Source organism: Mesorhizobium sp. WSM4847, assembly GCF_055811335.1.
In genome coordinates, this window is sequence record NZ_JBVVPY010000001.1 from 525961 (window position 1) to 573549 (window position 47589).

51 protein-coding genes (1 of these 51 only partly in view) are annotated in these 47589 nt (G+C 61.8%); 26 read left to right on the forward strand and 25 right to left on the reverse strand.

Features of this window, described 5'->3' with window-relative positions; all coding sequences use genetic code 11:
- The 12 genes from AC0L28_RS02445 to AC0L28_RS02500 form a co-directional block, all read left to right on the forward strand.
- Nucleotides 1–368: the 3' portion of a FliI/YscN family ATPase gene (locus AC0L28_RS02445; RefSeq protein ID WP_473475324.1), read on the forward strand. The gene continues 991 nt to the left of window position 1, outside the view; 368 of the gene's 1359 nt are visible here — the last part of the coding sequence; its start codon lies beyond the left edge, outside the window; its stop codon occupies nt 366–368.
- The gene (locus tag AC0L28_RS02450) at nt 355–843 is read left to right on the forward strand and encodes a hypothetical protein (RefSeq protein ID WP_473475326.1); all 489 of its coding nucleotides are present in this window, start codon (nt 355–357) and stop codon (nt 841–843) included. The genes AC0L28_RS02445 and AC0L28_RS02450 overlap by 14 nt, the downstream gene beginning before the upstream one ends.
- Before the next feature lie 208 nt (nt 844–1051).
- Entirely contained in the window at nt 1052–1975 is a 924-nt protein-coding gene (gene sctQ, locus AC0L28_RS02455) for a type III secretion system cytoplasmic ring protein SctQ (protein ID WP_473475328.1), read from the forward strand.
- Complete coding sequence (sctR, locus tag AC0L28_RS02460; protein ID WP_473475330.1) at nt 1968–2621, forward strand: type III secretion system export apparatus subunit SctR; 654 nt, start codon at nt 1968–1970, stop codon at nt 2619–2621. The genes sctQ and sctR overlap by 8 nt, the downstream gene beginning before the upstream one ends.
- Before the next feature lie 18 nt (nt 2622–2639).
- On the forward strand, nt 2640–2909 hold the full coding sequence (locus AC0L28_RS02465) for an EscS/YscS/HrcS family type III secretion system export apparatus protein (RefSeq protein ID WP_287205261.1): 270 nt from the start codon (nt 2640–2642) through the stop codon (nt 2907–2909).
- Between the two features lie 9 nt (nt 2910–2918).
- Nucleotides 2919–3734 (forward strand): type III secretion system export apparatus subunit SctT, encoded by an 816-nt coding sequence (gene sctT / locus AC0L28_RS02470; protein WP_023799502.1) that lies wholly within the window; start codon nt 2919–2921, stop codon nt 3732–3734.
- A 158-nt stretch (nt 3735–3892) separates the two neighbouring features.
- Complete coding sequence (locus tag AC0L28_RS02475; protein ID WP_473475332.1) at nt 3893–4714, forward strand: D-glutamate cyclase family protein; 822 nt, start codon at nt 3893–3895, stop codon at nt 4712–4714.
- Between the two features lie 267 nt (nt 4715–4981).
- Nucleotides 4982–6373 (forward strand): endo-1,3-1,4-beta-glycanase EglC, encoded by a 1392-nt coding sequence (gene eglC / locus AC0L28_RS02480; RefSeq protein WP_128172282.1) that lies wholly within the window; start codon nt 4982–4984, stop codon nt 6371–6373.
- An 84-nt stretch (nt 6374–6457) separates the two neighbouring features.
- On the forward strand, nt 6458–8212 hold the full coding sequence (locus AC0L28_RS02485; RefSeq protein ID WP_473475334.1) for a type I secretion system permease/ATPase: 1755 nt from the start codon (nt 6458–6460) through the stop codon (nt 8210–8212).
- On the forward strand, nt 8212–9522 hold the full coding sequence (locus tag AC0L28_RS02490; protein WP_287217106.1) for an HlyD family type I secretion periplasmic adaptor subunit: 1311 nt from the start codon (nt 8212–8214) through the stop codon (nt 9520–9522). Before AC0L28_RS02485 ends, AC0L28_RS02490 begins: the two co-directional genes overlap by 1 nt.
- Nucleotides 9523–9604: 82 nt before the next feature.
- The gene (locus AC0L28_RS02495; RefSeq protein WP_023799497.1) at nt 9605–9874 is read left to right on the forward strand and encodes a hypothetical protein; all 270 of its coding nucleotides are present in this window, start codon (nt 9605–9607) and stop codon (nt 9872–9874) included.
- A 251-nt stretch (nt 9875–10125) separates the two neighbouring features.
- The gene (locus AC0L28_RS02500; protein WP_473475336.1) at nt 10126–12672 is read left to right on the forward strand and encodes an NAD-dependent epimerase/dehydratase family protein; all 2547 of its coding nucleotides are present in this window, start codon (nt 10126–10128) and stop codon (nt 12670–12672) included.
- Between the two features lie 108 nt (nt 12673–12780).
- Here the strand turns inward: AC0L28_RS02500 and AC0L28_RS02505 are convergent, their stop codons facing one another.
- Nucleotides 12781–13035 (reverse strand): DUF982 domain-containing protein, encoded by a 255-nt coding sequence (locus tag AC0L28_RS02505; protein ID WP_023799494.1) that lies wholly within the window; start codon nt 13033–13035, stop codon nt 12781–12783.
- A gap of 113 nt (nt 13036–13148) precedes the next feature.
- Between AC0L28_RS02505 and AC0L28_RS02510 the strand changes: the two genes are divergently transcribed.
- The 8 genes from AC0L28_RS02510 to AC0L28_RS02545 all read left to right on the forward strand — a co-directional run bounded on the left by AC0L28_RS02510 (nt 13149) and on the right by AC0L28_RS02545 (nt 18525).
- Nucleotides 13149–13673 (forward strand): metallophosphoesterase family protein, encoded by a 525-nt coding sequence (locus AC0L28_RS02510; RefSeq protein ID WP_023799493.1) that lies wholly within the window; start codon nt 13149–13151, stop codon nt 13671–13673.
- Between the two features lie 445 nt (nt 13674–14118).
- Nucleotides 14119–15282 carry a DUF3182 family protein gene (locus AC0L28_RS02515; RefSeq protein WP_023799492.1) on the forward strand — a complete coding sequence of 388 codons (1164 nt, stop codon included), beginning with the start codon at nt 14119–14121 and terminating at the stop codon, nt 15280–15282.
- 55 nt (nt 15283–15337) lie between these two features.
- A complete protein-coding gene (locus AC0L28_RS02520) occupies nt 15338–15742 on the forward strand; it encodes a SpoIIAA family protein (protein ID WP_031255037.1) in 405 nt (134 codons plus the stop codon).
- A gap of 20 nt (nt 15743–15762) precedes the next feature.
- On the forward strand, nt 15763–15984 hold the full coding sequence (locus AC0L28_RS02525; protein WP_023799490.1) for a hypothetical protein: 222 nt from the start codon (nt 15763–15765) through the stop codon (nt 15982–15984).
- Between the two features lie 118 nt (nt 15985–16102).
- A complete protein-coding gene (locus AC0L28_RS02530) occupies nt 16103–16276 on the forward strand; it encodes a hypothetical protein (protein ID WP_245277671.1) in 174 nt (57 codons plus the stop codon).
- Between the two features lie 188 nt (nt 16277–16464).
- Nucleotides 16465–16992 carry a YciE/YciF ferroxidase family protein gene (locus tag AC0L28_RS02535; protein WP_023799488.1) on the forward strand — a complete coding sequence of 176 codons (528 nt, stop codon included), beginning with the start codon at nt 16465–16467 and terminating at the stop codon, nt 16990–16992.
- A gap of 274 nt (nt 16993–17266) precedes the next feature.
- Nucleotides 17267–17818, forward strand: coding sequence for a hypothetical protein (locus AC0L28_RS02540; RefSeq protein WP_245277670.1), 552 nt, complete (start codon nt 17267–17269; stop codon nt 17816–17818).
- Between the two features lie 143 nt (nt 17819–17961).
- Nucleotides 17962–18525 carry a sigma-70 family RNA polymerase sigma factor gene (locus AC0L28_RS02545; protein WP_128245339.1) on the forward strand — a complete coding sequence of 188 codons (564 nt, stop codon included), beginning with the start codon at nt 17962–17964 and terminating at the stop codon, nt 18523–18525.
- Here the strand turns inward: AC0L28_RS02545 and AC0L28_RS02550 are convergent, their stop codons facing one another.
- Nucleotides 18526–18708, reverse strand: coding sequence for a hypothetical protein (locus AC0L28_RS02550; protein ID WP_023801247.1), 183 nt, complete (start codon nt 18706–18708; stop codon nt 18526–18528).
- 291 nt (nt 18709–18999) lie between these two features.
- Between AC0L28_RS02550 and AC0L28_RS02555 the strand changes: the two genes are divergently transcribed.
- On the forward strand, nt 19000–19194 hold the full coding sequence (locus AC0L28_RS02555; RefSeq protein WP_473475340.1) for a hypothetical protein: 195 nt from the start codon (nt 19000–19002) through the stop codon (nt 19192–19194).
- Here AC0L28_RS02555 and AC0L28_RS02560 read toward each other — a convergent pair.
- The 19 genes from AC0L28_RS02560 to AC0L28_RS02650 form a co-directional block, all read right to left on the reverse strand.
- Complete coding sequence (locus tag AC0L28_RS02560; protein ID WP_473475342.1) at nt 19191–20264, reverse strand: class I SAM-dependent DNA methyltransferase; 1074 nt, start codon at nt 20262–20264, stop codon at nt 19191–19193. The two genes, AC0L28_RS02555 and AC0L28_RS02560, sit on opposite strands and share 4 nt — an antisense overlap.
- Nucleotides 20222–21211 (reverse strand): GNAT family N-acetyltransferase, encoded by a 990-nt coding sequence (locus tag AC0L28_RS02565; protein WP_128172221.1) that lies wholly within the window; start codon nt 21209–21211, stop codon nt 20222–20224. Before AC0L28_RS02565 ends, AC0L28_RS02560 begins: the two co-directional genes overlap by 43 nt.
- A gap of 9 nt (nt 21212–21220) precedes the next feature.
- Nucleotides 21221–22285 (reverse strand): glycosyltransferase, encoded by a 1065-nt coding sequence (locus tag AC0L28_RS02570; protein WP_287175499.1) that lies wholly within the window; start codon nt 22283–22285, stop codon nt 21221–21223.
- Entirely contained in the window at nt 22282–23133 is an 852-nt protein-coding gene (locus tag AC0L28_RS02575) for a PIG-L deacetylase family protein (protein ID WP_128172222.1), read from the reverse strand. The genes AC0L28_RS02570 and AC0L28_RS02575 overlap by 4 nt, the downstream gene beginning before the upstream one ends.
- 7 nt (nt 23134–23140) lie before the next feature.
- Nucleotides 23141–24073, reverse strand: coding sequence for a glycoside hydrolase 5 family protein (locus AC0L28_RS02580; protein WP_287217076.1), 933 nt, complete (start codon nt 24071–24073; stop codon nt 23141–23143).
- Nucleotides 24066–24827 carry a TIGR04290 family methyltransferase gene (locus AC0L28_RS02585; RefSeq protein ID WP_473475344.1) on the reverse strand — a complete coding sequence of 254 codons (762 nt, stop codon included), beginning with the start codon at nt 24825–24827 and terminating at the stop codon, nt 24066–24068. The genes AC0L28_RS02580 and AC0L28_RS02585 overlap by 8 nt, the downstream gene beginning before the upstream one ends.
- Before the next feature lie 2 nt (nt 24828–24829).
- Nucleotides 24830–25633, reverse strand: coding sequence for a sugar phosphate nucleotidyltransferase (locus AC0L28_RS02590; RefSeq protein ID WP_023801255.1), 804 nt, complete (start codon nt 25631–25633; stop codon nt 24830–24832).
- Complete coding sequence (locus AC0L28_RS02595; RefSeq protein ID WP_473475346.1) at nt 25633–26748, reverse strand: CgeB family protein; 1116 nt, start codon at nt 26746–26748, stop codon at nt 25633–25635. The genes AC0L28_RS02590 and AC0L28_RS02595 overlap by 1 nt, the downstream gene beginning before the upstream one ends.
- A gap of 13 nt (nt 26749–26761) precedes the next feature.
- The gene (locus AC0L28_RS02600) at nt 26762–27358 is read right to left on the reverse strand and encodes a histidine phosphatase family protein (protein ID WP_023801257.1); all 597 of its coding nucleotides are present in this window, start codon (nt 27356–27358) and stop codon (nt 26762–26764) included.
- A complete protein-coding gene (locus AC0L28_RS02605) occupies nt 27355–28458 on the reverse strand; it encodes an inositol-3-phosphate synthase (RefSeq protein WP_473475348.1) in 1104 nt (367 codons plus the stop codon). The genes AC0L28_RS02600 and AC0L28_RS02605 overlap by 4 nt, the downstream gene beginning before the upstream one ends.
- A 163-nt stretch (nt 28459–28621) precedes the next feature.
- Nucleotides 28622–28771, reverse strand: a complete 150-nt coding sequence (locus AC0L28_RS02610) for a hypothetical protein (RefSeq protein ID WP_202363653.1) — start codon at nt 28769–28771, stop codon at nt 28622–28624.
- Nucleotides 28772–28930: 159 nt separating this feature from the next.
- Nucleotides 28931–29977, reverse strand: a complete 1047-nt coding sequence (locus AC0L28_RS02615; RefSeq protein WP_023801260.1) for a UDP-glucuronic acid decarboxylase family protein — start codon at nt 29975–29977, stop codon at nt 28931–28933.
- A 23-nt stretch (nt 29978–30000) separates the two neighbouring features.
- A complete protein-coding gene (locus AC0L28_RS02620; protein WP_473475350.1) occupies nt 30001–31110 on the reverse strand; it encodes a CgeB family protein in 1110 nt (369 codons plus the stop codon).
- The gene (locus AC0L28_RS02625; RefSeq protein ID WP_473475352.1) at nt 31107–32201 is read right to left on the reverse strand and encodes a CgeB family protein; all 1095 of its coding nucleotides are present in this window, start codon (nt 32199–32201) and stop codon (nt 31107–31109) included. The genes AC0L28_RS02620 and AC0L28_RS02625 overlap by 4 nt, the downstream gene beginning before the upstream one ends.
- The gene (locus AC0L28_RS02630; protein WP_473475354.1) at nt 32198–33328 is read right to left on the reverse strand and encodes a CgeB family protein; all 1131 of its coding nucleotides are present in this window, start codon (nt 33326–33328) and stop codon (nt 32198–32200) included. Before AC0L28_RS02630 ends, AC0L28_RS02625 begins: the two co-directional genes overlap by 4 nt.
- Nucleotides 33329–33330: 2 nt before the next feature.
- Complete coding sequence (locus AC0L28_RS02635; RefSeq protein WP_473475356.1) at nt 33331–34392, reverse strand: glycosyltransferase family 4 protein; 1062 nt, start codon at nt 34390–34392, stop codon at nt 33331–33333.
- 23 nt (nt 34393–34415) lie between these two features.
- Nucleotides 34416–35708, reverse strand: a complete 1293-nt coding sequence (locus tag AC0L28_RS02640; RefSeq protein ID WP_473475357.1) for a TIGR04295 family B12-binding domain-containing radical SAM protein — start codon at nt 35706–35708, stop codon at nt 34416–34418.
- Complete coding sequence (locus AC0L28_RS02645; protein WP_473475359.1) at nt 35705–36772, reverse strand: NAD-dependent epimerase/dehydratase family protein; 1068 nt, start codon at nt 36770–36772, stop codon at nt 35705–35707. Before AC0L28_RS02645 ends, AC0L28_RS02640 begins: the two co-directional genes overlap by 4 nt.
- Entirely contained in the window at nt 36769–37875 is a 1107-nt protein-coding gene (locus AC0L28_RS02650; RefSeq protein ID WP_473475361.1) for an NAD-dependent epimerase/dehydratase family protein, read from the reverse strand. Before AC0L28_RS02650 ends, AC0L28_RS02645 begins: the two co-directional genes overlap by 4 nt.
- A gap of 249 nt (nt 37876–38124) precedes the next feature.
- Between AC0L28_RS02650 and AC0L28_RS02655 the strand changes: the two genes are divergently transcribed.
- Nucleotides 38125–38394, forward strand: coding sequence for a hypothetical protein (locus AC0L28_RS02655; RefSeq protein WP_027153502.1), 270 nt, complete (start codon nt 38125–38127; stop codon nt 38392–38394).
- Nucleotides 38395–38509: 115 nt separating this feature from the next.
- Here the strand turns inward: AC0L28_RS02655 and AC0L28_RS02660 are convergent, their stop codons facing one another.
- Nucleotides 38510–39106: a response regulator gene (locus tag AC0L28_RS02660; protein ID WP_473475363.1), complete on the reverse strand. Its 597-nt coding sequence runs from the start codon at nt 39104–39106 to the stop codon at nt 38510–38512.
- A gap of 1 nt (nt 39107) precedes the next feature.
- Nucleotides 39108–39305 carry a hypothetical protein gene (locus tag AC0L28_RS02665; RefSeq protein ID WP_023801270.1) on the reverse strand — a complete coding sequence of 66 codons (198 nt, stop codon included), beginning with the start codon at nt 39303–39305 and terminating at the stop codon, nt 39108–39110.
- Nucleotides 39306–39473: 168 nt separating this feature from the next.
- Here AC0L28_RS02665 and AC0L28_RS02670 point away from each other — a divergent pair, with 168 nt between their 5' ends.
- Together AC0L28_RS02670 and AC0L28_RS02675 are read left to right on the forward strand one after the other, a co-directional pair.
- Complete coding sequence (locus tag AC0L28_RS02670) at nt 39474–42569, forward strand: CheR family methyltransferase (RefSeq protein ID WP_473475365.1); 3096 nt, start codon at nt 39474–39476, stop codon at nt 42567–42569.
- Nucleotides 42566–42925, forward strand: a complete 360-nt coding sequence (locus AC0L28_RS02675; RefSeq protein WP_023801272.1) for a response regulator — start codon at nt 42566–42568, stop codon at nt 42923–42925. Before AC0L28_RS02670 ends, AC0L28_RS02675 begins: the two co-directional genes overlap by 4 nt.
- Nucleotides 42926–42937: 12 nt before the next feature.
- Here the strand turns inward: AC0L28_RS02675 and AC0L28_RS02680 are convergent, their stop codons facing one another.
- Nucleotides 42938–43177: a hypothetical protein gene (locus tag AC0L28_RS02680; RefSeq protein WP_023801273.1), complete on the reverse strand. Its 240-nt coding sequence runs from the start codon at nt 43175–43177 to the stop codon at nt 42938–42940.
- A gap of 157 nt (nt 43178–43334) precedes the next feature.
- Between AC0L28_RS02680 and AC0L28_RS02685 the strand changes: the two genes are divergently transcribed.
- Both AC0L28_RS02685 and AC0L28_RS02690 read left to right on the forward strand, forming a co-directional pair.
- Nucleotides 43335–43553, forward strand: coding sequence for a hypothetical protein (locus AC0L28_RS02685; protein ID WP_128172239.1), 219 nt, complete (start codon nt 43335–43337; stop codon nt 43551–43553).
- Between the two features lie 1217 nt (nt 43554–44770).
- On the forward strand, nt 44771–47290 hold the full coding sequence (locus AC0L28_RS02690) for a caspase family protein (RefSeq protein WP_473475367.1): 2520 nt from the start codon (nt 44771–44773) through the stop codon (nt 47288–47290).
- A 106-nt stretch (nt 47291–47396) separates the two neighbouring features.
- On the opposite strand, the gene AC0L28_RS02695 is transcribed toward AC0L28_RS02690, so the two are convergent.
- Nucleotides 47397–47589 (reverse strand): hypothetical protein (locus tag AC0L28_RS02695; RefSeq protein ID WP_473475369.1); only part of this gene is annotated, 193 nt, incomplete at its 5' end.

The following is a 47589-nucleotide window of genomic DNA, read 5'->3' on the forward strand; positions in this document are numbered from 1 at the left end:
TGGATCCGGTTGCCGAAGAAATCCAGGCGCTTTTGGACGGCCACGTTTTTCTGTCGAACGAGCTTGCACAGCGCAATCATTTCCCGGCCATCGACGTGCTGCGCAGCCGCAGCCGCCTCATGGACACGGTGGCGCCGGCGGAACATCGGTCGGACGCCGGCCGCTTACGGGAGTTGCTCGCCCGCTACGCCGACGTCGAATTGCTGCTGCGCGTCGGCGAATACGAAAAGGGCAGCGATGCGGTGGCGGACGAGGCGGTGGCGAAGATCGACGCCATCAACGCCTTCCTGCGACAGCCGTCCGCCACCCACGAGACAATCGAGCAGACACGCGAACGCATGCGGGGGATCGTCAATGAAAGATCGTGACACGATCGCACGATTGCGCGACCTCAGGCGCCACGGTGAACAGCGCGCAAACGAATTGGTCATAAGGCGATACGCCGCTGCGCAGCGGGCCGCCGGGGCGGTTCGGGAGGCAGCCGCCGCGGTCAGCGAACACCTGCAGCAGGCAGCCGACGCTGAGGATGCAGCCTTCGCTTCGCTTGTTGGGCAACCGGTGAAGTCGGCCAGCCTTTACCGGCTTCAGGGACAGTTCGAGAACGCCGCCAGGCAAACCGAGCAGCTCCGGGAAAACCAGAAGATCGCCGGCGTCACCGAGCAACGAAGCAAAACCGAGTTATCGGCCGCCCGCAACGATCATCGCGCCAGCATGAAGGCGGTGACGAAGCTGGACGGGCTTTTGGAGCATCTGACCAAACGCACTGCGCGTCGCAGCCTGGCGCTTGCCGAGCTTTCCGAGGAAGACGAGCGCGGTCCACTGTGCTTACCCACAGAACGATAGTCCAATCCGTGATCGTGAATATGGAAGTGTGATGCCTCAGGCCTTGGCGTCGGCAAGAAAGAAAGCGCGCGCAGAACCGGTGAGACGCACACGCTCGAGCGTTGGCGAGCCGCTGGCATTGGAATCTGTTGCGGCTGGAGAGGTTGAGGCATTGAACGCCTTCTACCGCCGCCGTGCTCCCGCGCAGATCACGATTGCCGGGAAAACCATGGCGCTCGCCGCCATCTGGCCGGCGCCGAACCCTGTGGACCAGCCAATATGCACGATTGCGTTCACCCTCGGAGACATGGCGGGCAAATTGCGCTTGCCGTTATCTGTTGTCGAACGAGGCCTTGCCAAGGCTGACGAGCTGATCGACGTGAAACGACCGGCACCCGCTCACGCCGCACTGCTGCTGGAGTCCGAATTCGAAAAAGATATCGAATGGATCGAGAGCAAGCTGGGCGGGACGATCGCTATTACGTCGATCGAACAAGAACAAGAAGACAGCGTTCTGGACCAAACCGCGTTGGCTTTCGTCCTGGCCGGCAAGGACGAAACCATAGGTTGCGCCTTGCACACCGACAGCGTCGATCTGGCGGTGCGGGCCGGGCGCTTTCTCGACGCGATCGGCAAAGCAAGACCTCCGGTTCCTGCCGAATTCCCGTTGCCGGTCTGCCTCTGGCGCAACGCGCTTACAATCAGCCACGGTGATCTTCAAAGCCTGCAACCTGGCGATGTGGTGCTTTTCGATGACGAAGGGGAAGAGGCGGCATTGGTCATTGCCGAGCGGCTTTATGCCCCGGCGGTGCTGACTGCCAGCGGGCCGCAACTGCTTGCCGCGCCGACTGCAATCGCTGGATCGAAATGGGAGTGGACCATGAACCAAGACACGCCGCCGCACGCCGATCAGGCATTGGAGGAGGCAACTCTGGACGAGCTGCCGGTTGCGCTTGCCTTCGAACTCGGCCGCACGGCGATGCCTCTCGGCGAGGTAAGGCAGCTTGCGCCCGGTGCCATCGTTCCGCTCGCCAATGTGACGAAGGAGACGGTCGACATCATCGCCAATGGCAAACGCGTCGGCCGTGGCGAGATCGTCCGGATTGGGGAGAGCCTGGGCGTGCGGATCGCCCGTATGTTCGACAATGCTTGACAATTCGCCCAACCTGCTTGGGATCCTGACTGCCGTCGGCTTTGTCGGTCTGCTGCCGCTGGCAGTCGTCACCATGACCGGTTTCCTGAAGATCTCGGTCGTGCTGTTCCTCATCCGCAATGCGCTCGGCGTCCAGCAGATGCCGCCCAATCTGGTGCTCTACGGCATAGCGCTCGTGCTCACGGTCTATGTCACAACGCCGTTGCTGAGCGAGATGTCGGGACGGCTCCAGGAAGGGCAGGTTCAGTTCCAGACGACCGACGACCTCGCCAGGGCGACGCAACTGGTGAGGGAACCATTGCAGCAGCACCTGATCAAGTTCACCCAGCCGGAAGAGCGGCAGTTCTTTCTCGACGGAACGAACCGCCTGTGGCCGGAACAGGCACGACAAGATCTGAAGGACGACGATCTTTCGATACTTGTTCCTGCCTTTGTCGCGTCCGAGCTTACGCGGGCGTTTGAAATCGGCTTTCTGCTTTATCTTCCGTTCCTCATCATCGACATCGTCGTTGCCAACATCCTGATGACGCTCGGCATGATCATGGTCTCGCCGGTCCTCATTTCGGTCCCGCTGAAACTGTTCCTTTTCGTCGCCATAGATGGCTGGTCGCGGCTGATGCACGGCCTGATCCTGAGTTACGTCTGACGCCGCTGGGAGGTTTGCATGAGCAATGACTTCATCCTGGCGAAGGTCCAGGGCGCGCTCCTGACGGTGCTGTTCGCGTCAGGCCCGGCGATCATTGCGGCGCTGGCCGTTGGCATCCTGGTCGGGCTGGCCCAGGCGCTGACGCAAATTCAGGACCAGTCGCTGCCGCAGACGATCAAGCTTGTCGTGATCCTGCTAGTCATCATCGTCTTCGGCCCGCTGCTTGGCCAGCAGATCGCCGAGCAGGCCTCGACGGCGCTGGACGAATTCCCCGTCGTCACGCGTTGAGGCGCGCGGATGCCGGTCGAACCCTTCTTCGCGTCGGTCAAGGAGCTACAGTTGTTTCTTTTGGCGGGAGCTTTCGCGCTCGCCCGCATGACCGGGTTCATGCTGCTGATGCCGCTCTTTTCGCGCGTGCCGCTTTCGGGCCTTCTGCGCAACGGCGTTGCCCTGGCGCTGGCGGTTCCGGTCTTTCCGATGATCGTCGACAAGCTGACAAACACCGACATCGCGACGACGATGATCGTCGCCTACATGCTCAAGGAGGTCGTGGTCGGGGTAACGCTCGGGCTGGCGATGGGCATTCCGTTCTGGGCGGCCGAGGCTGCCGGCGATATACTGGACCTGCAGCGCGGCTCGACGATGGGCACGCTGATCGATCCGATGATGACCCATGAGACGAGCGCCACCGGCACCTTGCTCGCCGTCATCATGGTCACGGTCTACCTGGCTGCCGGCGGCCTCGAGCTTTCCCTGACCAGCCTCTACGACAGCTATGGCCTGTGGCCGATCGACCAGCTTCTGCCGGTGTTCAGCAAGGATGCGGCCGGCATTTTCCTCGATCTCTTGAACCGCATTCTGATGATGGCATTGACCCTGGTTTTCCCGCTCATCATCAGCATGCTGTTGTCCGACCTTGTGCTGGCCTTTTTGGCGCGCGCCTCACCGCACCTCAACGTTTTTGCGCTTTCGCTGATCGTGAAGACGCTGGTGTTTAGCCTGGTCTTTGTCCTCTATTCTGCTTTCCTGCTCTTCTACATGGAGCGCGACCTTGGCTTCCTGCACGAGGCAGGCCGACAGATAGAAGCGATCGGCTGCCGCAACTGTCAATGACAGCAGGAAGGTTTGCGCAAGCGTCGGTCGTAAGATGAAGCAATCGTTGGCCGGCCAATAAATACAATTTATCGTTGAGGAAAGATTCTGACAATTTGACAAGCAGCCGAGCCGCCAACGATCTTACGCCCTCCCGACTTGTCTCTGAACCGGAAGCGATGGCTCGCCTGACCACTTCACCGATCTTCGAGGACCTGCGACTGGTCGATGCGGACAGGCTGCGCAGGCTTGTCAGAATGGGCGCCTATGAGGGGCATACGGGGGGGCTGGCGCATGGCAAGCTCCAGGCCAATGTTGTGATTGTGCCGCGCAGCTTTGCCAGCGATTTCCACCAGTTCTGCATCCGCAACCCGAAACCCTGTCCATTGGTCGGCGTTAATCGCGCCGGCAGCCCATTGATCCCAGCGCTGGGCGACATCGACATCCGCACCGATGCCCCCCAGTACAACATCTATCATTTCGGCGAGCTGACCCGTCGGAGGACGGACATCATCGACCTGTGGCAGGATGATTTTGCCGCTTTCGCGCTCGGCAGTTCGCTGACCGTCGAAGCTGCACTTGCCGAAAAGAAACTGAGCCGCATCGGCTGCGGCAAGGCCTCGCCCAAGTTCCGAACCAGGATCCAGACGTGCCGCGTCGGACCGTTTGGTGGCGAAATGGTCGTCTCGATGCGTCCGATAAGCCGTTGCGATGTCGACAGGGTTCGCGCCGTCACCGCACGCTTCCCGCATGCCCACGGCTCTCCCATCCATGTCGGAGATCCCACGGTCATCGGAATAGCCGATTTGATGGCTCCCGACTGGGGCGATGCGGTCAAAATCATCGACGGGGAGGTCGCTGTGTTCTGGGCCAGCAGCATCACCGCGCAGGATGCGCTTGCTCGCGCCGAACTGGCGACCTCGATCACGGTATCGCCGGGGCACATGCTGATCACCGATGTCGATGCACGAGCCGATGCGGGCGCTTTCAAAGTCTACTAGCAGTTCTTCATCACCGGTCAGCGTTAATGCTATTCGAGATGCGAAATGCGGTGAGAGTCGGTCTCGATCTGCCTCACCACATCTTCGATCATGTTGCAGTGGCCCAACCTTATGCACTCGAGGCAGTGAAGCTCCCCGGCAAGTGCTCCCACTACGTGATAACCATTTGGTAACCTTCCGAACTGGAAAGTGAAAAAGTACTGGCTACTTTTGCCCTCGATAGATGTTAGGGCTGGTATCGAGCGAGACAAAGGAGAAAGGACCGGGATGGCCACGGTACTGAACGCCAAAGGCGTTCCACTTCCCTACAGCGGATCCTCCGTAAAGTGGTATTCGGCGACGAATTCCGGCCCGACACTTTATGGCAGCACATACAACGACTCGATGTATGGCGACGCTGCCGTCACCGTCACAATGCGTGGCGGCAAGGGCGACGACATCTATTATCTGTATGCCGCGAAAAACAAGGCGGTCGAGCTGTCCGGCGAAGGGGTGGACACCATCTCGACCTGGATGAGCTACAAACTCCCGGCGAATTTCGAGAACCTGACGGTCACCGGCGACAAGCGCTATGCTTTCGGAAACGAGCTGAACAACATCGTTACCGGCGGCTCCGGCCAACAGACGCTCGACGGCTTGCAGGGCGATGACGTGCTCAAGGGCGGATCCGGGGCGGACATTTTCGTCGTCAACCCCGGCAACGGCAGTGACCTAATCCTGGACCTTGGCGCGACGGATACGGTTCGCGTCGGGAGCTACGGCTTCACCTCCTTCGAAGAGGTGCGCGCCAACATGGTCCAGTCGGGAGCCAACGTCCGCCTAAATCTGTCCGACGGCGAGTTTCTCGTCTTCGCCAACAAGACCATCGGCGATTTCACCGCAAGCCAGTTCAAGCTGGCCGTGGACAGGTCTGCCCTGGAACTGACCTTTTCGGACGAGTTCGATACGTTGGACCTGTGGAACGGCTCGAGCGGCACCTGGGATTCGAATTACTGGTGGGGGGCCGAGAACGGCAGCACGCTCACGAGCAACAATGATCTTCAATGGTACATCGATACCGACTACGCCCCGACACGCTCCGTCAATCCGTTCAGCATCGAGGACGGCGTTCTCACCATTACCGCCGCCCGGGCTCCTGAAGCGATCCGTCCCTACATAAATAACTACGAATACACGTCAGGGTTGCTGACGACCTACGAATCTTTCGCGCAGACCTACGGCTATTTTGAAATTCGAGCCGACATGCCCGAAACACAAGGTGCTTGGCCGGCCTTCTGGCTTCTCCCGGCGGACGGCTCCTGGCCACCGGAACTGGACGTCATCGAGATGTTCGGTAAAGATCCAAACAAGCTCATCCTGACAGGCCACTCGAACGCGACAGGAACTCATACAACAGTAGGCACGACGGCCTATGCCGCGGATACCGAAGGGTTCCACACGTATGGCGTGCTTTGGACAGAAGACGAACTCGTCTGGTATTTCGACGACGTCGAAGTCGCTCGTGCCGCAACGCCTGCCGACATGCATGACCCGATGTATATGCTGGTGAATATGGGGATCGGTGGCCAGGCGGGAGAGCCCGCCGACGAGCTTGCGACGCCTGCCGAAATGCAGATCGACTACATCCATGCCTATGCGTTGCAAGACTGGGTTATCTGACATTTGACAGATGGACTCGGCACCGACACGTTCGTCATCATTTCGGGCGCGGCCATTGCCGCCTGAGACCGAACTGGAACTGATGTGAAGCCGACGTCGCATCCCATTCCACCCGAGCCGCCGCGAACGACACTCGCGGCGGTTTTGGCTTCCTTCCGGCGAGCGTTGGCCGGAATTGCGTTGATGAGCGGCGTCGTCAATGTCCTGGCGCTGACCGGCTCGTTCTTCATGCTGCAGGTCTATGATCGTGTCATACCCGGCCGCAGCGTGCCGACGCTCGTCGGGCTCGCCGTGTTTGCCAGCACACTTTTCGTTTTTCAGGGCGTTCTCGAACTCATCCGGTCGCGTTTGCTGGTGCGCATCGGGATGGCGCTGGACGCGCGCTTGAGCGGACAGGTCTATGCCGCCCTCATGCGTTTGCCGCTGCGAACCAAGCTCGCAGGCGACGGCCTTCAATCCTTGCGGGATCTTGACCAGGTGCGATCGTTCATGTCGAGTGCCGGTCCGACCGCGCTTTTCGACCTGCCGTGGGTGCCGCTCTATCTCGGAATCTGCTTCCTGTTCCACTTCTGGATCGGCATGACGGCGCTGGCCGGCGTGGTCATTCTGTTCAGCCTGGCATTGCTTGCCGAAATTCGCACGAGAGAGCCCGCCAAAAAGGCAAACAGTCAAGCGGCAGCGCGCAATACACTTGCCGAAGCGACACGTCGCAATGCCGAGGTTCTGCAGGCCATGGGCTTTGGCTCGCGCATCGCCGAGCGCTGGTCAGGGATCAATGCCGGCTACCTCGACACCAATGCAACAGCCAGCGACCTTGCCGGGACGCTCGCAACGATCGCGAAGATCCTGCGCATGATGCTGCAATCGGGCATCCTGGCGATCGGCGCTTATCTGGTCATCCATCAGGAGGCGACCGGCGGCATCATGATCGCAAGTTCGATCATGATGAGCCGGGCGCTCGCACCTATCGAACTGGCTATCGCCCACTGGAAGGGCTTCGTCACCGCCCGCCAGGCCTGGGCCCGGCTGACCCAGCTTTTGGTCCAGCTTCCCGAAACTGCGACAAGTGTCTCGCTGCCTGCTCCGAGATCTGCTCTTTCGGTCGAAAGTATCAGTGTCACACCGCCGGGTGAGCGCCGGATGGTCGTGCAGGACGCCACCTTTGCATTGGAACAGGGCGTCGGCCTCGGCATCGTCGGGCCAAGCGCTTCGGGCAAGTCATCGCTCGTTCGGGCAATTGCCGGCATATGGCTGCCAATCCGCGGCACCGTCAGGCTGGACGGCGCAACGCTCGACCAGTGGTCGCCGGAAGAACTGGGCAAGCATGTCGGCTATCTGCCTCAGGATGTGCAACTGTTCGACGGCACAATTGCCGAGAACATCGCGCGCTTCGAACCGCAAGCGCCCTCGGACAAGATACTGGCGGCTGCGCGCGCGGCCGGCGTTCATGATCTCGTCATCCACCTGCCGGAAGGCTACGAGACGCGCATCGGCGAGGCCGGTTCGGCGCTTTCGGCTGGCCAGAGGCAGCGGGTGGCGCTTGCCCGGGCTCTCTACGGTGACCCGTTTCTGGTTATTCTCGACGAGCCTAACTCCAACCTCGATGCGGAAGGCGAGGCGGCCTTGACGGTGGCGATCCAAGGCGTGCGCGCGCGAGGCGGTATAGCCGTCGTGGTCGCACATCGTCCGAGCGCGCTTGCCAGCCTGGATCAGGTTCTTGTGATGGCGAACGGCCGTATTCAGGCCTTTGGCCCAAAAAATGAGATCTTGAACAAGATAACCCGCCCAGCGGGCGTTCCCTTGAAAGTCGTTTCCGGACTAGAAGAGACGGCATCCTGATGGCGCAACGCATGATATTCGCGGCCGATCGCACCATTCGACGCTATCTGCTTGGCGGTGTCGCAACCTGCATCCTGCTGGTTGGCGGGGCGGGGAGCTTGGCTGCCGTCACCGAGATTTCCGGAGCCGTCATCGCTTCGGGAAAGCTGGTTGTCGATTCCAGCGTCAAGAAGGTGCAGCATCCGACGGGTGGCGTTGTCGGTCAAATCTTCGTCCGGGAAGGCGATGCCGTGCAATCGGGCAAGGTCTTGATCCGCCTCGATGAGACCATCACCCGGGCCAATTTGGCGATCGTCTCGAAGAGCCTGGACGAATTCGAGGCGCGGCTGGCTCGCCTTGAGGCCGAGCGCGACGGCAAGGCAAGCATCGTCTTTCCAGCTTCGCTTGTGTCACGCCAGGATGCCCCCGAGATTGGTCGGGCGATGGCCGGCGAGCAATCTCTGTTCGAATTTCGCCGACAGGCACGCGCCGGTCAGAAGGCTCAGTTGCAGGAGCGCATTGCGCAGCTTGCCGAAGAGGTTTCCGGATTGACCGAGCAAAGAGATGCCAAGAGCCAAGAAATCAAATTGATCGGCTTTGAGCTCGAAGGCATGCGCAGACTTTGGCAACGCAAGCTGGTTTCGATCGATCGTATTACTGCGCTTGAACGCGATGCCGTGCGGCTTAAAGGCGAGCACGGGCAACTGACTGCGGCCATAGCGCAATCGAAGGGTCGTACCTCCGAAATCCGTTTGCAGATCATCCAGATCGACCAGGATTTGCGCAGCGAAGTGGCAAGCGAACTGCGAGACGTCCAGGCAAAGATCTCCGAGTCCGTCGAGCGCAAGGTTTCGGCCGAAGATCAGCTCAAACGCATCGACATACGCAGTCCGCAGAACGGTGTCGTTCATCAGCTCGGCGTGCACACGGTCGGTGGCGTTATATCTCCAGGCGAGCTCATCATGCTGATTGTCCCGGTGACGGACGACCTGACCGTCGAGGCGCGCGTGGCTCCGCAAGACATCGATCAGTTGACGCCAGGGCAAGGCGCGACCCTGCGGCTGTCGGCATTCAATCAGCAAACGACGCCGGAACTGAATGGTGCCGTCAGCAAGATTTCCGCCGACCTCAATGTCGATGAGAAAACAGGCACCGGCTTTTACACCGTGCATGTTGCTTTACCGCGCACAGAGCTTAGCCGGCTCAAGGGCGTGGCCCTGGCGCCAGGCATGCCTGTCGAGGTGTTCTTTTCGACCGGCAACCGCACCATGCTGTCCTATCTCGTGAAACCTTTGGCGGATCAGATCCAGCGAGCTTTCAGGGAGCAGTAGGCTCTCTCTGCGAGCCGACGAGCTGAATTCCGGAACAAGGATGCGATTTTGCCGTTTCGCCTGAAACCGGAAGCGATCCCACATGTCCGAGTTGACGAATGAAGAGATAGAGGGTCGGCTCAATGCCCAGCGAGAGACTCTGGCGCTGGTCGTCGCGCTTCTTGCCGGCCCCGACAGGATCTCCGAGCGAATATGGGCCGAACTGGAGGCCCGTTTTCAATTCCAGAACAATCAGGAAGACCCCGGCGCCGTGCCAAGCTGTGCATTCGCCATTGAGAGCGCGATGATGCGGGAGTTCAAGCTGATCTTCGAGGAAGCGCGGGCACGCAAGGCGGAATGGAACGCCGAATAGGCGGGCGGAACAGATCCGTCTCTCCGGATGGATAGCAACAATTTTCCCGACCTGACGCGGAAACATTTCCGCCATGCCGGTGTTACTCACTGAGTGGGGCGCGAGGCGCTTCCTTCTTTGAGGCAATGATGAGCTTCGACAAGACATTGCAGATCGCCCACATCCGGCTGAACGAGACCACGGCTAACCGGGATCCGGACCGGCAGGTTGCCGGGTTGAAGTGCAGACGGCTTGGCGAACGGGCCTGAGCTGTGGCGAGTAACGGCACGACCCTTCCGACGGTTCTTATCACCGGCAGCAGCGGCTTCCTGGGGCAGGCGATCGCGCGAGGCTTGATCGACCGCTACCAAGTCATCGGCCTCGACGTTGCAAAACCGAAGCATGCCCCTGCCGGCATGGAGACGATCGAGATCGATCTCACCTCGGATGAGGGCGTGAGCAAGGCTGTGCAGGCGGCACGCGAGCGCAGCGGCGGCCGCATCGCTTCGGTCGTCCATCTTGCTGCCTATTACGACACGACCGGCGAGGACAACCCCAGATATGACGCCGTCACCGTGCAGGGCACGCGCCGGCTCCTGAAGGCGCTGGCGGCGGTCGAGACCGAGCAGTTCGTGTTCTCCAGCACGCTTCTCGTCCATGCGCCAAGCCCGGGGAAAGGCGCGAAAATCAATGAGGACTCGCCGCTCGACCCGGCCTGGGCCTATCCAAGATCGAAGGCCGAAACCGAGGCGCTGATTTCGCGGGAGCGCGGCCAGATCAAGACGGTGACCCTGCGGCTCGCCGGCGTCTATGACGAAGACTGCCGGGCGGCCTTTATTGCCCAGCAGATCGCCCGCATCTTCGAACGCTTGCCGACCGCGTATCTGTTCGCCGGCGATATCACCGCCGGCCAGCCCTATCTGCACAAGGACGATCTCGTCGATGCAGTGGTGCGCACCGTCGACCGGCGCGCCGAACTTCCGGCCGAGACCGTGCTTCTGATCGGCGAAGAAGACACACCGTCATACGAGGAGATGCAGAAGCGCATCGGCTGGCTTATCCATGGCGAGGACTGGCGCACCCTGGCGCTGCCGAAGCAGCTGACGAAGCTGGGCGCGTGGGTGCAGACGGAGGTGCTCGACCAGGACACCGACATCAAACCGTGGATGATCGAGAACTCGGACGATCATTACGAGATCGACATTTCGCGGGCCAAAACCCTGCTGGGCTGGGCGCCCAGACACAATCTGCTGGACACATTGCCGGAGATGATCCGCCGGCTGAAACAGGACCCCACGGACTGGTATGCGGCCAACAAGCTCGATCCGCCGGTTGTCGCGGCTTCTGACCCCGAGATCGAGCAGGCCGAAAGGCGCCTCAAGGGACCGCTCGAGCGAAGCAAGGAAGAGGTCGAAGCGGCGATAAAACGGCATCGGTCGAGGACGCTCTGGGCGCCGATGACCAACGCTGCGCTTGGGCTGTGGCTGGTCACCTCGCCAATGACAATTGGCCTGTTCGATCCCGTCACAGCCGCAATGCCACCCGCTCTGGGGCACGCTGTCGCGGAGCCGCCATTGCGCAACGCAGGCCTCGGCGTCAGCGAGATCGTTTCCGGCCTGCTGGTGACGGCCTTTGCGTTGATGGGCATGTCCCGACGCTGGCGCTGGGTGCAGTGGATCACGGCGTCGCTCGGAGTTTGGGTGATGCTGGCGCCGTTGCTGTTCTGGACGACCAGCGCCGCCGCCTATGCCATCGACACGCTCGTCGGCATGCTGATCGTCGCCTTTGCGGTGATGATCCCGCCGACCCCTGGCATCAGCCGCCGCGCGCTGGCGGCCGACGACGACATTCCGCTGGGCTGGACCTATTCGCCATCGACCTTCACGCAGCGGATACCGATCGTGGCGCTGGCCTTCGTCGGCCTGTTCGTCTCGCGCTATCTCGCCGCTTTCCAGATGGGCCACGCGGATGGGCTGTGGGATCCGTTCTTCGGCCCCGGCGGCGCGCCGGTGCGCAACGGCAGCGAGGCGGTGGTGACGTCATGGGTCTCAAAGGGTTTTCCAATCGCCGATGCCGGGCTCGGCGCCTTCGCCTATTGCCTCGATATCCTCGCCGGCGCGATCGGCGACCGCCGGCGCTGGCGCACCATGCCGTGGATGGTGCTCCTCTTCGGCCTACTGATCGTTCCGCTTGGCGTGGTCAGCGTGTCCTTCATCATCATCCAGCCACCGCTGATTGGCGCGCTGTGCACGCTCTGCATTCTCCAGGCCGCCGTCACGGTGGTGCTGATCCCTTACTCCGTCGACGAGGTGCTGGCGACCATCCAGTATCTCTGGGGCGCCACGAGGGCAGGCGAGCCGTTCTGGCGTACTTTCTGGATGGGCGGACCGGCGCTGTCGGAGAACCAGACGCCTGGCGCCGATCTCGACCGTCCGGTTTTCGAGGTGCTGAAGGAATTTGTCACCGGCGGCGTCAACTTCCCGTGGACGCTGGCAGCGAGCACGCTGCTTGGCGCCTTGCTGATGACCACGCCATTGATCTTCGGCACGCAGCCACCGCTTTACTTCAGCGATCACGTCGTCGGCTGTCTCATTATCATGGTCGCAGTCACGGCCATGGCCGAAGTGGTCCGGCCGCTGCGCTTCCTCAATGTCGTGCTTGGCGCATGGATCGCGGTGTCCCCCTTCGTGCTTGCCGGCGGTGAGACCCTGGCGATGGTGGCGGACGTTGCGATCGGTCTGGCGCTGATCGTGCTCAGCCTGCCGCGCGGCACGCGCAGCGACCAGCACTATGGCGGTTGGGATCGAGCGATTGTCTGAGCAACTCGACTTCAGCACCTGGCGAAGCGAAGCGCGCCGAGTGCCAATCTGCAGGAGCAGGTCAAAGGAAGAGATCGAACGGCCTGAACGAGGCTCTGCCTGACGGGGCTAGATTTGTTCGCCGAGCAGGATCCTCGCGTCCTTGGCCGCGACGATGAACGCCTGGCGCGCGACCCTTGGCGGCTTATCGCCGCGGATAACAGCAAGGCAGGCTGCGATTGCAGCCAGACGCGTCTTGGACGCTGGCGTCGGCCAGTCCTTCAGCAGCACTTCAGCCGCATCGGAGACAGACAAAACAACCCTGTCACGATCGATCCGACCGGGTTGAACGACAATTGGCTTTCTGAAACGTCTCGTGCGCACGATACTCTCCAAAGCGAGGAGTATGTTAGCCGCGTCTGATCTTGTTGGCCACCTCAAATGTTAATTGCGGGAAGGCGAGGTTCGGACAACGTCCGCAAAGGCTGTGAACGACCATGATCTATTTCACGGCCGACACACATTTCAGCGATCCCCGCATTCTGCGCATCGATCGCCGCCCGTTCGGCTCGCTGGCCGAACACGATCGAGCGCTGATTTCGCTCTGGAACGAAACCGTCAGCCCGGATGACCAGATCTGGCATCTCGGCGACTTTGCCAAGGGATCGGCCGAATTCGTTGCATCGCTGCTGTCGTCTCTTCATGGCGAGAAGCATCTGACTATCGGCAACAACGATGGCGCGGCGACCATAGAGGCTGCGGGTTGGGCCAGCACACAGCATTACAAGGAACTGACGATAGACGGCAGATTGCTGATCCTTTGCCACTATCCTTTTCGCACCTGGAATCAGATCGGCAAGAAATCGATCAATCTGCATGGCCATTCCCACGGCAGGCTGAGCCCGGTCACACGCCAGTACGACGCCGGCGTCGACAGCTGGGATTTCCGCCCGGTCACCCTTTCCGCCATCCTTGCAAGCCGACGGCGGCGAACGGTCAGCCGGGATATTCAACGCGAATGATTAAAACGCGGGTCATCCGGCTGTTGCCGTTCCAGTGGCAATCAGCCGAAGAATGCAGCGGCTCAGAATAAAAGCGCTCCGCAGCGATCCGTCGCGCCCCCCTCTGTCCTGCCGGACATCTCCCCACGAGGGGGGAGATTGGCCTCCATCACTGATTTCGCCAACCACCAACCGTGCAAAAAAGGGACGCTGTCCGCGAAGCTGCCGATCTCCCCCCGTGTGGGGGAGATGTCCGGCAGGACAGAGGGGGGCGCTGTCCCTCGGCGATCAAAGGTTCTGCACCGCAGCGCGCTCCAAGGTCACGGCTGGATACCAGCGTCTGCGCCCACGCGGCGAGCATGCCAATCCGGGCTGAACGTTCTGCCATCTGCTGCGTTCTCCCGGGGCAGGGCGCGTAGGGACCGCAAACATCGGCGCCCAATGGCCATGACGAGGAAGCACCGGAATGAGCGAGATGACCGAGCACAGAGGCACTCAGCCGAGCCAGCCAAAAGGCACCGTGATCGCATTCCCCGCGCCGGGCTGCGAGCCTCTCTACGCTCACGAGCGGGAAGCCATAGCTGCCGTCGCCCGCACCATTGCCACGCTCAAGGGGTTTGCCTTCCGGCAGGGTCTAGGCCACAGCAGCGGCAATGGCGGGCGCTTGTACTTCGTGCCGGACGACAGCTTGCTTGCCAGCGATGCGGCGCGGCTGGGTATCAACGGGCCGCAAGACCTCTTCGGCGGCGTGGTGCCTTGGCGATTCGCGACCACTAAGGCGATAACCCACGAACTGGTCGACGACCTGGCCGAGCGACCGAAAGAATGGTCAACCGGCTTCGGCAGAACTGTCGCCGCCGCAGTATTGCCTGGCTACACCGTGTTTTCGCGGCACGATGCGCTGCGAGCAGCGCAACGCCTGCTGAGGCATGGGCTGGCCCGGCTCAAGCCACCGCTTGCCTCGCGAGGCCAGGACCAGCACATCGTTCGCACGGTCGCTGACGTCGAGAGACTGCTCGAGCAATACCGCTCCCCCGACTTGGACGAGTGCGGTCTGGTGCTCGAAGCCGACCTTCGTGACGTCGTCACATTGAGTGTTGGCAGAACGGAGATCGACGAAATCATGGTCGCCTACTACGGCACTCAAACGACGACGACCGACAATGCGGGACAATCCGTTTATGGCGGGTCTGATCTCATCGTCGTGCGCGGCGGATGGGAAGCTCTCGAAGACCTTCAGCTTCCCCGCGCACTAGCTTTGGCAATTGCGCAGGCGAGGGCCTATGACGCGGCGATGGCCGAGTGTCCTGGATTTTTCGCCTCGCGGCGCAACTACGATATCGGCCAGGGTGTCGATTCGTCGGGTATCTGGCGATCCGGTGTGCTCGAGGCCAGCTGGCGCATTGGCGGCAGCAGCACGGCCGAGCTTGCGGCAATAAAAATCATGAAGCAGGACCCGGACATCCAACTGGTGCGTGCGTCCGCGGTCAAGACGTTCGGCAATACCAGCCGGCCGCCTGACAACGCGGACGTTCACTTTCAAGGAGAAGACCCCGATGAGGGTCCGATCACGCGCTATACCGTCGTCACGCATGCGACCCGGGAGCCGCCAAAGAAAGCGGCGGATTAGTGTCTAAAAACGCTTAGGACCAGGGAACATCCGTCGGCGGCTTGAGTTGTTCGGCATGATCCCGAAAACCAATCCGAAGGAGGAAAAAGTGATCGAGGTTATTTCTGCTCCTGGGAATGTCGCCGCATTTCGCGTTGCCGGTACCGTGACCGCGGAGGACTACGACAAGATCATCCCGACCATCGAAGAGAAACTGAGCGAACATGAAGAGATCGGCATCCTGGCCGACCTTACCGATCTGGAGGACATGACGGGCGACGCGTTGCGCCGCGATCTGCAGTACGGCTTGAGCAAACTTGGCGAACTCCACCGCTTCCAGCGTGCCGCAGTGGTGTCCGAAAAACAGTGGATCAAGGCAGCTACCGAAATGACGGGCGCACTGTTCCCGCAGATCGAGGCGCGGGTGTTCCCGGCGGACGAAAAGACCCAGGCTCTGGCGTGGGTAGCACGCGTTCAATAGCGGTATCAAGGGGAGCGGCCATGCCAACCATCTACAACAAACGACAGAATTCGGACGGCCTGTGGGAAGTCTATGACGACGAGAGCGAGGAAGCCGTCGTGGTTGACGGCATGCCGCTTTCCGGCCTCGATGAACTCGAAGCCAATGAGGCCATTCGAAAACTCAAGCGGGGTGAGGTGACTTCCGACAACATTCCGCCGACTGCCCAGTCTGGCTGGCCTCCGACCAAAGACGGCATATAATCAATGCAAGCGTCCTGCCCCGGCGCGAGCAGGTTGCAGGGGCCACGTTTCCAGTGCATTCTTGCTGTCGTCGATGACCACACAGTATCTTAACCACCAGTTGGAATGCCCTTATTGCTTGACGATAAGGCTGAGGATTCCGGCCGACGCCGGTCCTGACGACCGGATCCTTTGCGACGACTGTGGCGAATTCCTCGGGACCTGGGACGATCTGCTTACCGATTTTGAGAGGCAGGGCGGCCAGGATGGAGTGTTCCGTCTCGACAAGGGTCGTATCAAGCGGATCGATTGAGCCGATTGCTGGCGAAGCCATTTGCTCGCACCGCCGTCTCGCCAGCGTAAGCCTTGCAGCACCTGCGCGGCCTGAGGCGAAAAATTTCCAGCGGCTCGAATCATCAGGGAACTTGTTGCCGGCCGGCGGGGTTATCGGTCGCCTTCCCAGTTAGGGAGGCTAGCTCCAAACCTCAGCGGGAGACGACCATGGCAACTGCGAAAAAAGCTGCGAAAGCGACAACCAAGGGCCTTGAGGACCTGTTCCTCGACGGGCTGAAAGATCTTTACTACGCCGAAAAGAAAATACTGAGGGCGCTGCCGAAAATGGCCAAAAGCGCGGAGTCGGAAAAAGTGACTGCTGCCTTCGAAAAACATCGCATGGAGACGGAAGTTCACGTCGACCGGCTCGAGGAGGTGTTCGAGAAATTTGGCAAGGCGGCACGCGGCAAGACCTGCCCGGCGATCGACGGCATCATTGAAGAAGGCTCCGAGATCCTCGAAGACTATGACGGTGCTCCTGCGCTCGATGCCGGACTGGTCGCAGCGGCGCAAGCCGTCGAACATTACGAGATCGCCCGGTACGGCACTCTTGTCGCCTGGGCGGAACAGATGGGAAAGGCCGATGTCGCCGCCCTTCTCAAGGCAACGCTCAAGGAAGAGGTCGCGACAGACGAAGCGCTGACCGGGTTGGGCGAGGGTGGTGTCAACCAACGTGCCCTCCAAGCCGCCGCCTGATTCCTGGTGGTGACAGGCTTGCGGAGCCCAGGCGAAGATCGCCAGGCTCCGCTCGCAAGATGCAGGTAGTGCCTTGCCGTCCGGATTCTTGAACCGGCGTGGCCGACTGCCATTGCCAGGCTTGAATTAGCTTGAGCCGGAATCTTCAAGAAGACCAATGGGTTAAAAGACATTACGCAAATATCAGGTGAGAGAGCCCGCTATCGTTGGCGTTGGCGTTCGGCATGGCGTTGAGTGGCCGAGCGACCCGTTTAGCGAGCCCGGTCGCGGGTGATTGGAACATCTGCCGACCAACGCCGTTGATATGCTCGGCAGGCGAAAGGGGCTGCATATGTCAAAACTTCAGGCGGTGACTCCAGAGCATCTGCAGCGGCTCAAGCTCGAGGCGTCTGCTTATTTTGGTCCGAAAGTGCTCCACGAAGCATTGTTGCGTCTTTGCCAGGCTTGCGGACGCGATAGCCTTGACCGGTTCGAGAAGACCATGGTCGATAAGATCGAGGCAATGCGCGATGAGAAGGCCGATTTCGAGACAATGAAGGAATTTGCCATCGAACAGCTTTACGCCTGCGTTCGCGAGGTCAGTAGTTCGCCTGACATGAAACAGCCGCTGGAGGGAGCAGAAGCCCGAAGGACGCCTGGTCGGTCGGAAGAGCCGAAGACCCTGGAAGACCAGTTGCAGGCCGGGCTTGAGGATTCTTTTCCCGCGAGCGACCCGCCGGCGGTGGTGTCCACAGCGATATCCGGCGGGGCGAAAAAGCTGGTCGGGACTGACGAAGTCCTGAAAAAGCAGCGGGAAGAGGCGGCCAAGAACAACGACCGGTCATAGACGGCCGCCCGCCCAATCCGAGATTTTCCAGCACCTTATTTCGATGTCCGGAACGATCCAAACCTTCATGCATTTAGCTAGCGTCTGCGTTCATCAACTCTTTCTTGCTGGGAGCTGGACCATTGTCCTCCAGGGGCTACCCCTTGGCCAACCAGGAAACGGATGACGTTTCCATCGTTGACCTGATACCTGCCTTGCGCGCCTTCGCCCGCACCTTCTGCCGGGTTCCCGACGATGCCGACGACCTGGTCCAGGAGACATTGACCAAAGGGCTCGCCAACATCGACAAGTTTGAGCCTGGAACGCGTATGAAGTCATGGCTCTTCACCATCATGCGCAATAGCTATTATACGCGCATCAAGGCCGCCGACAGGGAAAAGCCGGGCCTGCTTGACTGCGCCTCCGCAATCCCGATTACGGAAGCGACGCAGGAGTGGTCCGTTCAGAGCAAGGAAGTCGCCAACGCGGTCCAGAGGTTGCCGGAGCATCAGCGCGAGGTCCTGATGCTGATCGGGGTCCTTGGCGTCAGCTATGAAGAAACTGCCGAAATATGCGGTTGCGCGGTGGGAACGGTAAAAAGCCGTCTTAACCGAGCGCGTGCCAGCGTGCTGGAATACCTCGGCGAAAGTTCCTTGCAGACATTGGTGGAACGACGCAATCACCTGTCAGCAGCACAGGGAAACTTCGCAGTCGACAGGCGCCGATAGCTAGTCCTGTTTCTTTGCTTTGCATCGACGCTTCTCGACAAGCGCATTCTGCAATTGAACCGCAAGGTCGGTCAGCTGGTCGGGGACCTTTTCCTGCTCGATAGCAGTCAGCAGAGATGCAATCTTCCGGTCTATTGCCAGCCGGAGTTTCGGGCTGATGCTATCGTCGCTCGAGCGAGACATAGTGTTCTCTTAACGAATCAGTCCCTTCACCAGTGTGGTGACGGCAATCAGAGTTTGCAAGGATTCGCGCGGCCTCACAGTCAGCGCCGTCCCTTGCACAGCCCGTCCCTTGCACAGCATTGTGTATCGAAGCTGCCGGTCTCGTCGGGGAAGCCTATGCTTTCACCTCGGGTCCTCCCGGCGCTGTTGCCGGGTGCGCTCGACATTTCGACTCTCGTGACCTCGACTGGCCACTGGTCATGATTGGCGTTTGCGGTTGCAGCAGTCAGTCTTGGGAGAGCGATCTGCGGCGTGATACTGATCGGAGTTGATCCGATTGCCATCGAGCCGGCGTTGCTCGGTGTGCTGCTTCCCAGGCTCTGCTGGACAAAGCAAAGCCACGTTTCTTTGACCTTGTCCTTGGCCAAATCGGTCATCGCGCCGGCCGCCGGAGCCTTTATCTTGACGGCAGAGGTGATGTCTATCTTGCCGCCGGATGCCTTCTAGTCCTCCTTCGGATTGTCGGCACTCACAGGTGCCCTGTCTGTTTGGTGCGCGTGTCTCATTGACGCCCTCGTCTCTTTGACGCCCGAACAATCATTGCGCCGTAATGTTCCCTCGGATGCCACAAGAAGAAAGGCATTGCCGTCCCACAGCCGGAACGGCTTCGCGCCGTCAGCCACGACCTGCATGCCATGGGCTTCGGCGAGGCGGTGAACATCGGCACGATCCAGTGCCGTCGATCCGCGATAGGAGTAATTCAGAAGTGCTGCCACGCCTGACGGTTTCAGAACACGCGCAATTTCCTCGAAATACCGCTCCGCCAGGCCAGCCAGCACCAGGTAGGGGAAGCTGTCGACAGCCAGCACGCAATCGAAGCTTGCGTTGGTAAAATCGGCGAGATCGAGACCAAAGGTCGGCCGCAGATCCACATTGCGCAGCCCGGCACATCGCCGACGAGCGACCGAAATCATCTCCAGGGATATGTCGATGCCGACGATCCGGTGCGCGGCATCCGAGAGCGCGCTTTCGAAGCGGCCGATGCCACAACCAATGTCCAGTATCTCCTGGTCGGGGCCGGTGAAGCCTTGCCGCTGCAACCATGCGACGATCTCGTCTGTGGCGGCGGTGAGTTTCTCCTCGTCTCCCAGCGAAGACAGTTGAACGCTCGCCGCCTGGGAAATCGTCGCCGCGGCATCAAAGCCGGCGGCCAGCCGCCTGACGACCGCGGCGTCAGTTTCCCATTCGTCGCGTTCGTGGCGGACGGCGGCACCTGTTTGGCGCAGCGTGGTGAAGATGTCAGGCCTGTGACGAAGCAGATCGGCGATCCGCTCCAGTCTGTCGCGTTTTCGCAGGTCGGCTGAACGCATCTCCAGCGCCACATCGGCCAATTCTGCGGCATCGACCCCGGTCTCGAAGCGCAGCGCCAGTCTGGCAATGATGGCGTCGACGCAGGCGCCGTCGGCCATGCACTCCTCGATCAGCATTTTTGCGGTCGATGCCGCCTGGGGCGATGGCTTTCGTCCGGTGGCGCTCATCGAGCCATGCTCCGCGTCCAGACCTTTCGCATTGTCCATTGGTCGACGGCCCCCCAGCCATACTTGTAGCTCTCCTGGCCGCGCAGAAAATCGAACTCCCGCGCCCCTTCACGAGCCGCTTCGGCAATCGCGTGACCGATCAGGATTGCGCCGGGACTTTCCTCGGCATAGGCCGGATCAAAACCGCCAAGGTAGGCGTAGGCGCGGTGGCGATGATGAAATCCGTAATAGGCGCCGACGACCGCATCGTCGATGGCAACAAGCCAGCATCGGACAAGACCCTGTGCGGCAAGCATGGGAAGCGCCTGCCGATGGAATTCTTCTGCAGCCGGATCGGCCAGGACGCCGTCGCCGCGCCCGGCCCAACGCGCGCCGTGAAGGCGGATCAGGTGATCGAAAAACGCTTTGAGATCGGCCTGCGCCGGTATGATGGAGACGCAGCCGCGCCGGCGTGCGGCATTGTGCGCGCGGCGCAACTGGCGTCTTCGCCGCGCCGGAATGCAGACCGCGAGCGCATCGTCGCCAGCGATCGGCAGCACGGGACAAGCGGCGTGGTCGACGGGTTGATCCGCCTCCAGCGCAGGGTGCGCGATAGTGAGACCGGCAGCACCGGCCGGCAGGTCCGGTAAGATCCATTGCGACCAATTGATCGCCAGAACCCGGTCGGCGATGACGGCGGCGACAGCCGCTTCGATGCCGGGGCAACACAGGACATCCAGGTAGTCGCTCAACGAAATCCCAACCGGAAGCAGTCTCGACCCGCAAGTTGCGTGTTCCAGGTAAAGCGGTGCCAATCCCACCAGATCGTCGCCTCGCCAGACGGCGATCGTCGCCAACTCTCCGGGCGCGAATGCGCGCCACCACGGCACCAGCCAGGCGGGGCTTTGGAACGGCGTCGCTGTCCGGCTGTGCGCCCACAGCTCCCGCCAGCGCGGCGCCAGCGCCTCAAAGGCGGCCGGATCGTCGATGATCTCGGAGCGGAGCATGAAAGCCGCTCACTGCACCGCCGCCAGGCGCCTGCGGCCGGCACCAAGCCCTGCCAGCGCCTGGTAGGCGTCCATGTAAGACGAAATCATTTGGTCGAGCGAAAAGCGCCGCCGCGCCTCGGCCCGGCATGTCTCGGCATCCAGGCCGGAGGCTGCGACGATGGCCTCCGCCATCTCATGGATGTCGTTGACCAGAAAGCCCGTCTTGCCGTGTTCGACCACATCCGGCAGCGCACCGTTTGGAAAGGCGACGACCGGCGTGCCGCAGGCGAGAGCCTCCATCGCGACAAGCGAGCTGGTTTCCGCGGCAAGGCTGGGAATGACCAGGCAGCGGGCGGCGTTGAGAAAGTGCCGCTTCGCGACGAAGCCGAGCGGACCGAGGAAGCGGCGGCGCTGGTCGAGGCGCGGCTGGACTTCGTCACGAAAGTACAGCGTGTGCGTTTCGTAAGGGTAGACCTTGCCGCCGATGATCAGCCGCACGCCAGCCTGTTTGGCCGCGTCCAGTGCCAGGTGGATGCCCTTTTCCGGGCAAATGCGGCTGAGCACCAGCGCGAAGTTGCGCTTGAACTGCCGACCGCTCAGCGCATCGATATCCACGCCGTTTGGAATGGGTGCCAGCAGCCTGGCACCCGGCGGCGCGGTCCTCTGTTGGGCCATCGAGACGGCGTGAAGCCATAGATCGTCGCGGACCGTGCGCAAGGCATCGGCGGGATACCAGTCGAGCGGCAGGTGCAGGCTTACCAGTGTCGGGCCATCATCAGGCAGATAGGCATCAAAATCGATGCCGTGCAGATGAACCACGTCGATCGGCCAACGGGCGCGTGCGACTTCTATCGCGGTGCGGTGAGAGCGCTGTGCCCGTTTCTTCGCCGCATCGTCGAGCACACCTGGTTCAGCAGGCGTCTCGATGAGCACGCCCGCCGCTTTCGAGCCCTGGCAACCGATCACGATGGAAGCGTGTCCCGCGCGCACGAGTGCCTGGTCGAGCATCGACAGCACCTGCTCGGCACCGCCAACCGCATCCGGGCCGACTGGCGCGAGAGGGTAGGCGACGTTCAGGACGGTGAGGGTCATGGCCGGTCGAGCCCAAGCTCCTCATGCGCAGCGGCCGCGGCGTGAAGCCAAACCGCCGGCTCGAAGCCGAGGGGCAGCGCCTCGTAATAAAGCCTGCCGCTGTTCGGCAGCGCCAGGAAATCATAGGCAGGCGCCACCCGGAAACGTTCGATGCGCGCCGTGAACGGCGCCAGCGTCCGTTGCTGTGTCCGGTGGCAGGCCAGCATGCACTGCTTCCGTTCGAAAGCCGCTTCCGTAAGGTGCAATTCGATGCGCTCGCTGCCGGAATGACTGTTGAAATCCTGAAGGACCGCACCCTCAGGCCCGGCCGAATAGAACGCCATTTCGACGATGGCCGGTGCCTGGCGTCCGTCGCGGCGCAGCAAATGGCAGGCCGCATGGACGGCAAAGGCGGTCGCGTCATGATCGGGGTGACCACCTTCATAAGGATGCGTGCAGACGAAGCTGACATCGCGCTCGGCCAAAAGGCCGGTCAGTTCCCGTGCGAGCGAGCCAAGATTTCCGGCGGCCTGCTTGTCGGGATAACCGAGGCTGATCAGGGCCGTCGACGGCAATCCCGCTGCCGCCAGCACCGCCTCCAACTCCCGATGGCGGGCCTCGGCATAGTCCTGCCACGTCTCGAAGCCGTATGCTCGCGCGTCTTCAAGGTCTCGCGGCGCGCCATCGGTGACATGAACGATGCGAGATCCGCGCAAGCCGGCAAGATGCCCGCCGATGCCGATGGTTTCGTCGTCCGGATGCGCGACAACGATCATGATCTCAGCACCGTCCGAGCGGTGCGGAGCAGCACCTAGCAACAAGGCCGCGAATTCGGCAAGCGGTCCGGACCTGTCAGCTGCGTGTTGCATGACACACTCATGCTGCCGAAGCCCGCACCGCTCTGACCGGCGAGGCAGCCATGGCGGGAGCATAGCGGCGGGTCATCGTCGCGCAAAACTCCGCAAATTCCTCCGGCACCAGCGGCGGACTGGTGTGATGCGGCATCACTCCGCGGTGCTCCGGCGTGAAGCAGAAGGTGATGGTCACGTCGAAATCGGCAAGTGCTTCCATCTGCCGGTCGTACCAATCCAGCGCATTCGGCCTGAAACTGTCGGCCCAGGAAAGCCCGGTGCGCAGATTGGTGACGCCCAGCCGTTTCATCCAGGCGACGGCGTCGTCCAGCCGGGGATCTTCAAAGTGGAACCATTGCACCAGCCCCATCCCGGGTGCGTAACGCAGGAATTCCTCGAGCGCGGGTTTGGGCGTGCCATCTTCGCGGAGCAGGCCCATGTAGAAGTGGCGATAGTAGGAGGAGCCTTCGGCCTCGCGATGACGCGTCGTTGCCCCCCATTCGCGCGGAAGATCGTAGAGGCTGTACCATTGCACGCGCGAGGCATTGCCGAGCAGGAGTTCGGCGCTCCGACGCAAACCCCAGAGCTGGACCTCCTCCGCCCCGAAGCTCGACACACCAACTTCGCTGACCCATACGGGAAGATCGGTGACGGTCGAAATCTCGCCGATCTTCTGGGGCCATTCCTGAATCTGCCAGAGATTCCAGTCGAGTGGGAAGCCATGCACACCGACGGCATCGACATGATCGAGCACCCCGTATTGCTTCATGAGCGCCATGAAATCGGCATCGATCGGCGAAATGCCCCCCAGTATCCTGGTCACGGCCGGGTTTGCCGATGCGATCGCATCGGCGGCCAGTATTGCCATGTTGGCGAATCGGCTCCAGTCGGGGTCGAGTTCGGGATCCCAATGGGATTTGTTGTTCGGCTCGTTCCAGATCATCGCGGCTTCAATCATGAAGTTGTCCTTTCGACGGGTAGACGGCGCCGCCGCCGGCCGGCTCACCGGCGGCGCGGCAGAAATAAACCTCTTGCTCCGGGTGCAGCACGATCTCGAAGCCGGCGCTGCGCAGCATCCCCTCTGTGCAGGCGCGATTGGGAATCCACCAGTTGGTGGGGTCGTCGGCATAGCGATGCTCGACGAAATGCAGCTTCGGAAACTCCGGCCGGTCGAACAGATCATGGGTCCAGAAAGGATAATTCTCATCGAGCGCAGGCAGTTCGATGCTGCCGCGCTGCATGGACTGGAAGATCATCAAGTCGCCGGAAACGTGCTCCCGGATCAGATCGAGAGCGAGCAGCGGGTGGCGCAGGTGATACAGCACGCCCATGAACAGGACGATGTCGAATTTCTCCCGCAGGGCGCCAACGTCGTAGACCGACAGCAGCTGGAATTCGATGTCGCAGTCCGCGATTTCGGCGGCGAAGCGCGCCTGCGCCAGATAGGCTTCATCGAAATCGATGCCGAGGACGCGGCCGGCGCCGCGTCGCTTCATCTCGATCGAGTAGAAGCCGGCGTTGCAGCCTATGTCGAGCACGGCCTTGCCGGACAGATCGGCAGGAATGGCGTCGGCGAACTTGCGCCATTTGATCAGCGGGTAGTTGCCGAGGAAATGGTCGGGGGCGGTTTCGACGCCCGCCAGCTCCATGTTGTGGAACCACGGGCCAAGGGCATCGATGCGGCGGCGTATTTCGGCGTTCGAATGCAGCATGGCTAGCCTCCTTCGCCTGGATGGCTTGGTATTGCTTGCCCCGGCAGCACGAACATGAGGTTTTTCGGGTCCTCCAACGTAGTGTCGTTGTTCTCGAGCAGCCGAAGCGCCGTGCGGTAGCCGTTGAACGTGCCGACGTCGACATAGGCGGTGCCTGCCTTGACGCCGCAAGCCTCACCGCCTGCCGCCAGATAGGCGTTGATCAGGGTGCCGACATATTCGTCGCTTTGATCCCGCTCGCGCCAAAGCGCGGCAAGCTGGTGAAGTATGCAGCCCGGCATCTTGAACGCCCCCCAGATCCAGTTCGATGCGGCGCCTTGTTGCTTGACCTGGATCTCCTTCACCCGGTCATCCCCGTCGAGAACGACGGCATCGAAGAGTTCCGGGTGATCCACTGGGAAGAGCAAAAACGACAGCCGGTCGTCCGGCAGGCGGCAAAAGCCATCTTCCGGAAACCAGATCGTGTCCGGCAGGCCGACCAGAACCGTCTCGTCCGCCGCGACCAGCGGCGCGGCGCGGAAGATCGCGTCGCAAAGACCGACGGGGTTGGGCTGCACGACAAACAATGCGGCGGCGTCGCCGTAGCCGGCGGCGTAGTATTCGAGAATGTCCGATTTTCCCGATCCGATGACGAAGCAGATCTTGTCGACGCCGTTGCGCACCATGCGACGCACCAGATACTCGCTCACCGCGCAAGGACGCTCGGTCTGGCCGTCGATCCGGCTGCCGACCGGCAGGAGCTCCTTCGAGAAGCCGAGCGGTTGAATGCGGCTGCCGCGGCCGGCGGCGGGCACGATGCCCAACATCAGATTGCTTCCTTCAACGGCTCGCCCGCCGCCAAGCCCTGCCCCAAGCCCGGCAATGAATCGGACAGGAGGCGGTCCAGTTCCCTGGCGCGCTGCGCAGAGGTGTGTTCGTCCAACACCCGCTCGCGCGCCCGGCGCCGGATGGCGTCGACTTCGCTGTCAGGCAAGCCGACTGCCGCGACCACGTCGTCGGTGCTGTCCGCCAGGATGATCTCGCTGCCGGGCTGGAAAAAGCTGCTCAGCCCGGGCCAGGTGTCGCTCACGATCGCCGCGCCGCAGGCTGCCGCCTCGAACAGCCTGCCCGAAGGACACCAGCCCCTCTTGGCCATCGCCTCGCGCGTCACGTTCAGCGTCAGGCGCGATGAGCAGAAGAAGGCCGGATGATCCGCAGGCGGAAGGTGCCTGACAAAGAAGATGTTTTCGCTCCACGGAAATTCATGCGGATATTGGGCGCCGCCGATGACGAAACGGCGGTCCGGCATGCGCGCTGCCGTGCGGACCAGCAGCTTTTCGACGCCGACCTGGCGATCGGCCGCATACGTTCCGAGATAGGACAAATCCCCGGCGAATTCAGCCCGGGGCTGGGCCGGCCGGTGTCGGTCGGGATCGACATGGCCGTAGAGAGGCAAGACTCGGCGGGCGCCCAGCAGCGTTTTCAGCGCATCGATTGCGGTTCCCCCCGTATAACTGAGGGCGAGGTCGAAATCGTGAAGGCCCTCGGGCCCGTAATAGGCCGGTCGTAGACCTTGTTCTATCCGGGCGAGCGTGACCGGGGTGTCGAGATCGTAGAAAACCTTCAGTCCGCGACAGGCCTGCTGCGCCAGGCGCGATGCCTCCACGGCGTCGGGGCAATAGGACGTGACGATGACGACGTCGGATTCCCCGATAGCCTGTTCCGCGACATGGCGAATGTCCTCCCACTCCGGATAGAGAACGACATTGCCGCCATCGAGATGGTCAAGATCGCGTGCGCCGGCATAGTACGGGGTATTGCGTTCGAAAAAGCTGACCGACCAGCCCAGGCGACCGAGCGCACGGATCAGCCCGCGCCACAGCGTCGCGTGTCCGTTTCCCCACGAGGAGGTGACGGTGAGACCGAAAATGACCATACGCATCCGGCAGTCCTCGTCAGGCGGCTTCGTTCAGTCGGATCAGCTTGGAGCCCCAGTCACCGGACACGACCGTGGTGATCGAAGCGGGGTCGATATCGAAGCGAAAACAGTCTCCCAGCGGCAAGCCGAGCACCTTGCAGACGGCGGCTTTGATCACGTCGGCATGGCTGACCAGTGCCACGGACTGGTTCTGGTAGCGTTTGCGAAGCTGCTGCATCAGCGAGACGACACGTTGCTGGACGTCCAGCATTGTCTCGCCGCCGGGCGTCCTCGCCTGCTGGCGTTGACTGTTCCACGTCAGCCAGTCGGCGTCCTGGCTCAACTCTTCGAAGGTCTTGCCCGACCACGCGCCGAAGTCGATCTCATCGAGTTCCTGGCGGATTGTAATCTTCTCGCGATTGCAGGCGATTGCGATCGGTTTTGCGGTTTCCAGTGTTCGTTCGCGCGGGCTGCAACAGATGGCCGCCAGCGGCCGCGCCGCCATGTGGCTGGCCAGGCGCGAGGCTTGTGCCCTGCCGGTTTCGCCAAGACAAACTCCAGCCATGCGTCCGGCAAGATAGTCGCCGACATTGTCGTGCGCCGCATGGCGGATCAAGAAGAAAGTTGTCGTCATTCCGCGGCATCAAGCATCGGCTCGTCCCTCCCGGCGATGAAAGACAGCGTGCGCAGGCGTGCCTCGGCATCGGTGAACTGCTCGGGCGGCGACTTCATGAAATAGCTGCAAGGGCCGGTCAGCGCCCCCGCGATGCCGCGGTCAAGCGCCAGTTTGGCGCAACGGACAGCGTCGATAACGACCCCGGCCGAGTTGGGCGAATCCCATACTTCCAATTTGAGTTCTGCATTCAGCGGCATGCCGCCGAACGTCGTGCCTTCCACGCGGATGTAGGCCCATTTTCGATCGGTGAGCCAAGGCACATGGTCGCTGGGGCCGACATGGATGTTGCCGGCCTCCAGGGGAACGTCGAACTGGCTGGCTACGGATTGCGTCTTGGAGATTTTCTTCGATTCCAGCCGCTCGCGCTCCAGCATGTTGAGGAAATCGGTGTTGCCGCCGAAATTCAGCTGATAGGTGCGGTCGATGCGGACGCCGCGCTCGCGGAACAGATTGGCGAGCAAGCGGTGGACGATCGTCGCGCCGACCTGGCTTTTGATATCGTCGCCGACCAGCGGCAGACCGCGCTGTTCAAAGCGCCGGCGCCATTCCGGCCGCGATGCGATAAAGACCGGTATGCAGTTGACGAAGGCGCAGCCGGCCTCGAGCGCGCACTCTGCATAAAAACGCGTGGCTTCTTCGGAGCCGACCGGCAGATATGAGACCAGTACGTCGGCGCCGCTTTCCCGAAGCAGCGCGCTGACATTCGCGACCGGCTCTTCTGCCTCCTCGATCTCATCGCGCAGATATTTGCCGATGCCGTCAAATGTCGGTCCGCGCTCGACGCGAACGCCGGTTGCCGCAACATCGGCAAAGCGGAAGGTATTGTTGGGCGCATTGTATATGGCTTCCGCCACATCACGCCCAACTTTGCCCTTGGCGACGTCGAAAGCACAAACCACCTCGATATCGGCGACATGATAGCCGCCAAGATCAGCATGCATCAGGCCCGGTATCGGCTCATTGCCTCTGGCGTCCCGATAATATGAGAGGCCCTGGACAAGGGAAGACGCGCAATTGCCGACGCCGGCTATTCCAATCCGTACCTTTTTTGATCCCACGAAACTGCCGCCATCGCTGTTGAAGGTAAGTTCCTCGCGCCGAACTGTCAGCTGCCAGGAATGTTCCTTGCGACCTGGAAAAATCACCAACCTCTATTCGGATCAAAGCTGCGCCCTGTATTTTGCGTTGCCTGGGCCGATCGAAGCCTGAGCGACGCGAGCCTCAATCGAGCGTTCGCAGCATATCCGCTTCTTTTTCCAGGATGGAGGCCACTTCCTCGCGCTCAAGATGCGTCATCATCAGGCTCACACAGCATTCGAGGTAGGTGATCGAGGCACGTCTCAGAAAGGCAGCCGCTTCTCGTTCTGCCATTTGCTCGATGTCCCTGGCGGATCGTTTTCGATGCACGGGTCCGTTCTCCCTGCCGATATTCGCCCAACGGCGAGCTAGACCGGATGTTCCCACAATGAGAAAAAGTGAAGACGCCTGTCGGGAGTCTCACCATGCCCGAGGGCATAGCTCTCCCCGACTTCAGGCCGGCAGGTTTTGCAGTCGGCCTGAAACGGACCTCACGCTTGTCGCCATTGGGGAGATTCGATCCTCGTTACGGCTGGCCTCGAGCTCCATGAAATAGCTGATCGTCTGCATCAGGCCTTGCTTGAGTGGCACCTTTGGCGACCAGTCGAGAAGGGCTTTTGCACGGGAAATGTCCGGTTGCCTCCGGCGAGGATCGTCTTGCGGCAGTGGCAGGAATTTGAAGGCCGAGTTGCTGTGGGTCATATCCCTCACCAATCCGGCCAGTTGAAGAACGGTGAATTCCCCGGGATTGCCCAAATTGACCGGTTGGCTCGGATTGGGATCGACATCCATGAGGCGGACCAGACCCTCGACCAGATCGGAGACGTAGCAGAACGACCTGGTCTGCAGCCCGTCGCCGAAAATCGTCAGCGGTCTCTTCTCGAGCGCCTGCATCACCAGGTTCGAGACGATCCGGCCGTCGGCAGGATCCATCCGCGGACCATAGGTGTTGAAGATGCGCGCGACCCGGATGTCGGCCGTTTCGGTTCTCAAATAGTCGAAGCACAAGGTTTCGGCGGTTCGCTTGCCCTCGTCATAGCAGGCACGAGGACCGGTGCAGTTCACGTGACCCACATAGTCTTCCGTTTGCGGGTGCTGTTCCGGATCGCCATACACTTCGCTTGTCGATGCCTGCAGGAGGCGCGCATTGTTTCGGGCGGCAAGCTCAAGTAGATTGAGGGTTCCGATCACGCAGGTCCGCGTGGTGTGAATCGGGTCAGCCTGGTAGCGCGGCGGCGATGCGGCGCACGCCAGGTTGAAAATGCGGTCGACCGGCTCAGCAAGGTCCAATGGTCGGCAAATATCCTGCTCGATCAGCCGGAAACGAGGACTGTCCAGCATCGAGACGATGTTTTCCATCCGACCGGTAAGAAAATTGTCGACACAGATCACACGGCACCCGGCCTGAAGCAGTGTCTCGCAAAGATGCGAACCGAGGAAACCCGCGCCGCCGGCGACAAGCGCCGTTCTGGTCCGTTGTGTCCTTCTTGATTGCCGCATCTCTATTTTCTCCTGTCTGCCAGTCATGCTGCACTTTCGATGTTCAGATTGAGCGCTGGACGTGCCGATCTTGGCCGCGCCAGCAGCGAAACGAATTCGCGGGCTCTCGCGGCGCTTGTATGTGCCGCCAGGATCGTTGCACGCGCTCGCTTGGCCAAAGCAAGCCTGACGCGGTCGGATTGGCTGGACAGGATATCGATCACGTCTTCGGCTTGGCCCGCCGTGTTGATCGTGGCTGTCGGAAAGAAGCTGTCCAGACCGGTCCAGCGATCGCTGATGATCGCTGTGCCACAGGCAGCCGCCTCGAAGAGGCGTACGCTGGGAGACCACCCAGCCGCTATCATGGAGCTGCGCGTGACGTTCAACGTATAGCGCTGGCGGCTGTAGAACGAGGCGTGGTCCGCCGGCGGCAGGTGCTCGATGCGATCGACGTTGCTTGGCCAGACGGTCTCGGACGGGAATTGCGAGCCGGCCACGACGAAGCGACGGTCCGGCATGCGTCTTGCCGGTTCGAGCAGGAGAGCATCCAGCGTCGCCTGCCGGTCCGAGCTGTAAGTGCCGAGATAGCCAAGGTCCCAGCAGATCGGATCGGCCGTTCGGCGATGCCGCTCCGGGTCGACGGAGCAGTAGAGCGGCTCGGCGCACCGTGCACCGAAGTCCGCCGCCAATCGGGCGAGTGTTGGCCCGCCGGTGAACGAGAAATAGACGTCGAAATACGGGATCTGCCGCCGGCATAGGTAGTCGCAATCATCCGCGGCGAACTTGGCCAGCGTGACCGGCGTGTCGATGTCGTAGAAGCAGAACTGGCCCGTGCACAGGGACGCGACGATGTCGATGACGGCTCGCCCCTCCGGAACGAACGACCCGACCACTACGACATCGGCCTGTCGCAGACAGCCGGCATAGGTCCGACGAAGATCGTTCGTCGTTTCGTAGTAGCGCAACATGCAGAAATCCGGGTCGCGCAGATCGCGATGGTTCGCATACCACGGCACGTCGCGCTCCAGGAAGGTGACGCGATGGCCGAGCTCGTGCAGGCCCTTCAGCAACCCCCTAAAGGTCGTGGCATGGCCGTTTCCCCATGAAGAGGACAACGACAGGCCAAGAAAGACGATGTCGAGCCGCTGGGTCATTCCGCTGCCTCCACGGTGGGGCGCTCGAAATGACGCCTGAAGACAGCGTCGGCGACAGCGGCCCTTAACGCATAGGTATGCTCGGCGAGAACACGCCGAAGCGCAGATGCGCCGATCGCCCTTGCCCGCTGGGGGGTGAGGGTGCGCAAGATCTCAGTGACATCATTACCATCGCGCGCCACCAGGATCTCTTCCCCGGGGGCCAGGAACAATTCGACGCCGAGCCAGGCATCGGTGATGAGGCATGCGCCGGCACCGGCAGCCTCGAAGACGCGCGTGGCAGGCGAAAAGCCGTTGGCGGCCATGCTGTCGCGGCTGATGTTCAGCACCGCCTTGGGGGTGACGTTGAACGCATTGTGGTCCCGCGTCCCGACGTGGCCGAGCCATGCGACATTTGCCGGCAGCTGCTTGTCACCCCAACCAGATCCGCCGAGCAGGAAACGCTGATCGCCCGAACGGTTGGCCGGATCGAGGAAGAAGGCTTCGACGCGTGCTTCACGGTCCGGCAGGCGGTTGCCGAGAAAGGCGAGGTCGCAGGCGAAACGCTTGTCCTTCGCGACCGGATGGTGCGTTTCGGGATCGAGGGCGTTGTAGATCGGCACGCATTCGGCAGCCCCCAGCGCACGATAGGCCCAGACGACCGGATCGCCGCCGCCATAGGTGAGGACAAGGTCGATCTCCCGCAACGCGCGGTGCAGGGGGTGATCCGGCTCCTCGCGCAATTGGCCCAGAGTGGCCGGTGCGTCGACATCCCAGAACACTGTCAGCGCCTCCGTCCGGGCGTGGTCGAGTACGGCGCGCAGCAGCGCCTCGTCTTCGAAGCCGACTCCGCTGGCCTTGACGACGATATCAGCTTCGCCTGCGCTTGCTGCCACCTGCATCAGCGCATGCGGGGTCGCCTCGTAGATGACGACGTTGCACCAGTCCGGTGCCTCGATATCGCGGTTCTTCTGCCGGTCGTAGACGTCCGGTTCATAGAACGTGATCTCGTAGCCAAGTTGAGAAAGAGCCTTCAGCAATCCACGGTAATAAGTCGCCGCGCCGTTCCAATAGGACGACAGCAGGCTCGATCCATAAAATGCAATCTTCATGCGACTGTCTCCTCTTTGGCGATGCGATCGATGGCTTGGCGGTTGCCGCATTCGGCGAGCACGTCGAACAGCTCGTCCGCCCGGTGCCGGCAAGTGTGTCGCCTCCCGATGGTTTCGAGGCCGGATCTCACCAGAGAGGCGGCCAGGTCAGCATCCTCCAGCACGTCGCGAAGATGGCGGCACATCTCGGAACCGTCGCGCGCGAAAAGAAAGTCGATACCTGGCCTGAAGAGTTGTTCGACATCGGCCCAAGGCGCCGACACGAGCGGGATGCCACAGGCGAGCGCCTCGAACATGCGGATCGTCGGGATGCCGGGCAGGTTCTCCCGATACGGGCGCCGCGGGATGTGGACGGTAACGCGGTGGGCCGCGAATGCCTTGGGCACGTCGGCATTGGCAATCCAGCCTTCGTATTCCAGGCCGGCGGCAGCAAGATCGGCGAGCGCTTCGCGTGGATAGCGCACGCCATGAACAGTGCCACGCAGGCGAAGTTCTTCCACCGGATCGATCAGGAATTCCTTGATTTCGGCACTGCGCTCGTCATCGCCCCAGTTGCCGATCCAGATCAGATCGGCAGTCGGGTCGATCTCCGGGTGAGGCTTGAACAGGCGCTCATCCGCCGCCTCGTGCCAGGTGAAGGCACGTTTGCCCCAGCCGGCGCGAAGATAGCTTTGCCGCAACGCCTCGCCGAAGGCGAGCACGCCGTCATAATGCTCCAGCCGCAGGGCCGAGATCGCCTGCGTCGCCGACACGGCGCGATGGTGGGTGTCATGGAACAGAAGCGTGAAACCGCCTCCATTCGCCTTGGCCCCGCCGATGCGCGCGACAACCTCCGGGTCGGTCCATTCGTGGACGATCACCACATCGGCGTCGGCAATCCAGCCTTCATGGTCGAAGGACGCGTCGTAGGTCACCGATATCAGCTCCGGAAAATCTTTTCTGAAGCGCTCGACCGCGTAGGGCCCTTTCTCTGCCAGCAGGTTCGAACGGCTCCAGCCGTCTGCTGGCTCCAGCGCGATCGCCTGGTGCCCGCGTGCAACAAGCTCCCGCATGATGCCGCGCAGGAAATGTGCGTTGCCGTGGTTCCAGTCGGAAACGACCGAATGGGTATAGAACAGGAACCGCATTGTCAGCGTTCCGCAACGGCCAGGGCGGCCCGATCGTAGATGTCGTGCATGGCCGCCGCCTGCCTTGCTGGTGAAAACTTGCGCGCTCGGCGTGCGGCGGCTTCGCCGAGCCGGCGCCTGTGTTGGGCATCGTCAGAGAGACAATCGACGCACCTGGCGAGATCGCCTGGATCGTGGACGTCGTAGAACAAAGCCGCGCCATTCCACAATTCGCGATAGTTCGGGATGTCGGCAAGCACCAAAGGTGTCGCCGACGTCGCTGCCTCCAGTGCGGCAAGGCCAAATGGTTCATAAATGGAGGGCGATACGAAGATGCCGGCCCGCGCCATCAAGCGACGCACCTCGTCGTGGCAGACCGAGCCCAGAGCAACGACATTGCTGAAATTGACGCGTTGGCCATCGCCGCCCTCGATCGGCCCGGCAGCAAAGACCGGCCATTTCGTCAGCGCTGCTGCCTGGTCCAGCGTAGCTGCGTTCTTTCCTTCGTCCCACCAGCGCGCGGCGGCGAGAACCACCGGTTCGCGTCGCTCTGCCTCTGGACCCGGCCGTGTGCCGTTGCTGACAACGCTCAGGCGGGCGATCGGCCCGTAGCAGGCCTCGAGCATTTCGGCATGGCTGCGGCTGGGTGCGACTACCGCATTGGCCCAATCGAAGCCGCGTCTGTTGCGGTCCTTCTGCCAAGCCCATTCGCCGTCCGCAGCCCGCCCCCTGACGGCGTGGAGCCAGGTCACGACGCATGAGTGCGAGACCGCCACGACCGGGCAGGGCAGATCAAGTCCCACGGCCTGCGTCGGCGCGTTGAGATGGACGAGGTCGATCGCGTAATCGCCAACGAGCGCGCGCAGTTCCTGCGGCAACATTTCCAGATCGTCCTCATTGCGGGTCATCCAGTCCGGCGGTGTCTTGAGCCACGTCAGGCCGGCGAAAGCCTGTGCCTCCTTCGCCTGCTCCTCCGACGGTTCCGGGCCCAGCCCGGCGAGCACGATGCTGTCGCCGCCATGAGCCAACTCCCGCGCCAGATCAAGCGCGTAACGCCAGACGCCGCCGACGGCATCAACGGTCATCAGGATTCGCCGCGGGCGGCGGATCAGTGACTGCAACATGTCGCCTCCAACTCGGCCAGCGCGCGGGGGCGCTTCTCCTGGATATCGCTGAACGTCCGGAACGAGGCCAGATAATGCTCGTGGGCGCGCTCCCAGGCGAGATCGTCGGGCTCGCCCCAAAGCTCGCGATAGCTGGGCGAACTGGGATAGGGATAGAGCGGCACCGGCTCGTTGGCCCACACGCCGCGGTCGATGAGGTGCTTGCGCCAGTGGTCGACCAGAGCCGGATCGTCCTCGACGACGCCGATCAGATTGGCTTGGACGAACGGAACGTGACGTCGTGCATCGACCAGCAAAGCGGCCAGTTCCTCGGTGCCCAGCCGGCAACGCTTTGCCAGCATGGCCCGGCCTTCCACCGTCAGGCTTTCAAGGCCGGCTTCGATCGAAACGCAGCCGGCCGCACCAAGCAATTCCAGGAGCTCCGGCTTCCAAAGATCGATGCGGGTCTGCACGCCGAACTTGACGTCGCGATCGACCAGTGCCTCCAGCAGCGCCTTCTGCGGCAGGAATATCTCGTCGATAAAATAGATGTAGCCGACGCCTTGCCATATCAGCCGATCGATTTCAGCGATGATCGCATCGTGGCTCCTGCGGCGGTAGGCGTCGCGGAAATCCATCTTGGCGCAGAAGCTGCAATTGTAGGGGCAGCCGCGAGATGCCTCGACCTCCGCGCCGAAACCCAGCTGATTGTCATCGAATCGGTGGTGATGGTGCGAATGCGCGGCTATCCAATCGGACGGCCAGCTGAGCGGCGGATGATCGACAAACGAACTGGTGTGGACGCCGCCATTGCCGACAAGTTTTCCCTCGTCGAGGTGGGCGGTGTGTGGCACGGCGCTCCAATCGTGACGGCGGGCGAGTTCTGCGACGACCTCTTCGCATTCGCCGCGCACGACGACATCGACGCCCAGCTTGCGCAGCGTCGGCGCCGGCGTCGCCGAGCCGTGCGGCCCGACAGCCACTGTGCGGCCGCCCCGCCGGGCGAGGCGGTTGAGGAAGTCCGCTGGTACACGCAGCTCGGGCGGCGCGCAGCGCCAAAACAAGTAGGTCGGCGCCGTGCTGACGACGGTCATGGCCGGTGCGAAAGCGGCGACGCGATCGGCAAGTGCCGCGTTGTCGAGCTTCTGGATTTGCCCGTCCAGCATCAGCACCTGATGGCTGTCGGCCTCCAGCGAGGCTTTCGAGTAGCCCAATTCCAGCGGCAGATGTGGCTGGCGGCAGCCGAAATAGATGCTGTCCTCGTAGGTCCAGAACGGATTGACCAGGGCGACTTTCATGCCACGTACCTCGCTGGTTCAGGCTCGAGGCGATGGCGCCGGAGCCAGTCGGCGAGATCGCGGACGCCGTCGCGCCAGGAGACATGCGCTTTCCAGTCGAGCGTCGCTTCTAACTTGCGGGTATCGGCGACAAAGAAAGGTTGGTCGCCGGTGCGTTCCCGGTCGTAGCGGATCGCGAGGTTCCGCCCGGTCAGCTCGCCGATCTCCTCGATCAGCATGCGCAGGCTGACGGCGTTGCCCGGTCCGCCACCGAGATTGAATGCCTGGCCCTTGATGTCGTCGATCCCGGCAAGTACCCCGCGATAGGCCGCAACGGCGTCGCTGACATGAAGGATATCGCGCACCTGCTTGCCGTTGCCGTAGATCGTGATCGGCCGGCCGGAAAGCGCGCTGAGCAGAAAATGGGCGACCCAGCCCTGGTCCTCCGTGCCGAACTGGCGCGGCCCGTAGATGCAGCTCATGCGCAGGACCGCGGTCGGCAGATTGTACGACTTGGCATAATCGAGCACATATTGGTCGGCCGCGCCTTTGGAGCAGCCATAGGGGGTGCAGAAATCCAGGCCGCAGGCCTCGTCTATGCCGTTGGCGCGGATGCCGGCATCGCAGGGCACGCACCGATCGTCCTCTTCGCGCACTGTGACGTCGGGCAGGCCGCCATAGACCTTGTTGGTGCTGGCGAAGATCACGGGAATGCGTCTGCCGCTGCGGCGAGCCGCTTCCAAAACGTTGAAGGTCCCGCGCAGATTGATGTCGAAATCTTCGCTTGGCTGGGCCAGGCTCGTGGTGACGGCGGTTTGCGCGGCGAGATGGAATATCGCCCTGGCATGCGCCAAAAGCGGCGCCAGCACGTCTTCGTCCCGGACATCAGCGGTTTCCACGGCAAGTTGATTGCCGTGCTTCTGCGTCAGCCAGGCCAGGTTCTGGTCGACGCCCGGGCGGCTGAGATTGTCGATGACCAGCACCGGCACCCCATCCGACAACAGGCTGTCGGCGAGGTTCGAGCCGATGAAGCCGCTGCCGCCGACGATGGCAACCGGCGCTTCACGAAAACCGTCCGGCTTCATGATACCAGTCCCCGCTCTTCGAGTTCCCGTTTCATGTCGGCGCCGCGGTCGATGGCGGCCGTGTTGCGCACCCATGCGACGAACTCGTCGAGTGAATCCTCCAGCCGGTGCTGCGGCTCGAAACCGAGCAGTTCGCGCGCCCGCGAGATGTCGGCGAAGCAATTGCGGATATCGCCGGCGCGCGCCTTGCCGAGGATATCAGGCCGATGGTCCGGCACACCCATGGCGTCGGCGAGCAGCCGGGCGACCTCGCTGATCGCATAGGCGCGTCCGCTGCCGATGTTGATGACGTGGCCGCGCGCCTGGCGTTGTTCCAGCGCCAGGCGGAAAGCGCGGGCGACGTCGCGCACATGCACGAAATCGCGTTTCTGCTCGCCATCTTCGAAAATCATCGGCCGCTGGCCGTTGGCGAGGCGGGAAGCGAAATTCGCCAGAACGCCGGTGTACGGATTTGACAGCGCCTGTCCGGCGCCGAACACGTTGAACAGGCGCAGCGCGACCGCGTCGACGCCATAGGCATCGCCGAAGATCAGCACGGCGCGCTCCTGGGCATATTTCGTCAGCGCATAGATCGAGGCGAGGTCGACCGGCTTTTCCTCGTCTGTCGGCAGCGGCGATAGGCTTTCATCCGTCGCCGACAGCGGATTCCATTGGCCGCTCTTGATGTCGCTGGCCTGCCGCCGTGCATTGTCGACGCGCCGGCCGCCTGGCGTGGCATAGAGACCCTCGCCGTAGACGCTCATCGACGAAGCGACGACGATCCTCTCGACCGGATGCTTGATCAGTGCCTCGAGCAGGGTGGCGGTGCCGAGGTCGTTGGCGCCGACATAGCGGGCGATCTCGTACATGGACTGGCCGACGCCGACCTCGGCGGCGAGATGGACGGTGGCGTCGACGCCCTGCAGCGCCTCGGCGACGGCGGCGCGATCGCGAACGTCGCCTTTGATCAGTTCGGCTCCTGCCGGCAGGCTGATCGCCTCGCTGCCGTGCACCTGTTCCAGCAGCGCATCGAGAATGCAGACAGAGTAACCATGTTCAATGAGTTCCTGGACGACGTGGCGGCCGATGAAACCGCACCCTCCTGTAACCAGTATGCGTTTCACGACAACTCCTTACGCAGTTGGCCTTGGCGCCCCGAACTGTTTGGCAAAAGGTTTGTTCCCTCTGCTTCAACAAAGATGGTTTTGGCGAGGCTGCAACCTGAGGTGAACGCACAGCGAACGAGCCTTGGGCGATGCGCTGGAACATTGCAGCTTCTTTGGTGTTAGGGGCGGTCATCCGGTCCGTGGGCGGCCCGTGGGCGCAAGCCAGGAGGCCACACGCCTGCAAGATCTGGATCAAAGGAGGTTCCAATGTCTGAATCGAAGACAACCACCAATCATGACGAGATCCGCCAATGGGCCGAAGATCGTGGTGGCCGACCGGCGGTTGTACGAACCAGGGGCGAGGGCGGCATCTTGCGGATCGATTTTGGCGAGCCCGAGGAGAAGCTCGAACCCATCGAATGGGATGAGTTCTTCCGGATTTTCGACGAGAACGATCTGACTTTCCTCTACCAGGACGAAACCGGCTCCGGAAAAAACAGCCGGTTCAACAAATTCATCGACCGCAAGAACGGCTGAGGAAGCTGCTACTCAGCGCTGTCGGGTAGCTCTTAGGCCCGCCTCGCGTTCTGATAGAGGACTTAACTATAGATGGCTGTTTTCGCCTACTTTTCAGACTGTTAGAAAACCAATCTCAGTGCAGCAGGCTGGTTCCGCCCGATCCGGCAATGTTTCGCATGATGCCGTTCAGCCAGTCTTCGGTCGATACACCGGGCCGCCGCCTGTCGATCTCGCCGATGGCGCGCTCCAGTGTTCGCTCGACCAGCCGATCGGAAGCACCGACGTCGCCCAGAAGCAGCCGCGCCGCGAGCCTGAGCTTCGGCAGAAGTGAAAACACGTTGTCCGACAAGTTCACGGCAGGGCGACCGGCAAGGGCGGATTTTTCCGGAGGGAACAAGGCGTCGAAGACGGCGTTGCTATCCGACGATTTTCGAAGATTGCTGGCGTGGCGGAGACGTTCGGGAATGACGATGTCCTCGTCACCGCTGAAAAAGACGAAGGGAACGCCGCGGCGCATCAGTTCGTCGGCGATCGGAAACACCCGCCGGCCGTTGAGATTGACGTCGAGGATCGCGGCCTCAGCCATCTCGGTATGCATTGAGGCGTGTTCGACAGTCGCCGCAGGGCCAAGGACGACCGCGCCCATACTGCCGAAATATCTTGCAAGATCGCCGGCCAATACCCAATCGTCTTCGACAATCAGGATGCGCACTCCTCGGAGATCGCGCACCTCATCGCCCTTTCTTCGAGCGGGATTTGCAAGTGTCCGCACGGGCCTGTTCGGAATGTTCCTGCAAGGCTGCCTGCAATCGCTTCGCCAAAACAAGCATGCGCGGCGGAATGGATTCGTTTCCCGGCAAACTCAGCAAATCCTCGAAGCGCAACGACGCTCGTCTTGTCAGCTTCAGCTCAGGTGTGCGCTTTGACATTGGAGTTCCACAATAATCCCGACTTTAACGCCGTCTGCACGGACTTGTTCCGGCCCTCGCGCACGTTATATGCTGGGCGTTGCGTTCAGCCCGGTCGTGGGGTTTTGGGTCGATTTGGCGGCCTTGTCGTCTAGGCTGTTCAACCGAGGGCTTGCGGTGACATCTCAGGTGAAGAGATTTCCAATTGTGGGCGTCGGCGCGTCGGCCGGCGGCATTCCTGCAATGGAGGGCCTGTTCAAAGGCATCACCGGCCAGCCCGGCATGGCGTTCGTCATCGTCACCCATCTCAGCCCCGAGCGCGAAAGCCTGCTTCATGAGGTCGTCGGACGTTACACGCAACTCCCGGTTGTTGTCGTCGAGGACGGCACCACTGTCCTGTCCGACCACGTCTATGTGATGCCGCAAAACGTCGTTCTCACGATCGAGCGGGGAGTGCTGCACCTGCGGCCATCCAACGTGCTCAGCCGCGAGCGCAAGCCGATCGATATCTTTTTTAGCGCGTTGGCGGAGGATCAGGGCGAATATGCGGTTGGCGTCATTTTGTCGGGCGGCGATTCCGATGGCACGCTTGGCGCCAAGGCGATCAAGGAGCGTGGCGGACTGACGGTCGCCCAGGCTCCCGACGGCTACGGTCCGCGCAACCCGGACATGCCGAAAAGTGCGATCTCCAGCGGGCTGATCGACATTGCGGCGCCGGCGGAGGAGATCGGCGCGAAGCTCGAGGGGTTCGCCCGCAGCTTCGACATGCTGAACGGGGTTGCCGGAGGCGGCGAGCACGAGACGGCAGAACTGGGTCGGCTCCGCGACGAGATCTACGGCATTCTGCAGGGCCAATCCGGCCACGATTTCTCAGGCTATAAGACCAAGACATTCCTGCGGCGCATCAAGCGGCGCATGCAAATCGGACAGCTTGATTCCATTGAAGAGTATGTTGAATGGCTGCAGAAGGACCCTCGCGAGGTGGCGAACCTTTTTCGTGACCTTTTGATCAACGTCACCGATTTTTTCCGTGATCCCGACGCGTTCAAGCTGCTCGAGGAGAAGGTCGTACCGCAGCTGTTCGAGGGCAAGACCGCCAGCGACGCCGTCAGGATCTGGGTACCTGGCTGCGCCACCGGCGAGGAGGTGTTCTCGATCGGCATGCTGTTGCGCGAACACATGGAGACGCTTTCGGTTGTGCCACGCGTCCAGATATTTGCGACCGACATCGATGAGCCCGCGCTTGCGGTGGCGCGCGCGGCGCGTTACCCGGCGGCATTGCTGCAGGGCGTCTCGCCCGAGCGCAGGCAGCGTTTTTTCAGCAGCGACGGCGAGAGCTACGTGCTTGCCAACGAGGTCCGGGAGCTGTGCGTCTTTTCCCCTCACAGCATCGTCCGCGACCCGCCTTTTTCACGCATGGACATGGTTTCATGCCGCAACCTGCTGATCTATTTCGGCTCGGACATCCAGAGCCGGGTCATCCCGATCTTCCACTACGCGTTGAAGCCGGGCGGTTATCTTTTCCTCGGCACGTCCGAAAGCGTCGGCCAGCACGACGACCTCTTCGCCACCGTCGACAAGAAGCAGCGCATTTTTCAGGCGCGCGAGCATGCCTCGCCACACATTAGGCTGCCGATGCTGATCGGCGATGGCCGTTCAGGCGCCTTCCTGCCTGAAGGAACGGGGCCGAACAAGCGAACCGCCAGCTATCCGCTTCGACAGGCGGTCGAGGCACAAGTGCTGGAGCGTTTCGCGCCGCCGCATGTTGTGGTGAATGGCGACGGTGACGTCGTCTACTATTCGGCGCGGACCGGCCGATATCTCGAAGCGCCGCAAGGCATTCCGAGCCGGCAGGTGCTGACTTTGGCCCGCTCCGGGCTAAGGCTCGACCTGCGCGCGGCATTGCGGGAAGCCGCCACGACGCGCCGCACCGTCGTGCGGGAAAATGTCGTCGTCGACGAGGACGACGAACAGGCCCTGTCGATCAAACTCACTGTCGAGCCCCTGGCGGAACGCGGCAAGGGCGAACGGCTTTATCTCGTCCTGTTCGAACCGACGGGGCCGGTGCAGGCGCGGTCCGATGTTGGGCCCGAAAACCGTAGCAGCGAAGGCGCTGCTGATCTCGAGCGGGAGCTGCGCGAAACCCGCGAGCGACTGCAGTCGACGATCGAGGAGTACGAAACGGCGCTGGAAGAGCTGAAATCGTCGAACGAGGAACTCGTCTCCGTCAACGAGGAGGCGCAGTCGACCAATGAGGAGCTTGAGGCCTCGAAGGAGGAGATGCAGTCGCTCAACGAGGAGCTCAACACGATAAATTCGGAGCTGACCAGCAAGATAGAAGAGCTCGACCGCGCCAACAGCGATTTGCGCAATCTGTTCGAGAGCACACAGATCGCAACCATCTTCCTCGACCGCAATCTGGTGGTGCGGACCTTTACGCCGGCGGCCTCGTCTTTCTTCAGCCTGCGTCCCTCCGACGTCGGCCGGCCGCTGACCGAGCTTTCGAGCCAGCTCGACTATCCCGAGCTGAAACAGCACATCGATGCTGTCTTCGAAACCGGGGAGACCCTGAACCATCTGGCGCGCGACAATCGGGGCCGGTTTTACATGGTTCGCATCAATCCCTATCGCGATAAGGACAACCGGATCCAGGGCGTCGTGGTCACGCTGGTCGATGTCACCACATTGGCCGAGGCGGAAGAGCAAAACCGGGTGCTCATTTCGGAGCTGAACCACCGCGTCAAGAATATGCTGGCGGTGGTCGCCAGCATCGCCAACCGCACCCGTGAAAGTTCGGAATCGAAGGAAGAATTCGCCGAAGCGCTGATCGGTCGCCTGCACGCCATGTCGCGGGCTTACGGTCTGCTGTCGAAGGAGCGCTGGAAAGAAGCTTCGATCAACGAATTGCTGCATCAGGAGCTCGAACCTTTCAGCATTGACCGGTTCGAACTTGACGGCGCTGAAGTGAAGCTTAGCCCGCAGCAGGGCCTTTCCCTTAGCATGGCTATTCATGAACTGGCGACCAACGCCGCCAAATATGGCGCGCTGTCGAAGCCCGAGGGCAGGATCGTGCTGAAATGGTCTGGCGAGGGCGATATGTTCACGCTCGCCTGGCGCGAGAGACACGGGCCGCCGGTCAGAAAACCTGAAGTTAATGGCTTCGGACTTTCCCTGCTGCAGGGTGAGATCGGCTACCGGCTTGGCGGAAACGTCGAGACCACCTTCAACCGTGACGGTCTTGAGGTCCAGATCACATTCCCGATGCTGCGCAAGGAGACGCCGTGACCGACCCGCTGCGCGTTCTGGTGGTCGAGGATGAATGGCTCATCGCCGAGGACATCGCTGCTTGTCTGCGCGATTCGGGACATCAGGTGATCGGCCCGGCCCCTTCGGTGGCGGCGGCCCTTCGTCTTATCGGCGAAAATCCTGTCGACGTGGCGCTGCTGGATGTTCAACTGCATGGCGAAACGAGCCTGGCGATCGCAGAAGAACTAAAAACCCGCCATATTCCGTTCGCGTGCCTGACCGGCTTTGGGCCGCGCGATGTTCCATCCGCGTTCGCCAACGCTAGATTTGTTCGCAAGCCGGCAGATCAGGCGGCCATTCTCAGAGCCTTGGCGGAATTGGTCCCGACGTCCTAGCTCGTTTGCCCTTCAGTCCAGCGGCTTTTCGGTCGGTCGCGGCGTGGCGCCTTGCTGGCGCGGCCGGCCGGCATTGCGGTTGGCCACCGGATTGTCCAGCGGAGCGGTGGAGGGCTTCGAGGCTCCCGCGCTTTTCGGCGTCGGTGGCCTGGCTCCGGCATCCGTATCGTCAGCATCCCGCCTTGGACGTCGCAAGCCAGCGGCATTTGCCTGCCGGATTGCCGGTTTCGATGTGGTTTTCTTGTTGGCCATGGTGTCTCCTTCCTGCTGCGACGGAAACAACGGAGGCTTCGTTCACCGCTCGCAGCCCTGCGTGTCAACCGCCGGCACGGTGCGAAGTTCCACGACCTGCCGCTGGATGGGAACCATTTTCGATACTGGCTGTTCGGCTCGCAGGAAGGAGCCGGACATGGAGCGACGTAACGCAATACTTTCGCTGGTCATAGCAGCGATCATCATCGTCGGCTTTCTCATCGGCTTTTTGTATGCCGATATGGGCTGGCGCACCTCGCCACTCACAAGAGCCCCTGAGCAAAACCAGGGTGGGAACGCCCCGGCCGACACCTCGCCTGCCGCGGGCATCGAAAAGAACCCCCAAGAGAATACCGAGATGCCGGATCAGCAATAACCGCGATCTTTCCGGCAGGAACCGGGCAAGCTGGATGGTCTTGCCCAGAACCAATGGCTGTATCGCTGGTGATATCGGACTTACTGTGGCTGCTGGTACCCGGCTGCCAACGCAGCGGCCTCTTCCTCCGTCGTTGAACTCCCTCCTACTGGTGTAAGCGATTTCTGGCATTTCCGTATCGGAAGCACGGCGTGCTCAGTCTCCGGAGACGAGAGCCGGCCGATCCTGCTGCTTCTTGCCAACGCATCTTGATTGGCCCTTGCCGCGAGCCACTCCGCCCCCTCCCGCGGCAAGCCGATAAGGCAAATATCAGCGAAGTACGCCGGCACATCCACGGTCGTATCGAACACGGCCCATGTGTTGGTCGGTTCCTGAACGGGCAAAAACCTCATAACAGCTCCTACTAATATATAGCACGAACTTACGGACGGAGCACTGTTCCGGCATCAACCAAACGAAGGAGAATTTTTCGTTTTGCCACGCTGCGGCGCGCTGAGCCTCGCGACTTGATCCACAGCTTCTGCATCGCGGCTGCGACGTGCCCGAAATAGGTGGCAGATCTCGATGAGCGAACGCATCCAGGAGCCCGCCAAGCGGCGGCGCTTTTGCGTGCCGGCTATCCGCCTTCAGTGCCCCATCTCGCGGGAGCGCTGCTCGGAACCAGGAATCCACTTTTTAGCAACTCCAGGGCGTCGAGTGCCTCCTCATCCTGCAAATTTGTCAGAGCCACCCCGTCTGCGAAGACAACCCTATTGTCGTCTATGTCATAGACCTCCCAAAGCCCTTCCTTGATCCGTCGAATGGCGTGCCGGTGCTCCATAAGCAGACGCTAATTGAGTCGCGGAAATGGTGGCTAGTAAAAATCAGGGGCAGGCCGACATTAGCAGTGGAAAACCTCAGGCGCCCTGACGCGTGATGCGTGCGCAAGTCAAGGGTATGCCGGCCGCGCCTGGTCCGAGGGGGGCCAAATCGACCACGGGCAAATAGTTGAGAAACCTTTTGACGATCATTGCGGACACTCGGGCTCTGATGTAATTTAGGGATCGATCAAGTGAGGAATATACCGCTGTCGCGACGGCTTTTCTCTCTTTTCTGTCTCGGCAGATAGCATGCTCTCTAACGGACCTTGGCACTGCAAGCTGTGTTCTTGTGGTCGCCAGGTAACGACGGTTAAGGGATTTGCCATGCTCCGACGTTGCGGATTCGTTGCGGCCCTGATGCTCGCAAGCGTCGCGACTTTCGACGCTTCTGCAGTCGAACGAAGGGTCGCCTTTGTAATCGGCAACTCCGATTACCAGGAAATCTCGGCCCTCAAGAACCCGGCCAAGGATGTGGTGGACGTGTCCAACACGTTTCGAGCGGCTGGTTTTGATGTTTTCGTTGCAAGCAATCTTACAAAGCTGCAATTTGAAGATCAGTTCCGCAACTATCTTGCCGCCGTGGACGGCGCGGATGTGGCTGTCGTCTACTATTCCGGCCACGGCTTTCAGATCGGCGGCGAAAATTTCCTGATCCCTGTCGATGCCTCGTTGAAAGATGCGGCGGACGTCGAGGTCCAGGCAATCAAGCTGAACGACGTGCTGCAGCAGATGCGTTCGAAATCGAAGATCCAGGTGATCATCCTCGATGCCTGCCGCAACAATCCATTCCCTCGCAAGGACTATTGGCTCAGGGACCAGCTTCTTACCGCCAGCGGCACCGGCCTTGCGCAAGTAAGAAGCTCACTGAATACGCTGATTGCTTTCGCCACCGAACCCGGCGCGGTCGCCTATGACGGCGCCGGCGACCTCAGTCCTTTTTCATCGGCGTTTTCTCGTCGCGCGCTCGCCCCGAACCAGGAGATCCGCACGGTCATGTCGGCCGTCCGCCGGGATGTGGTTGAGGCTACCAAGGGCCTGCAGGTTCCCTGGGAGAACTCTTCGCTGATCGACGAAGTCGTTCTGATGCGTCGCATCAGCCGCCCATCGCTGCCGCCGGTATTGGAGAAGGTCGTGCTGTCCGGGGCAGGCCCCACCGATCTGGACCTTCCCGAACCGGTCCAGGTCGATGGCGGGACAATAACCGTCAGCATCGAAAGACCACCCGCCTTGGGACGCCTGATGCTGGACGGCAAGGTCATCGAGGCGGGAGACCTGATCCAGGGCAAGGATCTGCCGCGTTTGCAGTTGGATGTCCCCAAGGGAACTGGCGAGCCGGAAGAGATGGATATGCTGGCCTATGCCGCACGCGACAGTTGGGGCGGCGAAGCCAAGGGCATGCTGGTGTTCCGGGTCAAGAGCGGCGAAGGAGCCGAGGGCGAACAGGTGATGGCCTCGCTCGAAGCCGAGCAGAAGCAGCAGGTGCTGCAGCGCGGCATTCATGTCACCGGTGCGGCCGAGGCGATCGAGAACCGGGACGTCGACGTTCCGGTCGGCGTCGGCGCCGTTGCCCTGAACCTCGACGTCCCGACAGAAGATGCGGCGGTCAGCCTGAAAGTCACAAACTATCCGGCAACGGGGACGCTCTCCCTGCCGGATCGCACCCTGTCGCCCGAATCGAGCTTGACGGTCGGCGAAGTCGAGGGGCTGCGCTATGAACCCCAGATCGGAGCCAGCGCACCGGTCGAGATCGCCTTCGAAATTCGGGCGGACAGCGGCGCAGCCAAACCCGCCAAGATGAAACTGTCGCCGAGCGTCGATCCGTGCGACCTGGCTGCCGGCGAGCCTCTCGACCTTCAGGGCGTCGTCCCCGGCCTGCTGCCAAATGAAATCGGCGCCGACGCGGTGAAGCTGTGCGAAGCTGCGGTGAAGGCGTATCCCGATGTCGCCCGCTTCCGTTATGAACTGGGACGCGCGCTGCTTGCATCCGGCAAGGTCGACCAGGCCAGGAAAGCCATCCAACAGGCCGCCGACAGGGGGCACGTGCGCGCGGTGTTCGAACTCGGCTACCTCCATGCGACGGGAACGGGCCAGGCTGTCGACCGCAAGCAGGCCAACACCTTCTACGCGGCTGCGGCCGACAAGGGCGATCCCTACGGGATGACGTCATGGGGCCGTGCCCTGTTCCATGGCTACGGCGTCGAGCGCGACACCGGCAAGGGGCTGGACCTGCTGCTCAAGGCGGCATCGATGGGGCACACCTATGCCATGAACGATCTCGGCGCGATCTTCACCGAAGGCCGCAACGGCGTGCCCGCCGATCAGGCCCGTGCCGTTGCCTTCCTCAAGGCCGGCGTCGAGCGCCAGGACATGTATTCGATGAACTTGCTCGGTCGCAATTACCTCAGCGGCCAGGGCGTCGAGAAGGATCCGAAGGCTGCGCTGGCGCTTTTTCAGAAGGCCATCGACCTCGGCCAGCCCTATGCGCCGGGCAGTCTTGCGCGCATGTACCGTGATGGCGTTGGCGTGGAGCAGGACCTTGATGAAGCCCAACGTCTGTTTGAACTGGCAACCTCGCGCGGTGACCAGTCCGGCGCCTATGATCGCGCGGCCCTCGAGATGCAAAAGGGCGACAAGGCCGATCAGGCCGTCGCCGTGCGTTTCCTGGCATTCACAGTTGCGCTCGATCTTCGCAATGAGCTGCCTGACGCCCGGGCGACGTTGGCGCAATTCGGGACCAAGCCGAAAACGGCGGCGTTGAAGCAACTGCGTGGGGAACTCAAGTCGAAGATTCCGTTGAGCGGTTCTGTCGACAAGCAACTGGTCAAAGTGGCGAGGGCGGTCTGGGAACAAGCCAATCCGCGTCGCGATTTGTTCTGATCAACAAGGAGGCAATGGTGGGCAGAAATCGGAAGCAGGCAACAATCGGGATAACTCTGTCCATCGCCTTGGCGGGGATCATGGGCTGCACATCCTGGCCACCCCTTCAACCGACGCCGCTGATGGCGACGCCCGCGCCGGCGCCGAAGGTCGTTCGCAGAGCCCCGGCGCCGCGGAAGGTCGTCAACCCGGCTCCCAAACCGGTGGCCGCCAGGAAAGTGGTCAAACCGGTCGCGGACGAGCCTGCTGCCCCACCTCCCGTAATCATTCCTTCTTCGGGAGGAGGCGGGGGTGGCGGG

Coding starts and splice junctions, on each gene's coding strand:
- AC0L28_RS02450 (WP_473475326.1), top strand. CDS start 355: ATGAAAGATCGTGACACGATCGCACGATTGCGCGACCTCAGGCGCCAC.
- sctQ (WP_473475328.1), top strand. CDS start 1,052: ATGGCGCTCGCCGCCATCTGGCCGGCGCCGAACCCTGTGGACCAGCCA.
- sctR (WP_473475330.1), top strand. CDS start 1,968: ATGCTTGACAATTCGCCCAACCTGCTTGGGATCCTGACTGCCGTCGGC.
- AC0L28_RS02465 (WP_287205261.1), top strand. CDS start 2,640: ATGAGCAATGACTTCATCCTGGCGAAGGTCCAGGGCGCGCTCCTGACG.
- sctT (WP_023799502.1), top strand. CDS start 2,919: ATGCCGGTCGAACCCTTCTTCGCGTCGGTCAAGGAGCTACAGTTGTTT.
- AC0L28_RS02475 (WP_473475332.1), top strand. CDS start 3,893: ATGGCTCGCCTGACCACTTCACCGATCTTCGAGGACCTGCGACTGGTC.
- eglC (WP_128172282.1), top strand. CDS start 4,982: ATGGCCACGGTACTGAACGCCAAAGGCGTTCCACTTCCCTACAGCGGA.
- AC0L28_RS02490 (WP_287217106.1), top strand. CDS start 8,212: ATGGCGCAACGCATGATATTCGCGGCCGATCGCACCATTCGACGCTAT.
- AC0L28_RS02495 (WP_023799497.1), top strand. CDS start 9,605: ATGTCCGAGTTGACGAATGAAGAGATAGAGGGTCGGCTCAATGCCCAG.
- AC0L28_RS02510 (WP_023799493.1), top strand. CDS start 13,149: ATGATCTATTTCACGGCCGACACACATTTCAGCGATCCCCGCATTCTG.
- AC0L28_RS02515 (WP_023799492.1), top strand. CDS start 14,119: ATGAGCGAGATGACCGAGCACAGAGGCACTCAGCCGAGCCAGCCAAAA.
- AC0L28_RS02520 (WP_031255037.1), top strand. CDS start 15,338: ATGATCCCGAAAACCAATCCGAAGGAGGAAAAAGTGATCGAGGTTATT.
- AC0L28_RS02525 (WP_023799490.1), top strand. CDS start 15,763: ATGCCAACCATCTACAACAAACGACAGAATTCGGACGGCCTGTGGGAA.
- AC0L28_RS02535 (WP_023799488.1), top strand. CDS start 16,465: ATGGCAACTGCGAAAAAAGCTGCGAAAGCGACAACCAAGGGCCTTGAG.
- AC0L28_RS02550 (WP_023801247.1), bottom strand. CDS start 18,708: ATGTCTCGCTCGAGCGACGATAGCATCAGCCCGAAACTCCGGCTGGCA.
- AC0L28_RS02560 (WP_473475342.1), bottom strand. CDS start 20,264: ATGGACAATGCGAAAGGTCTGGACGCGGAGCATGGCTCGATGAGCGCC.
- AC0L28_RS02565 (WP_128172221.1), bottom strand. CDS start 21,211: ATGCTCCGCTCCGAGATCATCGACGATCCGGCCGCCTTTGAGGCGCTG.
- AC0L28_RS02570 (WP_287175499.1), bottom strand. CDS start 22,285: ATGACCCTCACCGTCCTGAACGTCGCCTACCCTCTCGCGCCAGTCGGC.
- AC0L28_RS02575 (WP_128172222.1), bottom strand. CDS start 23,133: ATGCAACACGCAGCTGACAGGTCCGGACCGCTTGCCGAATTCGCGGCC.
- AC0L28_RS02580 (WP_287217076.1), bottom strand. CDS start 24,073: ATGATTGAAGCCGCGATGATCTGGAACGAGCCGAACAACAAATCCCAT.
- AC0L28_RS02585 (WP_473475344.1), bottom strand. CDS start 24,827: ATGCTGCATTCGAACGCCGAAATACGCCGCCGCATCGATGCCCTTGGC.
- AC0L28_RS02590 (WP_023801255.1), bottom strand. CDS start 25,633: ATGTTGGGCATCGTGCCCGCCGCCGGCCGCGGCAGCCGCATTCAACCG.
- AC0L28_RS02595 (WP_473475346.1), bottom strand. CDS start 26,748: ATGCGTATGGTCATTTTCGGTCTCACCGTCACCTCCTCGTGGGGAAAC.
- AC0L28_RS02600 (WP_023801257.1), bottom strand. CDS start 27,358: ATGACGACAACTTTCTTCTTGATCCGCCATGCGGCGCACGACAATGTC.
- AC0L28_RS02610 (WP_202363653.1), bottom strand. CDS start 28,771: ATGGCAGAACGAGAAGCGGCTGCCTTTCTGAGACGTGCCTCGATCACC.
- AC0L28_RS02615 (WP_023801260.1), bottom strand. CDS start 29,977: ATGCGGCAATCAAGAAGGACACAACGGACCAGAACGGCGCTTGTCGCC.
- AC0L28_RS02620 (WP_473475350.1), bottom strand. CDS start 31,110: ATGACCCAGCGGCTCGACATCGTCTTTCTTGGCCTGTCGTTGTCCTCT.
- AC0L28_RS02625 (WP_473475352.1), bottom strand. CDS start 32,201: ATGAAGATTGCATTTTATGGATCGAGCCTGCTGTCGTCCTATTGGAAC.
- AC0L28_RS02630 (WP_473475354.1), bottom strand. CDS start 33,328: ATGCGGTTCCTGTTCTATACCCATTCGGTCGTTTCCGACTGGAACCAC.
- AC0L28_RS02635 (WP_473475356.1), bottom strand. CDS start 34,392: ATGACCGTTGATGCCGTCGGCGGCGTCTGGCGTTACGCGCTTGATCTG.
- AC0L28_RS02640 (WP_473475357.1), bottom strand. CDS start 35,708: ATGAAAGTCGCCCTGGTCAATCCGTTCTGGACCTACGAGGACAGCATC.
- AC0L28_RS02645 (WP_473475359.1), bottom strand. CDS start 36,772: ATGAAGCCGGACGGTTTTCGTGAAGCGCCGGTTGCCATCGTCGGCGGC.
- AC0L28_RS02655 (WP_027153502.1), top strand. CDS start 38,125: ATGTCTGAATCGAAGACAACCACCAATCATGACGAGATCCGCCAATGG.
- AC0L28_RS02665 (WP_023801270.1), bottom strand. CDS start 39,305: ATGTCAAAGCGCACACCTGAGCTGAAGCTGACAAGACGAGCGTCGTTG.
- AC0L28_RS02680 (WP_023801273.1), bottom strand. CDS start 43,177: ATGGCCAACAAGAAAACCACATCGAAACCGGCAATCCGGCAGGCAAAT.
- AC0L28_RS02685 (WP_128172239.1), top strand. CDS start 43,335: ATGGAGCGACGTAACGCAATACTTTCGCTGGTCATAGCAGCGATCATC.
- AC0L28_RS02690 (WP_473475367.1), top strand. CDS start 44,771: ATGCTCGCAAGCGTCGCGACTTTCGACGCTTCTGCAGTCGAACGAAGG.